The 57,671-nt window shown below is 41.0% G+C and carries 43 protein-coding genes (1 of these 43 running past the window's edge); 22 read left to right on the forward strand and 21 right to left on the reverse strand.

Features of this window, described 5'->3' with window-relative positions; translation table 11 throughout:
- A partial coding sequence (locus BLR53_RS15100; RefSeq protein ID WP_143007891.1) for a hypothetical protein occupies positions 1-309 on the reverse strand: 309 nt, incomplete at its 3' end.
- Positions 310-1,315: 1,006 nt separating this feature from the next.
- Between BLR53_RS15100 and BLR53_RS19985 the strand changes: the two genes are divergently transcribed.
- Entirely contained in the window at positions 1,316-1,477 is a 162-nt protein-coding gene (locus tag BLR53_RS19985; protein ID WP_157282901.1) for a hypothetical protein, read from the forward strand.
- Positions 1,478-1,531: 54 nt separating this feature from the next.
- Positions 1,532-3,781 (forward strand): ATP-binding protein, encoded by a 2,250-nt coding sequence (locus BLR53_RS15110; RefSeq protein ID WP_074590888.1) that lies wholly within the window; start codon positions 1,532-1,534, stop codon positions 3,779-3,781.
- Between the two features lie 193 nt (positions 3,782-3,974).
- Here the strand turns inward: BLR53_RS15110 and hxsC are convergent, their stop codons facing one another.
- Genes hxsC through BLR53_RS15130 form a run of 4 tightly spaced genes read right to left on the reverse strand, consistent with a single transcriptional unit; the run spans position 3,975 to position 7,655 of the window.
- Positions 3,975-5,102, reverse strand: coding sequence for a His-Xaa-Ser system radical SAM maturase HxsC (hxsC, locus tag BLR53_RS15115; RefSeq protein WP_074590890.1), 1,128 nt, complete (start codon positions 5,100-5,102; stop codon positions 3,975-3,977).
- Complete coding sequence (hxsB, locus tag BLR53_RS15120; RefSeq protein ID WP_083332093.1) at positions 5,102-6,598, reverse strand: His-Xaa-Ser system radical SAM maturase HxsB; 1,497 nt, start codon at positions 6,596-6,598, stop codon at positions 5,102-5,104. Before hxsB ends, hxsC begins: the two co-directional genes overlap by 1 nt.
- A 6-nt stretch (positions 6,599-6,604) precedes the next feature.
- Positions 6,605-6,967, reverse strand: a complete 363-nt coding sequence (gene hxsD, locus BLR53_RS15125) for a His-Xaa-Ser system protein HxsD (protein ID WP_074590893.1) — start codon at positions 6,965-6,967, stop codon at positions 6,605-6,607.
- Positions 6,948-7,655 carry a peptidoglycan-binding domain-containing protein gene (locus BLR53_RS15130; RefSeq protein WP_074590895.1) on the reverse strand — a complete coding sequence of 236 codons (708 nt, stop codon included), beginning with the start codon at positions 7,653-7,655 and terminating at the stop codon, positions 6,948-6,950. The genes hxsD and BLR53_RS15130 overlap by 20 nt, the downstream gene beginning before the upstream one ends.
- An 848-nt stretch (positions 7,656-8,503) precedes the next feature.
- Here BLR53_RS15130 and BLR53_RS15135 point away from each other — a divergent pair.
- A complete protein-coding gene (locus tag BLR53_RS15135) occupies positions 8,504-9,073 on the forward strand; it encodes a hypothetical protein (protein WP_074590897.1) in 570 nt (189 codons plus the stop codon).
- Between the two features lie 204 nt (positions 9,074-9,277).
- Here BLR53_RS15135 and BLR53_RS15140 read toward each other — a convergent pair whose 3' ends face one another.
- From BLR53_RS15140 to BLR53_RS19820, 5 genes are all read right to left on the reverse strand, one after another.
- Positions 9,278-10,642 carry a DUF3526 domain-containing protein gene (locus BLR53_RS15140; protein ID WP_074590900.1) on the reverse strand — a complete coding sequence of 455 codons (1,365 nt, stop codon included), beginning with the start codon at positions 10,640-10,642 and terminating at the stop codon, positions 9,278-9,280.
- Positions 10,643-10,645: 3 nt separating this feature from the next.
- A complete protein-coding gene (locus tag BLR53_RS15145; protein ID WP_074590902.1) occupies positions 10,646-12,091 on the reverse strand; it encodes an ABC transporter permease in 1,446 nt (481 codons plus the stop codon).
- Positions 12,091-14,613, reverse strand: coding sequence for a TonB-dependent receptor (locus tag BLR53_RS15150; protein WP_083332094.1), 2,523 nt, complete (start codon positions 14,611-14,613; stop codon positions 12,091-12,093). Before BLR53_RS15150 ends, BLR53_RS15145 begins: the two co-directional genes overlap by 1 nt.
- Before the next feature lie 5 nt (positions 14,614-14,618).
- Positions 14,619-15,314: an ABC transporter ATP-binding protein gene (locus BLR53_RS15155; protein WP_074590904.1), complete on the reverse strand. Its 696-nt coding sequence runs from the start codon at positions 15,312-15,314 to the stop codon at positions 14,619-14,621.
- A 118-nt stretch (positions 15,315-15,432) separates the two neighbouring features.
- A complete protein-coding gene (locus BLR53_RS19820) occupies positions 15,433-15,801 on the reverse strand; it encodes a hypothetical protein (protein WP_037441509.1) in 369 nt (122 codons plus the stop codon).
- A gap of 534 nt (positions 15,802-16,335) precedes the next feature.
- On the opposite strand from BLR53_RS19820, the gene BLR53_RS15165 reads away from it, so the two are divergent.
- Both BLR53_RS15165 and BLR53_RS15170 read left to right on the forward strand, forming a co-directional pair.
- A complete protein-coding gene (locus BLR53_RS15165) occupies positions 16,336-16,557 on the forward strand; it encodes a hypothetical protein (RefSeq protein ID WP_074590909.1) in 222 nt (73 codons plus the stop codon).
- A 169-nt stretch (positions 16,558-16,726) separates the two neighbouring features.
- The gene (locus BLR53_RS15170) at positions 16,727-18,943 is read left to right on the forward strand and encodes an ATP-binding protein (RefSeq protein ID WP_074590911.1); all 2,217 of its coding nucleotides are present in this window, start codon (positions 16,727-16,729) and stop codon (positions 18,941-18,943) included.
- 785 nt (positions 18,944-19,728) lie between these two features.
- On the opposite strand, the gene BLR53_RS15175 is transcribed toward BLR53_RS15170, so the two are convergent.
- Together BLR53_RS15175 and BLR53_RS15180 are read right to left on the reverse strand one after the other, a co-directional pair.
- Positions 19,729-20,241: a hypothetical protein gene (locus BLR53_RS15175; protein WP_074590913.1), complete on the reverse strand. Its 513-nt coding sequence runs from the start codon at positions 20,239-20,241 to the stop codon at positions 19,729-19,731.
- Between the two features lie 884 nt (positions 20,242-21,125).
- Positions 21,126-21,605 (reverse strand): hypothetical protein, encoded by a 480-nt coding sequence (locus BLR53_RS15180; RefSeq protein ID WP_037442847.1) that lies wholly within the window; start codon positions 21,603-21,605, stop codon positions 21,126-21,128.
- A gap of 271 nt (positions 21,606-21,876) precedes the next feature.
- Between BLR53_RS15180 and BLR53_RS15185 the strand changes: the two genes are divergently transcribed.
- The 9 genes from BLR53_RS15185 to BLR53_RS15230 all read left to right on the forward strand — a co-directional run bounded on the left by BLR53_RS15185 (position 21,877) and on the right by BLR53_RS15230 (position 34,126).
- The gene (locus tag BLR53_RS15185; RefSeq protein WP_074590914.1) at positions 21,877-23,664 is read left to right on the forward strand and encodes an AMP-dependent synthetase/ligase; all 1,788 of its coding nucleotides are present in this window, start codon (positions 21,877-21,879) and stop codon (positions 23,662-23,664) included.
- 121 nt (positions 23,665-23,785) lie between these two features.
- Positions 23,786-25,102, forward strand: a complete 1,317-nt coding sequence (locus tag BLR53_RS15190; RefSeq protein WP_037442850.1) for a DUF6089 family protein — start codon at positions 23,786-23,788, stop codon at positions 25,100-25,102.
- 161 nt (positions 25,103-25,263) lie between these two features.
- Complete coding sequence (locus BLR53_RS15195; protein WP_037442845.1) at positions 25,264-25,722, forward strand: MarR family winged helix-turn-helix transcriptional regulator; 459 nt, start codon at positions 25,264-25,266, stop codon at positions 25,720-25,722.
- On the forward strand, positions 25,703-28,108 hold the full coding sequence (locus BLR53_RS15200) for a 3-hydroxyacyl-CoA dehydrogenase/enoyl-CoA hydratase family protein (protein WP_218122990.1): 2,406 nt from the start codon (positions 25,703-25,705) through the stop codon (positions 28,106-28,108). The genes BLR53_RS15195 and BLR53_RS15200 overlap by 20 nt, the downstream gene beginning before the upstream one ends.
- Positions 28,109-28,185: 77 nt before the next feature.
- Positions 28,186-29,364 (forward strand): acetyl-CoA C-acyltransferase, encoded by a 1,179-nt coding sequence (locus BLR53_RS15205; RefSeq protein WP_037442844.1) that lies wholly within the window; start codon positions 28,186-28,188, stop codon positions 29,362-29,364.
- Between the two features lie 4 nt (positions 29,365-29,368).
- On the forward strand, positions 29,369-31,159 hold the full coding sequence (locus tag BLR53_RS15210; protein WP_074590916.1) for an acyl-CoA dehydrogenase family protein: 1,791 nt from the start codon (positions 29,369-29,371) through the stop codon (positions 31,157-31,159).
- A gap of 138 nt (positions 31,160-31,297) precedes the next feature.
- The gene (locus BLR53_RS15215) at positions 31,298-31,828 is read left to right on the forward strand and encodes an FKBP-type peptidyl-prolyl cis-trans isomerase (protein ID WP_176763549.1); all 531 of its coding nucleotides are present in this window, start codon (positions 31,298-31,300) and stop codon (positions 31,826-31,828) included.
- Between the two features lie 7 nt (positions 31,829-31,835).
- On the forward strand, positions 31,836-32,738 hold the full coding sequence (locus tag BLR53_RS19710; protein ID WP_176763550.1) for an FKBP-type peptidyl-prolyl cis-trans isomerase: 903 nt from the start codon (positions 31,836-31,838) through the stop codon (positions 32,736-32,738).
- 356 nt (positions 32,739-33,094) lie between these two features.
- Positions 33,095-34,126 carry a hypothetical protein gene (locus tag BLR53_RS15230; protein ID WP_074590917.1) on the forward strand — a complete coding sequence of 344 codons (1,032 nt, stop codon included), beginning with the start codon at positions 33,095-33,097 and terminating at the stop codon, positions 34,124-34,126.
- Positions 34,127-34,129: 3 nt separating this feature from the next.
- On the opposite strand, the gene BLR53_RS15235 is transcribed toward BLR53_RS15230, so the two are convergent.
- The gene (locus BLR53_RS15235) at positions 34,130-35,437 is read right to left on the reverse strand and encodes a cryptochrome/photolyase family protein (protein WP_074590919.1); all 1,308 of its coding nucleotides are present in this window, start codon (positions 35,435-35,437) and stop codon (positions 34,130-34,132) included.
- Positions 35,438-35,492: 55 nt separating this feature from the next.
- Positions 35,493-36,407, reverse strand: a complete 915-nt coding sequence (locus BLR53_RS15240) for a TIGR01777 family oxidoreductase (protein ID WP_074590921.1) — start codon at positions 36,405-36,407, stop codon at positions 35,493-35,495.
- A gap of 163 nt (positions 36,408-36,570) precedes the next feature.
- Here BLR53_RS15240 and BLR53_RS15245 point away from each other — a divergent pair, with 163 nt between their 5' ends.
- The 5 genes from BLR53_RS15245 (at position 36,571) to BLR53_RS15265 (ending at position 43,977) form a co-directional block, all read left to right on the forward strand.
- Complete coding sequence (locus BLR53_RS15245; RefSeq protein ID WP_074590924.1) at positions 36,571-37,818, forward strand: deoxyribodipyrimidine photo-lyase; 1,248 nt, start codon at positions 36,571-36,573, stop codon at positions 37,816-37,818.
- Between the two features lie 82 nt (positions 37,819-37,900).
- The gene (locus BLR53_RS15250; protein WP_244889536.1) at positions 37,901-38,779 is read left to right on the forward strand and encodes a MerR family transcriptional regulator; all 879 of its coding nucleotides are present in this window, start codon (positions 37,901-37,903) and stop codon (positions 38,777-38,779) included.
- Positions 38,780-38,833: 54 nt separating this feature from the next.
- Positions 38,834-41,629 carry a 2-oxoglutarate dehydrogenase E1 component gene (locus BLR53_RS15255; protein ID WP_074590928.1) on the forward strand — a complete coding sequence of 932 codons (2,796 nt, stop codon included), beginning with the start codon at positions 38,834-38,836 and terminating at the stop codon, positions 41,627-41,629.
- A gap of 19 nt (positions 41,630-41,648) precedes the next feature.
- Positions 41,649-42,875 carry a 2-oxoglutarate dehydrogenase complex dihydrolipoyllysine-residue succinyltransferase gene (gene odhB, locus BLR53_RS15260; RefSeq protein ID WP_037442833.1) on the forward strand — a complete coding sequence of 409 codons (1,227 nt, stop codon included), beginning with the start codon at positions 41,649-41,651 and terminating at the stop codon, positions 42,873-42,875.
- A gap of 211 nt (positions 42,876-43,086) precedes the next feature.
- A complete protein-coding gene (locus tag BLR53_RS15265) occupies positions 43,087-43,977 on the forward strand; it encodes a major capsid protein (protein WP_037442831.1) in 891 nt (296 codons plus the stop codon).
- Between the two features lie 87 nt (positions 43,978-44,064).
- Here the strand turns inward: BLR53_RS15265 and BLR53_RS15270 are convergent, their stop codons facing one another.
- The 3 genes from BLR53_RS15270 to BLR53_RS15280 form a co-directional block, all read right to left on the reverse strand.
- A complete protein-coding gene (locus tag BLR53_RS15270; protein ID WP_074590930.1) occupies positions 44,065-44,796 on the reverse strand; it encodes a head GIN domain-containing protein in 732 nt (243 codons plus the stop codon).
- 72 nt (positions 44,797-44,868) lie between these two features.
- Entirely contained in the window at positions 44,869-46,524 is a 1,656-nt protein-coding gene (locus BLR53_RS15275; RefSeq protein WP_074590932.1) for a M1 family metallopeptidase, read from the reverse strand.
- A 187-nt stretch (positions 46,525-46,711) separates the two neighbouring features.
- Entirely contained in the window at positions 46,712-48,592 is a 1,881-nt protein-coding gene (locus tag BLR53_RS15280) for a CocE/NonD family hydrolase (RefSeq protein WP_083332097.1), read from the reverse strand.
- A gap of 141 nt (positions 48,593-48,733) precedes the next feature.
- On the opposite strand from BLR53_RS15280, the gene BLR53_RS15285 reads away from it, so the two are divergent.
- The 3 genes from BLR53_RS15285 (at position 48,734) to lpdA (ending at position 52,333) form a co-directional block, all read left to right on the forward strand.
- Positions 48,734-49,177, forward strand: a complete 444-nt coding sequence (locus BLR53_RS15285) for a GtrA family protein (RefSeq protein ID WP_244889538.1) — start codon at positions 48,734-48,736, stop codon at positions 49,175-49,177.
- A 3-nt stretch (positions 49,178-49,180) separates the two neighbouring features.
- Positions 49,181-50,863, forward strand: a complete 1,683-nt coding sequence (locus BLR53_RS15290; RefSeq protein ID WP_074590934.1) for an ArnT family glycosyltransferase — start codon at positions 49,181-49,183, stop codon at positions 50,861-50,863.
- Positions 50,864-50,926: 63 nt separating this feature from the next.
- Positions 50,927-52,333 carry a dihydrolipoyl dehydrogenase gene (lpdA, locus tag BLR53_RS15295; RefSeq protein WP_037438897.1) on the forward strand — a complete coding sequence of 469 codons (1,407 nt, stop codon included), beginning with the start codon at positions 50,927-50,929 and terminating at the stop codon, positions 52,331-52,333.
- A 38-nt stretch (positions 52,334-52,371) separates the two neighbouring features.
- On the opposite strand, the gene BLR53_RS15300 is transcribed toward lpdA, so the two are convergent.
- The 4 genes from BLR53_RS15300 to BLR53_RS15315 form a co-directional block, all read right to left on the reverse strand.
- On the reverse strand, positions 52,372-53,214 hold the full coding sequence (locus BLR53_RS15300; protein ID WP_244889540.1) for a hypothetical protein: 843 nt from the start codon (positions 53,212-53,214) through the stop codon (positions 52,372-52,374).
- A gap of 98 nt (positions 53,215-53,312) precedes the next feature.
- A complete protein-coding gene (locus BLR53_RS15305) occupies positions 53,313-56,504 on the reverse strand; it encodes an efflux RND transporter permease subunit (protein ID WP_074590936.1) in 3,192 nt (1,063 codons plus the stop codon).
- 35 nt (positions 56,505-56,539) lie between these two features.
- Positions 56,540-57,604, reverse strand: a complete 1,065-nt coding sequence (locus BLR53_RS15310) for an efflux RND transporter periplasmic adaptor subunit (protein ID WP_074590938.1) — start codon at positions 57,602-57,604, stop codon at positions 56,540-56,542.
- Positions 57,601-57,671 carry the 3' portion of a TolC family protein gene (locus BLR53_RS15315; protein WP_074590941.1) on the reverse strand. It continues 1,252 nt past the right edge of the window, so only the last 71 of its 1,323 coding nucleotides appear in the window; the start codon falls outside the window, past its right edge — the gene reads right to left on this strand; the stop codon is at positions 57,601-57,603. Before BLR53_RS15315 ends, BLR53_RS15310 begins: the two co-directional genes overlap by 4 nt.

The raw sequence follows: 57,671 nt of genomic DNA on the forward strand, positions 1-57,671 counted from the left end.
GTTTCGTATGGTACTCCTTGAGCTGATATTGTATACGATAACGGCTTCCTTTATACTCATCCCCCCATGGATAGCTCGAACAATCGATCGTTTTTCTGCAGTACTGTGAAGCTTGCGTTTATGCAAAATTGAACTGTACTTGTCCAACCACATCCCAAGGGTTTCTCCGGTCATTTTATAAGTCTTTATCAGATCCCTCCGGGGCGTCCCTTCTTCGGCCAGCTTAACAACATGAGCGATCAGTCGCTTGTCAAACTTCTGATTTTTACTCGTTCTTTCTGAGTAGAACAACTCTTCTTCTCTTTCCATACACTGTTTTATAGTGTATAGCTTTTTCAGGAATGGACATTTTTCTCAATACTACACAATAAATTTCGGGCTAACAATGGGCTAAGGATAGGTTAACTATAGTGAAAAATTGGGGTAACTAAGAACAAGACCCGAACAAGACCCGAGCAAGACTCACACTTCAGTAAACAACCATCACCCGACCCTTAACTAATCCTTGTTTTACTAAACTCAGCACTCCAAATCCCTAAATGTGTGCCCTTATGAGTAAACTTACCTACCTTCGGGTCGACCTCGGGTGAACCTCAGGTCGACTTCAGCAGATCTCCCGGTTTCCGTCAAACAACACCAGAAACAAACTAAATCAAGACCAAAACATAACACAATCTCCTCGGGTTCTAATGCAGTCACACCTGATATTCTTAGTCAAAATCCCATAGTGAGCCCAATGTAATCCACCATCTTGTGTGTTCACTGTGGGTACGTGTGGGCTTCTTGTAGGTGTGTTGTGGGGTTCAGTCGAACAAGATTAAAAGAAAAGTCAAACGAGACCCGCACAAGATATGACCAGAACCTTGAGCTTATCACGTCGGCCCCCCAAAAACAAAAACTCTTTACACCGTTCTTCCTATCAGTCTTCCCGGACTGCCTCATCCTGAAATAACCCCCAAAAAAACAAAAACTCTTTACACCGTTCTTCCTATCAGTCTTCCCGGACTGCCTCATCCTGAAATAACCCCCAAAAAAACAAAAACTCTTTACACCGTTCTTCCTATCAGTCTTCCCGGACTGCCTCATCCTGAAATAACCCCCAAAAAAACAAAAACTCTTTACACCGTTCTTCCTATCAGTCTTCCCGGACTGCCTCATCCTGAAATAACCCCCAAAAAAACAAAAACTCTTTACACCGTTCTTCCTATCAGTCTTCCCATCAATCTCCCGTATAGAAACATGTCGCCATTATTTTACTTCTAAGTCTGAACTCGTAAAATTGCCACCCAACCATGGTGTACACGCCTAAAAAATCATGAAAACCTTACAGGCGAAGGCATCAGCTGCGGCGAAGCAAGCAGGTGCCGGCCGAGCTGTTAAGGTTCATGATTTTTTAAAAGAAAAACCGTTGCGCAATCTAAAATTGTTGAGACTTATCGAAAATAATTTAAACATTCTGCGTTTTATTGGGTTTTAAACTTCTACCCTAATTCCGCGAACCCCGGAATTTCATAAGAGCCTAAGAAAATAAATGTCAGAATTCCAGATCGACCTCAGCAATTGCGATAAAGAACCTATACACATTCCGGGAGCGATACAGAGCCATGGCTTTTTGCTTGTGATTGATCAGCAGATGAAGGTCAGGTTTCAGAGTGAGGGGCTTAATAACTTCATTCCAGACGTAAATCCTAATTTATTGGACCAGTTTATTGAGGTTTTAGAACCGAAACTAGGGTTGGAACCGGGGTTTATTGCTCAGCTCATAAAAATCGGGAAGCAGAACAACTTCGAAAATATAAACCCTTATACCGTCAATTTAGGTGATGGGCATTACTATCTGATTATTTCTATTTCCGCAGACTATTATATGCTGGAGTTTGAACCAGTTGCTGCTGACAGTGAGCCAAATCTGCAAAATATGGTTGGTAGTTCGGTGTCAGAGATGCTTGCAGATAAAAATTTGAAGGTTTTGCTCGATAATAGCGCAAAACAAGTTAAAAAGATCATCAACTATGACCGGGTGATGATTTACCGGTTTGCAAGTGACGGGCATGGTGAAGTTGTGGCGGAAGCAAAAAATGATGATCTGGACCCTTGGGTCGGTTTGCATTATCCGGCAGCTGATATTCCAAAACAGGCACGTGAGTTATATAAATTGAATTTAACCCGGCTTATTGCCGATGTGGATGCCGTCCCATTTAAAATTACGGCAGATTCTGCTAAGAGGCCTCCGCTAGACCTAACGTATTCTCAATTGAGGGCAGTGTCACCAATCCATATTCAGTATCTCAAAAATATGGGTGTAGCTTCTAGTTTTAGTATTTCACTGATCTATAAAGGAGAATTATGGGGATTGATTGCCTGCCATAATTATACAACTAAATTTATTAGTTATAAATCCAGGACTTATGCACAGCTAATCGGCCAGATTCTTTCCTCAGCCCTGGAATTCAGGCAGGATGAAGAAAACGAGTTTATCAATAAAAGTTTTAGTACAAGCCTTGAAAAAATAACCAAGCTTTTACAGGAAAACGAATTCGTGGAAGATGCACTTACGCAGGGGCGCACAATGATTCTTAGTCTTACACATGCCGAAGGTGTTGTCGTTAATTATAATCAGAAACAAACTAAAATAGGGCGGTTACCGACAGATGATCAGCTTCGAAGACTATTAGAATGGGCGAAAGACACAATTATCGATTCTATATACTATACGGATAACTTAAGTGCGGTTTATCCTCCCGCAGCTGATTTTATTGACGTCGGCAGTGGTATATTGATATGTACTCTTTCCAGAGAGCTCAGGGAATTTATGATTTGGTTTAAACCCGAGAAATTGCAGATGGTCAAATGGGCTGGCGATCCGCAGAAGCCTGTTGAGTTTGATCCTAAAGGTCTGAGTGTAATTTCACCCAGAAATTCATTTGCAGTCTGGACGCAGGAAGTAACCGGCAAATCGGAAAGCTGGATGCAGGAAGAAATCAATTCGGTGATCAAACTGCGGGATGAGATTATCTACGTGGTAAATCAGAAGGCTGGTGCATTGAGATTACTGAATGAAAGGCTCAAAGATGCTTATGCAGAACTGGATACTTTCTCCTATACAATTTCGCACGATCTTAAAAATCCGCTGGCCGTTATTAAGAGTTATACGCAATTGGCCAAAAAAGATAAAAATATTAGTCCTCTGACTCAAAATTTTTTGTCGCGGGTGGAAGATAAAGCTAACCGGATGACTGACATGATCAGTGAAATTCTTGAATATTCGCGTATAGGAAGAATAGAACTTGAGTTTCAACCGGTGTATACCGGGCAATTGATAGATGATCTTATCAAAGACCTGACATTTGTTTATAAAGATCTTGATCTTGAATTTATTGTTGGCGATACTCCGGAGATATCAGGCGATCCGACGATGCTCTCCCAGGTATTTGCAAATCTAATCAGTAATGCGGTAAAGTATAGTCAGCATGCCAAACCGGCCCAGGTTCGCATCTCAGGGACATCTAATGCTAAAGAAACTACTTATGCTATTTCCGATAACGGAATGGGGATTGCTGCGCATGATATTCCGAAAATATTTGAGCTGTTTAACCGGCTCGATAGCGCTAAAGATATTGAAGGTTCTGGGGTAGGCCTGGCGATTGTAAGCCGGATTATTGCTAAACATAACGGACGTATTACCGTGGAAAGTGAGCTCGGCAAGGGATCAACTTTTACTATAGTATTTGCAAATGCTGAAACTGCAGCTGACCCGGAAATTATTATTGGCGATGTGTAAGGGGGTGGTTGCTGAAAGGGCAAAAAAAAGATAAAAACTATAGCAGTCTCGGCTCGCACCTGCTTGCTTCGCGCGCAGCTGATGCCTTCGTCTGTAAGTTTTCATCTTTTTTTTGCGCCAGGTATTCATCATTTGTCCGGTTAGAGGTAGGGGGTGAGGAAATAGGGTAAAAAAAAGATAAAGTTCTGGTCAATTAAAGTGACTGAATAAAAGAGCTGTGTTTTTTTTCAGCCGATTTAAACAGACCGCCACATTTATCCAGAACGCGACACGCGGTACATTCTGGCAAATAGATGTTTTTCCAATCGGATATTGAATTGCGGCTATACGACCATAATTGTTCAGGCATCAGACATAGTTGGCTGTTGTAAATGGAAACATTCATGTCCTTTGAGGATAGAAACGTTACGGCGTCCTCCAGTTCTGCCATGTAATTTACGGGGTCAATCCATAGTTTTTCGATATTATGTGGTGTATATCCCTGATACTCCAGTCCCATAAACGCAATATGTTCAACAAAAGGAAGATTTTTATAGATAAACCGGGCAAGTTTGCCGAGCCTTGGGATTGTGAGGTTATGGAGAACAATCCGAATCTCAATTCTTACATCTTCTGCTGCGAGGTGATATAATCCAAGCATTGTCTGTTCAAAAGCCCCCTCGGCTTGTACAATATAGTCGTGCTGGGGAGCATAATCACTATACAATGGAATGCCAAGTACCAACCTGTCCATTTTCATCAAACCAAGTTTTTTTGCAAAAGTTTTCCAGGCAAATGTACGGCCATTCGTTAGACAATGGACTTCGGTATCTGGAAGTTCGGTTTTAATTCGGTGCAGAAGGTCGAAGAATAGATTGCCCATTAAGGTTGGTTCGCCCCCGGTAATTCCAAGGTCCGCGCAGTCTTTGGGAATTAAAGGCAAAAGCTGCTGATGGATATTGTGAAGGTAAGGTATATCCTCTCTGTCTTTAGGTGGCTGTGAGCACATCAGACAGTTACTATTGCAACGTTCTGTAACTAGAATTGCATTCTGAAGAGAATTTACCCTGTATAGTGTATTGATAACTCCGTCGGTATTGATAACTACGATATCTCCATCCGATAAGTGATGCAAAAAAGCTGCCTTTTCAATATAGGGAAATCCTTCAATCCCACTAAAAAAATCAGCAGTGCTTATAATGCATTTAAAACCTTTAAGATCGGAAGTCAAGTCTTCAGAAATCAAAATGTGATCCTTGCCGGTACATAGCTTGTCTCTTGTGATTTTACCAATAATAGGTATATCGATATTTAAAGCTTTGCCTCTGGTTTTAAGTTCCATTAGTTTCTGATCCAGCTATGAAAGACATTCAATATTCTCTTGTCTGAGTCGATTAACTCAAATAAATGTCGGATAATGTTCATGTTTTTATGGCAGAACACACTGCTTGGCCGATGCCCGATAAGATTTCCCTGAGTAGTGTAACTCTGTACTGGATCGGCACCACAATACGGCTGAAAAGCACAGTCACTGCAGCCTGGAAGGGCTTCGTTGATTCCGGCATTTAGAAACTCCATGGCTTTATCGCCATAAAAAATATCATTATAATTCGCAGTATTAAGATGTCCAAGCTGAAAGGTATAGTCCTTCATTTCGGCGAGCATTCTCGCCTCATCGCTAGCGTAGATATGTCCATCATAATTGAATACGATAACATTATTGATCAGACCTGCTGGTGATTGCAGATCTACGTATCCGACCGGAAAAGGACTTAGGATCTTTTTCAATATGATTGAAGCATAATCCTCTCTAAAAAAATTACCCTCAAGATTATAATCAATAATCTTAGCTAATCCTTTTTTATAGAAATCCAGAAAAAGTTGGGTATCGTACTTATTCTTTTTCGCATTCTTGGTGGCGAATCCATACGGACTTATTGGGCGGAGAAAAATACTGTTGAATCCTCTGTCGATATATTCCTGAACAATCTCATTCGGGTATGCCAGGGATAGTGCAGATGTAGTGGTGAGAGCAGACACACCGTCATTGCCAAGTATTTCCCTGCATAATGCAATCCCGTTTAAAGCAAGGCTATAGCTGTCATTACCTTTTTTATGTCTGTTACTGTTGTGTATGAATTCCGGGCCATCAAGCGAGGTTGAAATTATAATATTATGCTCCTTACAAAAAAGCAGCATCTCCCTGGTGACTGGTGCGAGGTTAGTACAGATAACAAAAGTAATCTGTTTACCGATTTGGAATGCGTCGTCAGATGCTTTTTTTACAGCATAAACAATTTGGTCAAATGCTAACAATGCCTCTCCACCTTGAAACTCCATCGTCACGTGCGGGTTAGGTGACTGCATCATCAGTGCTATGCCGCTATCAATGTGAGCGCGATGCATATCAAAGGAATTTTTGTCTTCACTTACCCTAGACACCTGGCAATAGTGGCACGTATGCTCGCAACGAAGTGTTATTACGAAAATATGGAGCGCCGTAAAGTGATCAAGAAAAGATTTTTTTGTCCGGTATCGTGTTGCCATAACTTCAATCAAATAAGGAATTGAAGAATCCGAGATGAAAAAATCAGCACTTAAATCTGCATACAACTCAAGATCATTAACGGAGTCAATCTCATGTTTCACAATCCTTTCTGCGGTTCCTTTATCAACAAGCAGAAAGTCGCCTAACTCATTTACCAACACTTCTCTGGTATTGTTTAGTGAAATAAAACGAAATGGTAGCAGATGATACCTTGCCTGTTTTTTGTAGTGGCTTATATCGTTGAACTTTCTTGAATGTTTTTTAGGATTTGTAACGGGGAGTGTTATCATTTCTGTTTAGAGCTTAAAACCCAGTGGATCGGATACATCATCAAGAGAGAATCCTTCCTGGTTCTCCTCGAAATTTGCGAAAGCTTTTGCAACAATAAGTTCTCTAATGATTTTCGTCTGATGATTTACAGTTTCTCTTATAGAGAAATCATTGAGATCCTGAGCGATTTTTGCTACGAGAGCAGTTTCATCATACTTTTGATCCGTGTTATAGACTAGTGATACCTCTATAAAGCGATCATCCAAAAAATTAAAATCAACAAAAAACTCTGCAGTATACCAATAAAAACATTTTTGGATAACCTCTTTTGAAAATATCCAGGTGTCAATAGTGAAGTAAACTTTATCGTTATCGAATCTTGTTTTCATATCTGGTTTTTATTTCGTCAAAAATCAACTTTGTAACCCGGCCATCTGGTTTGAACTCATTCACAGTTTGGAATTTTTTTATTGCCACTTCAGTCTGTGGCCCAAAGTAACTTGTCTGTGGAACGTCCAATCCCAGGGTCTTCAAATATTGTTGAAGCTTTAGAACATCATCGCCTTCACATCCCAGATACATGACTCTATACCAAATGCTTTTGGGTGAAATTAATGTGTTCATTGAGCTGCCTGGAGTTGAACTATTTCCGGAATAGGCTCGTGTCGTGCTCCCGGTTGAACTTCTTGCGGAGCCGGCGCTGGAAGAACTATTACTTGAACCGGATGATGGGGAAGTTGGCGTATATGTCGGTCTTGGGGCGGCGTAGCTGGAGCTTGAAGAAGATGAATAGTGAGATGAATGGGAGCTATGTGATCTGTGTGAGCTGTGCGAACGGTGAGATGTATGCATAAAAAGAATACTCTTCATTGGATCATTAGCCAATAATTTTAAAGTAAGTTTTGGTTTCAACTCATTTTTGGAAATATCAATGTGATCCATTTCGAATTGTTTACTTAGATCTGCTGAAGGAAGAATACTTGCTTCAGCTTGATTGCCAGATAAAGAAGCCATTGAGGCTGTAATAACTGCAAATGTTTTTTTTGCAAGATCGAATAACCCTTTTTTATGTTTCATATCATTAAAGAATATATTCCCAATTAGTTATAACACCCCAGGGATTTACCCCCCGATAAGCCTATCGGCAAATTAGTAGCTGATGGCAGTATGTTTGAGCTATGAGAGTTGGTTAATTATTATGACAAAATAAGCATTAATCACGCATTAACAAATTTTCAATAAAAACTGCTGGTGCTAATTGTAACCTTAGCTTTTTAAGAGTTTCGTCATATGAAGGCTTTATTATTTCTTTTGAAAAGTAAATCTCATCTTGGGTGTACTCCCGGAAAAAGAGGGGAATACTTGGTACAAAAAAAGATGAAAACTTACAGACGAAGGCATCAGCTGCGCGCGAAGCAAGCAGGTGCCAGCCAAGACTGCTATAGTTTTTATCTTTTTTTTGCTCTGGGGTTTAATTTATGTCCGGTTGTGAGTTGAGGGCAAGTTTATCGATTGATGTTCAGTTGATTGTTTTCTGCAGAATTAACCTTGTGAAAAAATATCATTCCTGAATATTACGCTGTGATTGATAGTTTTTCGATACGTGATATAATTTTTTTTTCTGGTGGTGTTCGTGGTGTTAGGATAGGGGATCTTTAATCATCTGATCTTGATCTTCCTGCTAAAGTGGTTCTTTCACACTTTTGGTAGTCAGCATGATATTTCTAATTTCATTTAGCCTGGTTAAGTTATCCGTTAAAAGAGCTTCAAATTAGATGGTAAGTAAATTAAATTCCGGGGCTGCAAACGCAACGTTAAATTTTAATTAACATCCACCGTAGGATAATTCTTAAATTTTCTTCTAAATTAGAAAACGGGTCGTTTGTATTCTGTGGATTAAATGACGATAAACAGGCCTCTATACAATGAAAAAAATAGCTAAAGCGCAATTAAGGGATTATTTTATTTTGACAGCGAGGATATGGTTGGCCTTAATATTATTACAATATGGCTACTCTAAACTCATCGACGGACAATTTGGAGTAACTAAGGCGACGCTGGATTTGCCATTAAAAGAAGTTGGATTATTCAATCTGTCCTGGTATTTGGCAGATCATGAGCCGTTCAAATCGTTTATAGGAATTTCTCAAATAATAGCGGCACTTTTACTTATTTATAATCGTACTGTGATTTTGGGTGCATTGATGGCGATTCCAATTTGGATAAATATTCTTATGTGGGATATGACATTTATGGGGCTTTATACTCCGTTTACGATAAGGATTCCGTTTTATATACTATTAACTTTTTTGATTCTATGGCATTATAAAGACAAAGTTTTACCCGCGATTCAAAATTTTATTAGTGGCACAACAACGAGATTTAAGTACCCCATTTGGGCATATTTACTTTTGCCTGTTTTTGGCTTATTTCTGGAATTAGCAGGTGGAATTCCTATTGCCTTGGTTAACCTAATCAAGCAGCTAATTAAATAACATTTATCTGCACTGCATTCCGGCTTTTAGTTATCACAGTTTGAGTTTATAGGTCTGATCATATTTGTCTATCTGATCCCTGGGCGAAAAAAAAGATGAAAACTTACAGACGAAGGCATCAGCTGCGCGCGCAGCAAGCAGGTGCCAGCCGAGACTGCTATAGTTTTTATCTTTTTTTTCGGAAGGTTAAAGAGTAAGATCTCCTTATTTCAATTGGTTTATCTTTTTTAAGTTAGTCATGGCAATCAGGGTCAGCATACTGGTAATTACCAGAAGCGATAGCAACCTATGCCAGCCATAGACTTTCACCGCTTCAAAATTTTTAAGTCCGATGGAATTAATATTCGTCGAACTGATATCCTGATTTTGAAAGATTGCAGGGTAAAAATGTAGCCTGATCTGTTCATGATATTGTCTTACGGCCTGTTGAAATCCCAGATGCGTAGTTAAGTCTGAACCAGCCAGTTCGTTGATACCCAGCTGCACCTGAATAGCGGGGAAGAATAAAGCCGCAATATTCGTGAAATACTGCCTTTCGGCTAATTTCTTTTGAACTGCAGCGCGGCTTTCCAGCGCCTGGTCATCACCCATTTGCTGCATTCCATAGTACCAGTACCAGCTGAAGGTGAGGTCCTTTGGAAAGGGATATTTTTTTAGCTGGGGATAATGTTCGAAAAAAGGCTTCATGGTTACGTCTTTTGGCATATCCCATTTTTCATGGTAGCCCTCACGTTGATTTATGACATTTTGCAGTGCCTCCGGAACTGCATAACGCTGGGTAAGTATAAGGTTTAAGGATGCAGGAATAACAATACACATCAATACCCAAACCGCAACAAGTGCCGAAGCATTGAAGTTGGAATTTTTACCCAATGAGATGAAGAAGAACGATATGGCGAACCAAAAAAACAGGTAAATTGCAATGAAAGATAACACAGCAAAGAATGTTTGATCTACGGGTAACTGGAGATAAAATATAGCTACAGCAAGCAGCAGGAATGCAACACCAAATATGGCTGCCATCCGTACCAGCAACTTCTGCCAGAGAACCTTGGTTACCTGGTTGGTCTGTGACTTTAACAGCGACCAGATACCACTTTCCCTTTGTTCAGAGAGCAGATTATAAGTGAATGCTATAATAACTAGTGGAAATAAATAAATAAATACAAAGCTCAGGTCCATATTACCGAAAAGCATACTTACCGGATTGCTAATATCCGTATCGTAAAGCTGCCCTTCCAGGGTGAGCATAGTCACAGATATCAGGTAGGGATTAATGTCCCGCTGCCCGTTAGCAAATGCTGCCCAAGGTTCGGGAACATTGGCCACCGAAAATTTATTATGGAAGAAAACCAGACCGATGTCTTTCCCAAAATGGTCTATATTGTTAAGTGTATTTTTTGTTTGTAATTCTGCAGCCTTCTCTATAACCACTTTTTGATTGGCTATGAAACTTTTACCGAAATATAAACCAGAGAGACCTGTAATTATTAAAACCGCAATTCCTATCCAGGCAGAACTGCCTCTAAAGAAAAGTTTAAACTCTAAATGATAAGTGCTATTTTTCATAAATTATATCGTTTTAATCCATTTAGAAATGTACTGAAGCAATCCCACGGTAATTAAAAGCCAGAGGGATAGTGACGCCAATGGAAAAAACTGTTCAGTTGTCATATTGCCGACAGTATGGAAGTGGTAATTGAAATCAGGCTGTTCAGCCCAGTTAGATCTGCTGATAGACAATGGTTTGCCGTTTTCTCCGGGAGAAATGTTACTTATATTGTCAATCTGAAGTTTGTTCATCTTTTGCGCAAGCTCGTATCTGTACGCTTCTGCCTGATTCTGAAAATCTATGAACGTATTAAAATCAGATGCCGTTAGCGCCATTGAAAGCTGCTTCAATGATAAATACGGGTTAAGCAATCCCATAAAACCGGTAATACTATTTTGTTTTTCGAAGATCTTGTTTAAATCTTTTTGATGCTTACTATAAATATCTGAGGTGATTTTTTCTCCTTCAGCCATTATATATCCGCCATAATTGAAGGGAAGTTTCTTAACATCATCTACGCCATGAACTTTGAGTAAGGAATCTTTAATAGCCGCATAATGTGCGTCATTTGGGTCATGACTGTCACCTTGCCTGCTGATATCTTCCGCAATGGAGTCGGCAAACTCAATCTTCGATGGAGCCGGATAAATCCTGCTGCCAATAGCCTGGGTAATCCTAGGCATAATAACCATGAAAAATATCCAGCAGGCCAGTAATGTGGTTAAAGCACTTTTTGAGCTGAGTTGGAAGGCAGACACCAGCACAGTAATGGCTGATATAACAAAGAAGTAGACTGAATAACCAGCGATGAGAATCGCTAGCCGCAGGGAAGAATCTGTGCTGATATTCCAGTCGCTCAATGATGCCCAGAGGAAAATGGTTAACAAAATAAGCGGAATGAAAATGGATAAACAAACACCGATAATCCCCAGTGTTTTTCCCCAGAGAAGTTTTCTCCAACTTACATTCTGACAAAGCAAAATTTTGAGCGTCCCGGATTCCCGCTCTGCAGATATACTATTGTAGCCGAGAAAGAAAATTAATAAGGGGACTAAGAGTTGTAGAACCATAGCCACGCTAATTTCGCCAAATCGCAGCATGCCATTTGAAAATCCGGCTTCACTAAAGTTCACTGTATTTTGTTTATGTGCCTCCAGAAATACTGAAACACCTGCAAAGCTTTCAATTCCGAAATCGAAGAAACTCAGCTCATGTTTTTCCCGGAAGGCGAGATAACCGTAATGAGCCATCCTATGCGGATGCTTGTCTGGTTTCGCTAACCATTGGTCCCGTACCATTTGCTTGTAGTGTATGCGCTGATCGTTCTGCGACTTGAAATTCTGCCAGCCCACATAAGTTGCCAGGACTAGTGACAAACCCAATAAAAAAGTAAGCGCAAGCGCCGCTTTATTGCTGTAGGTGGCTTTATATGTTTGTTTGGCGATAGTAAGGATTATACTCGTCATTATATGCTGTAGGTTACGTTAAACATTACATTTCTTGGTGTGCCTGGAAAAAGACGCAGATAGTTTTGTGCACCGACCCAATAAGTTTTATTCAGCACGTTATTCATATTCATGGACAGCTGTACCTTCGAGGCGGCAGGAGAATAGTATATCGCTGCATCAACCACTGTATACGCCGGAAGTATGAAATCCCTGATATACAGCGGCAATTTGTCTCCGCTATATTGTATGCCGGCTCCGAAACCAATTCCTTTGAATTTTGCAGAATTCAGGTTATAACGTGTCCAGACACTAGCGCTATGTTGGGGTGTGTTTTGCACGCGGTCGCCGACAATCTCGGGGTTGAGGTCTTGTGTTACCCTGGCATCAACATAACTATAGCCGGCATTGAATTGCCAGTTGCGGTGGATAAATCCAGATGCTTCCAGTTCGACACCCCTGCTTCGTTGTGCCCCGCGTTCTATTAGCCGGTTTACATCTAAAGGATCATTTGCATTCATTAACAGATTTTTCTGGTTGATTTCAAAAACTGAGACGTTGACCATCAGTTTTCCGCTTAACCATTCAGATTTAGCACCAACTTCTTTCAGGTCGCTTTCCAGGGGTTTGAAATTTGACCCCGACGGGGGAGGAACGATAACCAGGCTAGATGTATTACCCTGCGGCTGGTAACCCTGGAGGTAGGTTCCATAGACATTGATTCTACTGTTTAATGCATAAGTAATTCCAAATCTGGGTAAGAGCTTCTGCTGGCTAATCCTTCTCTCTGTATTAAGTTTATAATTACTATAGTCTTCATACCATTCCTGTCTGAGGCCCACTGTTAAAGTAATTTTGCGGTATTTGATCTGATCCTGAAGATAAATGCCATTTACCAGGTAGAAAGCAGGTGCGATCTCTAACTTTGAGAAAGTATAATCACTCAGATTTTTGACCGTATAGGATGGATTTTCCAAATTGAAATGGGAGACATTAGGAACGGGAGCAGTAATGCCGTTGAACGTGCTGAACTGATACAGATCTTTTTTGTTCACATCATAACGTGCAGCTATGCTTCCATCTTTAAGGCGATATCCCTGAGCTGTATTTATTCCCCCGCCTCTTAGTTTCTGGGTTGTGATGCGGTCATAGCCGGTAACAACCTGGTGAGACAAACCAAAAGTGCTGGATTGTAGGGTAAAATAGGTGCTCAGATTATCGGTAGTAAATTTTTGCTGGCGTTGGACAGCAATCATACCTGCCAGCGAATTAATTGGGTTATTGTTTTCATCCACAGCAAAGGCATTATTCGTTCGGTGCTCCAGCAGATCTTCATTCCAGTTCTGCTTCATATAAGCGATATTAAAGGAGATGTTCTGATTAAAGCGATGTGCAAAATTTGCCATTAGCATCAGGTCCTGCGTATTGAATTTATCATTGACAGCTCCCATATTGAAACCGATCGGCGTACTATTTAAATTCTGGTGGCCCGGGGTTGCGCCAAAGATTGCCTGGCCACGATCGAGCCTTGAGTCACTGTTGTTCAAAACCATCTCCACATTCAAACTGGTACGGTCATCGGGAATATATGAAAAGGAGGGAGCAATGATATAACCTTTCCTGAACTGCAGATCCCTGAAGCTTTTACTGTTCTCATACCCGACATTCAGGCGGTAAAGCAATGTTTTCTCTTCATTCATTGGGCCTGTAAAATCGAGTGCTGCTCGCATGGTACTGAAACTTCCTCCTGAGATGCTAATCTCTTTACGGTCGTGATTCAAAGGTTTTTTGGTGACAAGATTAATACTCCCCCCAGGATCGACACTGGAAAAGGTGGCACTTGCCGGTCCCTTTATCACTTCAATCCGCTCAAGATTACTGGTTAAAGGTTGGTTAAAATAGTTCTGGCGCGTACGCATCCCATTTATAATGGTGCCTTCTTCATTCTGGTTAATTCCCCGGATGGCAAATTGATTATAAAAACTGCTTTGAGATACTCCCGTTACATTTTTTACTGCATCTGCCAACACAGCTGCCTGCCTGTCGGCAATCAGCTCTTTTGAAATAGAGGAAATGGCCTGAGGTATGTCCTTATTTAAGGTGGCTGTTTTAGTAGCTGAAAAGGAATAATTTCCATAGTATTTTTTACCACTGGTACCGACAATTTCAACGGTTTGTAACTCGTCGTTTGCCATAGCAAGTATAATCGGGTCTAAGGTTAAATGATCTGAATCCTGAATAGGATAAACAATGGAATAGGGTTTATAACCTATTGCGCTAACATTGATATTATAACTGGCTGATTTAGGAAGTACGATCGCAAATAGGCCTGCTGTATCAGTTAAGGCGGTGAGCTGATTACTGCCGCTTCGGAATCTGATCGTAGCTTTTTCAACTGAATGACCTGTTGCACTGGTAACTTTTCCATCTACCTTTATTTGAGTGGATGCTGATATTTGAGCAGATGCTGAAAAACTATTCCCGATTAATATTAATAAACAAAATGCCCGGCCAAAATCACGGATTTTATAGGTCTGATCCATCTTGCTTAAATAGTTTGTAAGTAGAGTTCCTGGAGGTCAGCTGCGGTAATGTCTGCGGCTTTGAGCGTATGGATTAACTCACCTTGTTTCATAATTCCTATATGGGTAGCTAGTGCTACCGCATTGAAAATATCATGTGTAGCCATTAATATCGAACGGCCGTCAGCTGCTAGTTTTTTGACCAGAATGGTGAATTCTGCAGTAGCTTTTGGATCAAGGCCACTGGTGGGCTCATCCATTAAAATGATTTGTGCATTTTTCGCCACAGCAATGGCTATTCCAACTTTCTGTCGCATCCCTTTACTAAAGCCACTGAGCTGCTGTTCATGTGCAGTCGATTGAAGCCCGCATTCTGACAAAAAGCTTATTAGTTGCAAATGGCTATACTCAAATCCGGCGAGCTTAGAGAAATAATTGAGGTTTTCAATGGCGGAGAGGTTTCCATAAAGCATCACTACTTCGGGGATATAAGCAATATATTGTCTGCGCCGCTCATCTGAAGCTGTAACTTCCCGATTGTTAATTAAAATTTTGCCATCCGTAGGCTCAATAAAGCCAAGAAAAAGATTTATGGTAGTCGTTTTTCCTGCTCCATTCTGGCCGAGCAGGCAATAAACCTCTCCAGGATTAACAGTTAAATTGAGTTGGTTAAGCGCTAAATAAGTGCCGTAGTTTTTGGATAACGATATCGCTTGAAGCATAAAAAAAAAGATAATATAAAAGCATCGCTTACCGCTGGCAGCAATACTTAAATACAGTGAAAAGAAGTATGGGGATAATAAGGTACGACCTTATCAGAAATTCACCTTGAATAGTGATTTAAGCCAGATTACTTGGCGGACCTTTATTCGCCGCGGCAAGTATATAGGCCGTGGGATGTGGTGGTAGGTAACTAAAAACAGGCTTTGCCGTTTCCACGGGCGCTAGAACCGGGCTAACAACCGATGGCAAATTATAGAATTGTGATTGGTGTTTTATCACTTCGCAAAGCTTACAATTTACTTTGGCAGAATGAAGCTGTGTATCGCCCTGAGTTTTATCCAGTGCTGATTTGCAAGAACTGAATTGATCCTGACTGTTATGATGATGCAAGCCTTCTATAACCATAGCATTCACAAAAAGTCCCAGCAGCAGAAATGCCAGAAACTGAGACAGTTGTTTTCTATATGGATTAACTTGATTCTTCAATTGCAACAAAGATACTTTTAAAAATGGTTTTTTTAAAGGTTCCTGATCAATTGAACAAAAGTAGGGGGGCTTTAGGGCGAATAAAAAAGATAAAAACTGTAGCAGTCTCGGCTGGCACCTGCTTGCTTCGCGCGCAGCTGATGCCTTCGTCTGTAAGTTTTCATCTTTTTTATTCGCTCCCAGGTCTGTCTGTTGGTTAGGAGGGGGGAGACTTTTAGGGCGAAAAAAAAGATAAAAACTGTAGCAGTCTTGGCTGGCACCTGCTTGCTTAGCGCGCAGCTGATGCCTTCGTCTGTAAGTTTTCATCTTTTTTATTCGCTCCCAGGTCTGTCTGTTGGTTAGGAGGGGGGAGATTATTTTCATTCCTGAATCATTTTTTTTGCAGATTCCAGGCTGGAATCTAATTGGGTTGAGTGTGTTCTCATCGTCAAAGCTAAATTTAAGGTCTATGAAATTATCGGTCTCAGGCTGTAAGATAATTGACTTTATCGCGTTAATGTTTGTAGAAGCCGGTAACGGATTACAATAATAATAATGAATTACAAAATCAGGTTAAAGGATGGCACTACACAAGTTATTCAGATCATCGCCACTACTTTTAAAAAATTGAAAGTATGGAAGCTTTCTTTTTCAGGCGGCAAAGAGATCATGTTATACAAAGTTGGTAACCAATGGCTGCAGCGTACGGAAGATTATTTGGAACAACAATATGTTATCTTGATAGGAGCCTATATAGACGGGCTGGATGCAAAATAATTACATCTTAAATTGACTCCATGAAACTTACATTTTCCTAATGACCGGAAAGAGGTCTTTATTCAGATAACCTATAAATGTTTTCTTGCAAATAACTGATTATTAAATATTTAAATAAAAGTCTAAAGCTGGATTAATAACAGCATATTTGGTAAACCCCAAACCAGACATGACCGACTTTAAGGTTGACCTCAGCAACTGCGCCAGTGAACCAATCCATATTCCCGGGCAAATACAGTCACATGGTTTTTTAATCGCACTTGATCGGCAATATAAGGTTAGCCATTGCAGTGATAACATCTACGAACTATTAAGGGAAACGTGTGCAAAGTTGATCGGATCCCAGCTCCGGTATATAGAACAGCTGATCAGAGGAGATGACCAGCCAGGATTTATCAGAGACCTACTAAATATCGGAAAAATCAACAAAAGCTTTGAACAGATCAATCCTTTCAAGCTAGCTATTAACGGTGAAATCTATTACCTCATCATTTCGGCATCTGCCGACCAATATCTCCTGGAATTTGAAAGCTCAACTTCCGACGCATTGCCTGACGTACAGAAAATGATGGGGCATTCCATTTCTAAAATGTTAGCCGACAAAAATCTTCAGAGTTTATTGGAGAATACCGTTTTACAGGTGAAAAAAACTATCCTTTACGACCGGGTAATGATCTACCGTTTTGCTGAAGACGGACATGGAGAAGTTGTAGCAGAAGCGAAAAATGAAGAATTATCTCCCTGGTTAGGATTGCATTATCCTGCATCCGATATTCCCCAACAGGCAAGAGACTTATACAAATTAAATCTGACCCGGATCATAGCTGATGTGCAGACCACACCAATAAAAATTTCTGCAGCCGCAGATCAGGACCAGCCGCTGGAGTTGACCTATTCACAGCTTAGAGCAGTATCTCCGGTGCATATTCAATATTTGAAAAATATGGGGGTTGCTTCTAGTTTTAGTATCTCTTTATTGTGCAAAGGAGAATTGTGGGGACTAATAGCCTGCCATAATTACACCCCTAAATTTATTGATTTCTTATCCAGAGAATTGTCAAAACTGCTGGGGCAGATATTGTCGTCAGCTTTGGAATTCCGGCAAGAAGAAATACATCAGCAAACCCTGGAAGTTTTTAGCGGCACACTGGATAAACTTACTAAGCAACTCCAGGAAACCGCCAGTATTGAAGAGGCACTAACCAAAGGCCCTGTGACCGTTCTGGATATTGTACATGCCAGTGGAGCGGTTTTAGTCTATGAAAAAAACATCACCAAAATTGGTATTACGCCCGACGACGGGCAGCTTACAGAACTGATCAGCTGGCTAAATCAAAACAACAACCAGCCTTTATATCACCTGACCAAACTTGCGGCTCACTATCCGGCCGCCGATAACTATCGCACCGTTGCAAGCGGAATCATGGTAGTTGTTATTTCTAAAGAATTGGAAGAATACGTAATCTACTTTAAGCCGGAACAACCACAGTTTATTACCTGGGCAGGAAATCCTGAAAAACAGGCGGTAATGGGTGGTAACGGATTGATGCACATTTCACCTAGAAATTCATTTCAGCAGTGGTCACAAACTATACTCTCTACATCACTGGCTTGGAGCCCCGAAGAGATCAACTCTGCACTTCGTTTACAAGAAGAAATCACCTACGCTATTAACCAAAAGGCAGGAGCAATCCGGCTGCTGAATGAGCAGCTGCAACGTGCATACGATGAGCTGGATACTTTCAGTTATACGGTATCTCATGACCTTAAAAACCCTATTGCAGCCATTAAAGCATACGCTCAGCTGGTAGCAAGAAGTCAGGGATTCACAGATCGTGACCGCATGCTCCTTGGACGTATCAATCAGCGTGCAGATCAAATGCACTTGATGATTGTCTCCATACTCGATTATTCAAGAATCGGCCGCTCAGCGTTTAAATATCACAACATTGACGCCCGGGCTTTAATTGAAGACATTGTCAGAGATCAAAGCCTGATCTATGAATCTCAAAATGTCAAAATCACCCTGGGTAGTATGCCTGAGTTGAAGGGTGATCCCATGATGATGCTTCAAATATTTTCAAACTTGATTAGTAATGCAGTCAAATACTCTAAACATGGTCATGCCCCACATGTTCATATCGAAGGAACTGTCAATGATGCTGACATCTGCTACGCCATAAAAGACAACGGACTGGGTATCGCTCCTCATAATTTAAAAAATGTCTTCGGGCTTTTCAGCCGGATGGACAACGTGAAAGATATCGAGGGATCGGGGGTAGGTCTCGCCATCGTTAAACGCGTAGTTGAAAAACACAACGGGCGTATTTGGGTGGAGAGCGAATTAAATAAGGGGTCTGTGTTTTTTGTTAGCTTTAATAAATAGGATTGTATTCTTCAACGCTTTTGCTCACTTATATTCCTGCGATAAACAAATAACCTAGAAGCTAGATTTCCCTGGTTAAAAATCCCTGCAAAAAAAGATAAAAACTATAGCAGTCTCGGCTGGCACCTGCTTGCTTCGCGCGCAGCTGATGCCTTCGTCTGTAAGTTTTCATCTTTTTTATGCATCATGATGCTCACCATTTTCCAGTTGGAATCAAGGGATTAGGACAGAGGTTATTTCAGTTCCTGAATTGAGTGTGTTGCAGATCAGATTGGGGTCTAATTTGAAACTGATGAGACCAGCCGATATGATAAAAGAACCTTTCCTGCGAATGAGGAACATGCTTTTTCAGATAGGTAAAGCTCCAATGGGTATGTCATCCGCCTTGCATTTCTGCGATAAACAAAAAACTTACTACTCCTGAACCGGGAAGCCGGATTTCCGAATTAAAAATTCCTGCAAAAAAAGATAAAAACTATAGCAGTCTCGGCTGGCACCTGCTTGCTTCGCGCGCAGCTGATGCCTTCATCTGTAAGTTTTCATCTTTTTTATGCACCATGATGCTCACTATTTTCCCCGTTGGAATCAAGGGGAGAGGACAGAGGTTATTTCAGTTCCTGAATTGAGTGTGTTGTAGGTCAGGCTCGGGTCTAATTTGAAAAATGGAGCAAAGTCTATCATATTACTATTTGCCGTTGGATTACAACTACGATGAAGAATAATAGAACACTAAATGCAAAAACGCTCCACTATTGGAGCCTTTTTGCGTTATATTAGGTACTTAGTTATATTTTAAATCTCAATAAATCTTCATAATCTTCTTCAAATCTTGAAGTTACTTTCAACTTATCCAGCTGTTCAGAGATTGTACCTAACTGATCACCAACTTCATCAAAATTACTTGAAGTTTCAGTGGTCAAAATATTTAATTGGCTCTCAATTGTACCTAATCTATTTTCTATTGTATCAAACCTATGATCAACTATAGCAAATCTATGATCCACTAAGTCGGCCAGCTTTTTGATTAACTCGTAGTTGCTTTTACAGATTTCAGCAAGTATAGAAATGTTCTTTTCTACGTTTGTGAATCTTTCCTCTAGATTTATGAATCGCTCTTCTAAACTTGTGAATCTTTCTTCTAGATTTATGAATCGCTCTTCTAAACTTGTGAATCTTTCATCTAGATTTGTGAATCGCCCTTCTAAGCTTGTGAATCTTTCATCCAGATTTGTGAATCGCCCATCTAAACTTGTGAATCTTTCATCTAGATTTGTGAATTTCTGATTTAAATCTTCCATATAATTTTTTGGTTGGGTAAAGCTAGACGATTAGATATAATAATAGGTAGGGCAGGTGATATATAGATGTTTATTTTATTATTGATCAATTTGTCTGGTACATTCAAATATATATTGCGAAAAATAAACCCCCTGTTTCTGCGCTAACAAAACAACTCACCCCTCACCGACCAGGAAGCCAGATTCCTGATAAAAAATACAAGTAAATCTAATCGTCCTAACAAAAAAAACTGTTTCTGCGCTAAACAAAAAAACTCACCCCTCCCGGACCAGGAAGCCACGTTTCCCTAAAAACACACGTCTATCTAATCGTCCCTACAAAAATCCCTTGTTTCTGCGCTCAACAAAAAAATCACCCTTCCCGGATCAGGAAGCCACGTTCTCCTAATCAAAAACACACATCTATCTAATCGTCCCTACAAAAATCCCTTGTTTCTGCGCTAAACAAAAAACCTTGCCCACTCCCGGACCAGGAAGCCAGATTTTCCTGATAAAAAATACAAGTAAATCTAATCGTCCCCACAAAAAAACCTGTTCCTGCGCTCAACAAAAAAATCACCCTTCCCGGATCAGGAAGCCACGTTCTCCTAATCAAAAACACACATCTATCTAATCGTCCCTACAAAAATCCCTTGTTTCTGCGCTAAACAAAAAACCTACCCACTCCCGGACCAGGAAGCCAGATTTTCCTGATAAAAAATACAAGTAAATCTAATCAAGCCACAACACGCGGGGGATTCCTTGAAAAAAATGATGAAAACTTACAGGCGAAGGCATCAGCTGTGCGCGAAGCAAGCAGGTGCCGGCCGAGACTGTTATAGTTTTCATCATTTTTTTTCATAAAAAAACACCCCGAAAGGTGTCTTAATTTCATTGACTTCTTTTTAGAAGGTAAATCTAAATGACAAACCGACCCCCGACGCATCAAAGTTTGTATCCGGAGCCAGCTGAATAGCCGGTTTCCAGTCCAGAGATAAATTCAAGGGAGCATTTGCAAATTTGTAATCCAAACCAAGCACACCGTCAGCAGCAAGATAAAGATCACTGGAATGCGTCGGTTTGTATTTTGCAGTACCGATGGAACCACCACCACCATAATACCAGTTCAGTCCTGGAGCGTTGGCGATAGGCATATAAACCTCATATAAAGCCGTTACACGGAAATAATTATAATTGTCGTGAGAACGGAAGTTTGCTATCAGGTCAAGCATTTTGTTATCACCCAGTGATGTTTTGAAAGTTATACCATTAGCAGCTCCGAAGCGTCCACCGATCGCATTTTTATAGCTCTGAGCCTGTGCGGATGCGTGTATGGCAATAGTTGCAATAACTGTAAAACAAAGAATGGTAAAGAGTTTTTTCATGTTTGATAATATAATTTGAATGTAAAAACCCTATTAGCAATTTTTATGCCGGAGAGCTGTTTTGGTGGTTAATTGTATTTTTTTAAAAAGATTTAGGGGCTTAAACAAGTCAAAGTTACCGTTGCGGGAGAATGCTGGAAATGAAATTATTTCGGAATTAAATTTGGTTTTATTAGAGGGATTATTTTGTTAGATTTGAGAATAAGCCCTCTCATCCGGGGATCTTCATTTTCCCGGCAGGGGTTCATGGTAACCAAATAAAGCGAAATATATGCCTGTAACTGTCACCAGAGTATTTGACCTGATCCAATACAATTTAGAGAACTTTCCAAAAGACGAATTTATAAGCGGTAAGATAAAAGGAAGCTGGAGTAAATATAGCACCGCTTTATTTGCAGAAACTGTCGATCATCTGAGCAGGGGGTTAATTAGCCTGGGGATGAAAAAGGAGTCGAGAATCGCTGTGATGTCTCATAACAGGCCTGAGTGGAATATCACCGATTTTGGGATTACACAATTCGGTGCGTATCAGGTACCATTATATCCAACATTGGCGGAACAAGATGTTAAATTTATTCTCGAAAATGCGCAGGTGAACATATTATTTGTCGCTGATGAAGCACTTTATCAGAAAGTGAAGCCGGTTTGTGAGGCTGTGAATCCGGATATAGCGATTTACACATTTGATGAAGTTCCCGGGGCAGTAAACTGGAAAGAGCTTCTTAATGCCGGTAAAGCACATGCAGAGATTGATTTGCAGGCCTACCGGGATGCGGTGCTCCCTTCAGATGTACTTACGTTGATCTATACTTCCGGTACCACAGGAACCCCTAAAGGTGTGATGCTGACGCATGATAATCTGGTTCAGAATTTTAAGAACTCAGCGGTAATCTTTCCGAAAGAAGTAGGTAAAGTGTTGAGCTTTTTGCCCCTGTCACATATTTTCGAGCGGATGATTACCTATTTATATCTCTATGTAGATGCTTCCCTGTATTATGCGGAGAGTATGGATACTATTGTTGCAGATATTCAGTTCGTTAAACCTAATGGATTTTCTACGGTACCAAGACTGCTGGAGAAGGTTTACGATAAGATCATGGAGAAAGGAAAGGCATTAACCGGAGTGAAGAAAGCTCTTTTTTACTGGTCGGTTAAGCTGGGTGAGGAGTTTGAGGTTAATAAAAGCTGGTTATATCACCTGAAGCTGGGTGTTGCGCGTAAGCTCGTTTTTTCAAAATGGAAGGAGGCACTCGGTGGAGAGATTGTTGTGATTGTTTCCGGGGGCGCTGCTCTTAATCCAAGGTTGGCAAGGATTTTCTGGGCTGCAGGTATGCCTGTGTTTGAAGGCTATGGACTGACGGAGACTTCCCCTGTGATTACGGTGAACCATTTTGGTCATACTAAATTTGGCACTGTTGGCCCGGCAATTAATGGGGTAGAAGTGAAGATAGCGGAAGATGGGGAGGTGTTGACACGCGGACATCATATTATGAAAGGGTATTATGGAAGGCCGGATCTCACGGCGGAGACTATCGATAAGGAAGGATGGTTCCATACCGGTGATATCGGGGAGCTGGTTGACGGGGAGTTCCTGAAAATTACGGACCGTAAAAAAGAGATCTTTAAAACTGCCGGCGGAAAGTATGTGGCACCACAGCTGCTGGAGAATAAATATAAAGAATCTGTGCTGATTGAGCAGATCATGGTGTTGGGTGAAAACAGGAAGTTTCCATCCGCGCTTATTGTTCCTAATTTTGAAGCGCTGGAAGCGTGGTGCAGAAAAAAAGGTATTGCCACAGGTTCAAAAGAAGAAATAGTGAAAGACCCGCAGGTGCTTGAGAAATACAACAGCGAAATTGAAGCCCGTTCTGCAGATTTTGGGAAATGGGAACAGGTTAAACGGTTTGCGCTGTTAACTAAAGACTGGAGTATAGAGACTGGTGAATTTACCCCCAAACTGAGTCTGAAAAGAAAGATTATTCTGGAGAAATATAAGGATGTTATTGAGCAGATTTATATTGATGCTGAAGATTATAAACCCAAAAGTACTGATCATTAATCTGATAGCCTGAAAGTATCGGCTGGCAGTCAGGTGAATTAATGTTTAAAATAGTTTTTTGATTGTTGGTATAGATATTGCTAACGTATCGAAAAAGATACCTTACCTTATACTAAACATTATGAAACAAAAATTATTTAAGTCTTTGCCGGTAGCTTTGGCTGCCCTGCTGATTGGCGGCTCTGCAATGGCACAGGATTCGACTCCTGTTTCAAGACCTGAATTCAGTACCTGGTCGATCGGTGTGAATGCCGGAATTCTTTCACCTATTTCACCTCTGGGTGGTTCTAACGATTTCACGAACTGGAAATCAAGTTTAGGTTACGGGTTATATATTAAAAAGCAGATTACACCTTATTTCTCATTGCGTTTAGATGGGATCAGAGGTAAATTAAAAGGAGATAATTCTGAAGCTTATAAAAGTGGTGTTACTATTAATGATGGTAACAGTGCATTTAAAACAGACCTTTCTTATGCTGCAAGTTTAAATGCACAGGTAAACCTGTTTAATATTGACATGTTCAGAAAACAAGATGCTGTGCAATTGTACGTGTCCGGTGGTGCTGGTCTGGCTGGTTACAAACCAACTGTTACCTCTGCTGCAGGAACTTCAGATTATGCAGGTGATAAAACTATTTCCGAGTTAATTATTCCTGTAGGACTGGGTGCTAAGTTTAAATTGAATGATAAAGTTAATTTAGATCTGGGCTGGTCAGTTTATTTTGTTGATGGCGATAACCTTGATGGTACTTACCGTAACAACAACAAGGATAAGTTTAACTACGCACATGCAGGTCTGGAATTTGCATTGGGTAAAGGTAAACAGTTAGCTTTCCATAATCCGGTTGCTGCCACTTATGATGAGGCATTAGCTGCAAAACAAACTGCAGATGCATTGAAAGGTGATCTTGATCAGCAAAAAGCTGACAACGCAAAATTAAGATCCGAAATGAATGATCTGTTGAAAGATAGCGATGGTGATGGTGTTGCAGACAGATTAGATAAATGTCCTAATACACCGGCAGGTACGGTAGTAGACGGATCTGGTTGTCCTTTTGCAGTTGTTAAAGAGAAAGTGATTATTACTGAAGCAGACCGTAAGGTAGTTGCAGAGGCCATAAAAGATCTTGAGTTTGACCTGAACAAAGCTACGATCAGAGCTAAATCTTACACTACACTAAACCGTGTTGCTGCACTGTTGGTTGAGAAAAACTTCAGTCTGAAATTAGCAGGACATACAGATAGTACTGGTCCAGCTGCATTGAACATGCGCTTGTCTAAAGACAGAGCAGAATCAGTAAAAGCTTACCTGGTTTCTCAAGGTGCAAATGCGTCAAGAATTGAGGCTACAGGTTATGGTAAAGACCAGCCTATTGCAACTAATAAAACTGCCGCAGGCCGTCAGAAAAATAGAAGAGTAGAATTTACGCTTTACTAGTTTAATGACGTTGAACTCTGAGAAGGGTTAACAATATAAAAAGATCCTTACCTGTTTATTCGGGTAGGGATTTTTTCGTTTGAACAGCCTGTTTTACTGGTTTTTTTTCTTTGGAAAACAATGATTAATTAATTAGCTTTGTTATGCAAGCATAGTAATTCATGAAACAACAGGAAACCATAGACTATTTATTGAAGGTGGTCTGGCAGAATATGTCAAACACTTATAATCAGATTGCATCTGAATTTGGGATTACCCAGGCAATCGGTTATATGTTAATTAATATTGATAAAGAGGGGACCGCTGTTTCGCAGCTGGCCGCATTACTCGGCGTAAAAGCGACCAGTCTTTCCAGGATGCTCAACAATATGGAAGAATCCGGGTTAATATATAGAGAGGCAGCCGTAGGTGATAAAAGATCAGTTAAAGTTTTTTTGACTGAATTCGGACGGGAGAAAAGACAATTGGCCAAAGGTGTTGTGCGTTCTTTTAATGATTACCTCAATAAAAATCTGGCCATACAGGAGAAGAATCAGCTGGTTCAGACTTTGCAGAAATTGAATAAATTGACTTTGGGATATACAGTAACTACAGAAAATGATGAACAAAAAAGTAAATAAAGTAGCGGTTTTGGGCTCCGGTATTATGGGTTCCCGCATTGCTTGTCACTTTGCGAATATAGGCGTAGAAGTATTGTTGTTAGATATCGCGCCGAAAACACTTCTTCCGGAGGAAGAGGCCAAAGGGATAGCACTTGATCATCCGTCAGTAAAAAACCGGATTGTGAATACGGCATTACAGCAGGCGATTAAAAGTAATCCTTCCCCGCTTTATACTAAAAAGGATGCTGCGTTGATTTCTACTGGTAATTTCGACGACGATATGGCTAAAATATCTGCTGTAGACTGGATCATTGAAGTTGTGGTTGAAAACCTGGACATTAAGAAACAGGTTTTTGAACAGGTAGAAACACATCGTAAACCAGGTACGCTTGTTACATCAAATACTTCTGGTATTCCAATTCATCTAATGGCTGAAGGACGATCTGAAGATTTTCAGGCCAATTTCTGTGGTACTCACTTTTTTAATCCACCAAGGTATCTGCGACTGCTGGAAATTATTCCAACCAGACATACAAAACCGGAACTTATAGATTTTCTCTTGCATTATGGTGATAAATTTTTGGGTAAAACCACAGTGCTCTGTAAAGATACTCCAGCCTTCATCGCAAACAGGGTAGGTGTATATTCTATCATGGCTTTACTTCATCTGGTAGAAAAGATGGACCTTACTGTAGAGGAGGTCGATAAATATACAGGCCCGGCAATGGGGCGTCCTAAATCGGCAACCTTCAGGACTTCTGATGTTGTTGGTCTGGACACCATGATTAAAGTTGCTAAAGGTTTATATGACAACTGCCCTGATGATAAAGCACATGACCTTTTCAAGCTGCCGGAATATGTAGTGAAAATGGAAGAGAATAAATGGCTGGGAGATAAAACCAAGCAAGGATTCTATAAAAAAACCAAGAATGCAGAAGGACAGACAGAGATCCTTGCGTTAGACTTAAAAACACTGGAGTATCGTGCGCAGCAGAAAGTAAAATCTGCCACACTGGAACAAACCAAGACTATTGAAAAGGTGAGTGACAGAATGAAGGTGTTTGCAAATGGTAAAGACAAAGCGGCTGAAGTTTTCCGTACGTCGTCATTTGGCCTGTTTGAATATGTCTCTGATCGTATTCCTGAAATTTCAGATGAACTTTACCGTATCGATGATGCGATGCGTGCTGGATTTGGCTGGGAACTGGGACCTTTTGAGGTTTGGGATGCCGTCGGAATTCAGGAATCACTGGAGGGAATGAAACAATATGGTCATGAGCCTGCTCAATGGGTGCAGGAGATGCTGGCAGCTGGAAATAACTCCTTTTATAAAGTTGAACAGGGGCAAAAGAAATACTATGATATCCCAACAAAATCTTATCTCCCTATTCCAGGTACGGAAGGATTAATTATACTGGATAATATCCGCGAATCTAAAACGATCTGGAAGAATGCCGGTGCCTCCATTATAGATTTGGGCGACGGGATTCTGAATGTCGAGTTCCACTCCAAAATGAATACAATTGGGGGAGATACTTTGCAAGCGATCAATAAAGCTATTGATCTCGCAGAAAAAGACTACCGCGGACTGGTAATTGGTAACGATGGTGCAAATTTCTCTGCCGGCGCAAATGTAGGGATGATCTTTATGATGGCTGTGGAGCAGGAATGGGAAGAACTGGATATGGCGATCCGCTTATTCCAGAATACGTCAATGCGCATCAGATACTCTGCTATTCCGGTTGTAGTGGCACCGCATAATCTGACCCTGGGCGGCGGCTGTGAATTCAGTCTGCATGCCGATTTTGTTCAGCTTAATGCAGAAACCTATATGGGGCTGGTTGAGTTTGGAGTGGGCGTTATTCCTGGTGGTGGCGGTACCAAAGAATTTGCATTGCGGGCTTCCGATGAATTTAAAGAAGATCAGATTGTTCAGAATGTATTAAAAGACCGCTTCCTGACTATTGGGATGGCTAAAGTTTCTACTTCTGCCGCTGAAGCTGAGGAATTGGGTTATCTGCAGAAAGGTAAATATGCAATTACGATGAATAGAAGCAGGCTGATTGCAGATGCGAAAGCAAAAGCGATAGAACTTGCAGAAGCAGGTTATACCAAGCCTGTACCACGTAAGGATATTCGTGTTCTGGGTAAACAAGGATTAGGTATTGTCTATGCGGGTGCAAATACAATGTTTTCGGGACACTATATATCTGCTCATGATCAGAAGATTTCTGAGAAACTGGGTTATGTACTTTGTGGAGGCGATTTATCTGTACCAACTGAAGTAACCGAGCAGTATTTGCTTGACCTGGAGCGGGAAGTATTTCTGTCGCTTTGTACAGAACGTAAAACACTGGAAAGAATACAGAGTATTATTACCAAAGGAAAGCCATTACGTAATTAACGAAATTCAAAAGATTGTTTCAATCCTGAACAGGCCTGTGCTTAGCAGGTGGAAAAAGGAATTAAATACATAAAGACATGCAAGAAGCATATATCATAGCAGGTTTACGTACAGCAGTAGGAAAAGCACCTCGTGGCGTATTCCGTTTTACAAGAGCAGACGATCTGGCTGCGGAAGTAATCAGGCAACTGGTCGCTTCTGTTCCAAACCTGAATAAGGAAGAAATAGACGATGTAATTGTAGGAAATGCCACACCTGAAGCAGAACAGGGCCTGAATATCGGTCGTATGGTGTCGCTGATGGGATTGGATACCGATAAGGTTCCTGGGGTAACGGTCAACAGGTATTGTGCGTCCGGGCTGGAAACCATTGCTACCGCTGTAGCGAAAATAAGGTCGGGAATGGCCGACTGTATTATTGCAGGCGGCGTCGAAGTAATGTCCGGAATGCCATTTGGCGGATGGAAAGTTGTGCCGAATGCCACAGTTGCTAAAAATAATCCGGACTGGTATTGGGGAATGGGGTTAACTGCAGAGGCAGTGGCCAATGAATATAAGGTTAGCAGGGAAGATCAGGATGAATTCTCTTACCATTCTCACCGTAAGGCTGTGGAAGCAATTGCGAATGGACATCTTAAAGCGGGTGTCGCGCCTATAGAAGTGTCAGAAACATATCTGGATGGTCAGATGAAAAAAAAGACCAGAACCTATACGGTTGACACAGACGAAGGACCCCGGGCAGATACAAGTCTGGAGAAGCTGGCTAAACTAAAACCTGTTTTTGCAGCTGACGGAAGCGTTACAGCAGGAAATTCTTCACAGACTTCTGACGGTGCTGCCTTTGTGTTAGTTGTATCTGAAAGTAAGCTTAAAGAACTTGGTGTCGACCCGATTGCCAGACTGGTAAGTTATGGCGTGGTAGGTGTGCCGCCAAGAATTATGGGTATAGGTCCTATAGAGGCTATTCCATTAGCATTAAAGCGCGCAAATATGAAGCTGGAGCAGATGGACCTGATTGAACTGAACGAAGCCTTTGCTTCTCAGTCTCTGGCCATTGTCAGAACCTTAGGGCTGGATACTGCAAAGCTGAATGTAAACGGGGGTGCAATAGCCTTAGGACATCCACTCGGTTGTACAGGTGCTAAATTATCGGTTCAGTTATTTAATGAATTGAAACGACGCGACGGTAAATATGGTATGGTAACGATGTGTGTGGGCAGTGGACAAGGTGCTGCCGGTATATTTGAAATGCTTTAAAATTATGGAAACTACAGACAAAACAAAAGTAAAAGGTGGAGAATTCCTGATCAAGGATACTACTTTCCAGGATGTATTTATTCCTGAAGAATTTGATGAAGAACAGCAGATGATTGCTCAAACATGCCGCGATTTTCTGAATACGGAAGTTTATCCTAATCTGGACAGGATAGACAAACTGGAAGAGGGATTAATGCCGTCTTTGTTAACGAAGGCAGGTGAACTTGGTATTCTTGGTGTTTCCATCCCTGAAAACTACGGTGGATTCGGAAAGAATTTCAATACGTCTATGCTGGTAGCCGATGTAATCGGTGCAGGACATTCATTTGCTGTAGCACTTTCTGCGCACACTGGTATTGGTACGTTACCTATCCTTTATTATGGAAATGAGGAACAAAAGGCTAAATATATTCCTAAACTGGGTTCTGGTGAATGGAAAGCTGCTTATTGTCTTACTGAGCCTAACTCCGGCTCTGATGCTAATTCCGGTAAGACGAAAGCGGTATTGACAGAAGATGGAAAACACTATGTGATCAATGGTCAGAAAATGTGGATTACCAATGGTGGATTTGCAGATATTTTTATTGTATTCGCGAAAATTGAAGATGATAAAAACCTGACAGCCTTTATTGTAGAACGTGAGTTTGGCGGTATCACAATGAATCCTGAAGAGCATAAAATGGGTATTAAGGGTTCATCTACCCGTCAGGTTTTCTTTAATGATTGTAAAGTTCCGGCGGAGAATATGCTTTCGGAGCGCCAGAATGGATTTAAAATAGCGGTTAACATCTTAAATATTGGCCGTATTAAATTGGCTGCTGCGGCTATAGGAGCCTCTAAAAGTGTAATTAGTATAGCGATAAATTATGCTAACGAAAGAGTGCAGTTTGAGCGTCAGATCTCTAAATATGGCGCAATCCGCTATAAGCTGGCAGAAATGGCTTCCAAAGTTTATGCGGTTGAATCGGCGAACTATCGTGCCGGGCAAAATATCGACGACGCTTTTGCTGAACTGGTTGCCGGTGGTATGGAGGAGAGTAAAGCAAAATTGAAATCTACCGAGCAATTCGCCGTGGAATGCGCCATCTTAAAAGTATGGGGTTCTGAAGCCTTGGATTACGTAGTAGATGAGGGTGTGCAAATCTATGGCGGGATGGGATTCTCTGCAGATGCGCCAATGGACCGGGCTTATCGTGACGCCAGGATCAATCGTATTTTTGAAGGTACTAATGAGATTAATCGTTTGCTGACTGTGGATATGATGCTGAAAAGAGCAATGAAAGGTGAGTTAGATCTGATGACACCTGCGACAGCCGTAGCTGCAGAACTGATGTCGATTCCAGATTTTGCTGAGCCGGATGAATCTCTTTTTGCAGCGGAGAAAAAAATTATTAAAAACCTGAAAAAAGCGACGTTGATGGTAGCTGGTTCTGCTGTGCAAAAGCTGATGATAAGCTTATCCAAAGAACAGGAGATCTTAATGAATATTGCAGATATGGCAGGTTATGTTTATATCGCAGAATCTGCTTTACTGAGAACGGAAAAGCTAGTAAGCTTGAAAGGCGAAGAGGCTTGTGAAGGTCAGTTGAACCTCATGCGTATTTATTTTGTAGAAGCAGTAGATGCAGTGCAAAAAGCTGGTAAAGAAGCCTTATGGGCTTTTGCGGAAGGTGATGAACAACGAATGATGCTGGTAGGCCTGAGACGTTTTACTAAAATGGAACCTTTTAATGTGAAAGCCGCCCGTCAACAGGTTGCACAGCAATTAATCGCAGCAAACAAATACTTTTATTAATCTTACAGGTAGTTTTTAATTTGCTTGTTAGCTATTTTTATAAGGCTGATATGGCCGGTAAGCATTGTCTGCCGGCCATATTTGTTAAAAATGGTTAAATATTGCGCTATACCTAATAAAAGACTATTTTTGTGCGATATGTTGAAAAGCAGGATTATAGGTTTGTTTGTGGTTGTACTGTGTTTAGTCGCAGCCTGTAAAACCGATCCTCTATATGAAGATATTGAAGGTGCACAGCTGGAAACGGATATCAAGCTGATTGAGGCATATGTAGAAAAAAACAAGATTGAGGCAAAAAGAACTGATGAAGGACTTTTTTACGTAATTGAAGAAGCTGGTGCAGGTGATGCTTTCCGGCTGGTAGACACGTTGAGAATACAGTATAAAGCAAATTTTCTTAAAGATGGCATCCAGCCTTTGTTTTTTGATTCTACTGCATCAACTGATCCGGCTCTGGCTACAAGGTTTGTATTGAATACAGGGATCGAAGGCTGGCAGAAAGGAATACCTATGATCCGCAAAGGTGGAAAGATCAGGTTGATCGTTCCTTCTAAAATGGCTTATCAGAACCGGGTGGTTAGTAAGTTGCCCATAAACTCAATTCTTGATTTTGATATCAAGTTAATTGATGTTATACCGAAAGTGGAGAAAGAAGAAGAAAATAAATAAATATATAATGTTTAAAAAGTTATCTGGATTTACCCTGGCCCTGATTGGTCTGACTGTTTTTTTTACTGCCTGTAAGAAAGATTATGAAACTGTAGCAACCCTAGACGAGCGTAATATCGAGGCCTATATTGCTAAAAATAATATCAAAGCAGAAAAAGATCCTTCGGGATACTATTACCAGATCCTGAACGAAGGTGATGGTGAAGCAGTTGTTAATTCAGATTCGGTTTATTACTCTTTTAACTTCCAGACGGTTGATGGGCGTAGTTTTGCGAAGAACTCCGATTATATGATTGGTTTAAGTTTACTGGGTTACACTGACCGCTTTACTTTAGGGGGCAGAGAGATAGGTTTAACTGCTGTCCGTGAGACAATGTCGAAACTGCGCAGGGGTGGAAATGCAAGGGTCATTCTTCCTTCAAGCATGGCTTTCGGTAAAAATGGTAATACGACTTTGAATATCGGATCAAACGAAATTATCATTGTTGATCTGAAAATGTATAAGGAAAAGCATCAGCACGATATTGATGACCTGGAGATTAACTTATTTGTAGCTGATAATAAGCTGACTGTAGTTAAAGATCCATCAAGAGTACAATATATCATCACTCAACCTGGAACAGGTACGGTGCCAATTACAAAAAGCACTGAACTGGTTATGAATTATACGGGTAGATTCTTAAATGGAACTGTATTTCAAACAAATATAGACGGTAGTTATACATCGAGCTTAGAAGATCAATTTGTTAAAGGTTGGGGAGATGTTATTCCTGGTAAACTCACTAAAGGTGGTAAGATTCGTGTGCTTATTCCTTCTGACCGTGCATATGGTGTTCCGGGTAGTTCAGATGGTACAATTCCTCCTAATGCTGTACTTGATTTTGATATTGAAATCGTAGACGTTAAATAATACACGGCGCTACTGATTAAGCGCCGCTTTAAATACACGGAGAATTCTTTCTCTTGCAAAAGCATGTTCGACTATAGGTTGGACATGCTTTTTTTGTTGGTATTCAGGCACCCAATGATTAATATAAATGATTGGCTTTCGAATGGTTCATTATATTATTATTTGATACTATTTGCCTTTTAAATCTTATTATTTCATAATACAATGATATTTGTTATTTTATAAGTTAATTATATCATTTTTATATCTGATTTTTGATTTTTAATATTTGTTTTTTATTTAATAGTTATTATTATTGTTAATTGTTTTTTATTTACCTCTGTTTTGTGTATAATTGGCTTAAATATAAACCAATTATGAATAAAAATGTTATTTTAGTGTTTTTAAGTGCTTTATTGTGTTTTTTTATTTCCTCTTGTAAAAAGGACCAATTGTTGTTACCTAGTAGATCTCAGGTTGAGCTGGTGCCTGATGTAACCATTGAGGACGGGTATTTAAAATTTAAAAATGATCGTGTTTTCGATTCGTTATCTACGCTTTTGATGAAACGACCGGGGTCAGAAATTACTGACTTTGTTGATGGTGTTGAAGAGTTTAAATCATACGGAGCTGTATTTCTAAACTTAGATCGTGAGTATGAAAGTGTAAATAGCGATAAGTCTTTTGCCGAATTTCAAAATAAATATAAAAACTTAGTCAATATTAGTGGGGATAGTTCATTAACCTATAGATTTGGTACACCGTTATCATCTAAGTTTATCAATCTTCGCGGCGAGGTCAGGGTAGGAGAATATATGATTGTCTATACCAAAGATAATAGGATTATTAGTTATAAAGGGGTACGGAAAACAGAAGAGGAGTTGTTGAAAATACAAAAAAGTGATTCATTGAGTAACGTGTATGTTCAACGTATATCTAACAAATCGCAGGCAAAAAATATTTCAATGGCTTCTGGTGACGAGATTATTACTAGTTTAATTAAGTCAGAGCTATATTATAATGGAGATAAGAAGCGAAGGTTGTTTGTCGAGTGTTGGGTAGAAGACTACAGGGTTGGTGGTTTTAATACAAGTACAAAAATATATATTACCTCTAAGCAAGAATTAAAAAAGACCTTTGGCGGATGGAGAACGAACGAAACTAATTATTCTTTTAGAGATGTAAATTTTAACCTCGGGATTTTCCGCATTCCAGAGGAACGCCCCAAATCATTTAAATATACACTGGCCAACTATTCAGTTAATAATGTATATGGACCAATTTTAATTGATATGGGTACATATTTAGGCTCCGGGGTTGGAGTCCAAGGGTTTGGTAATTTCACATCTGGCGGGGTGCCTAATACTCCGAGGTTTGAAGTGAATTGGAGTACTTGGAGTCCGGGATAGGCGCTACTGATTAAGCGCCGCCTTAAATACACGGAGAATTCTTTCTCTTGCAAAAGCATGTTCGACTATAGGTTGGACATGCTTTTTTTGTTGGTATTCGGGCACCCAATGATTAATATAGGCATGATCGGGATCGAACTTTTTGGTTTGGAGTTCAGGGCTGAAGACGCGGAAATAAGGGGCTGCATCGTTGCCGCAGCCACAAGCCCATTGCCAGCCGCCCACGTTACTTGCAAGCTCATAATCTAATAGTTTTTCGGCAAACCAGGCCTCGCCCCAGCGCCAGTCGATTAAAAGATGTTTGGTGAGGAAGCTTGCCGTAATCATCCGGACGCGGTTGTGCATATAACCGGTTTGTGCTAATTGTCGCATACCGGCATCTACGATGGGATACCCTGTACGGCCTTCTTTCCAGGCCTGAAAATCGTTCGGATCATTAATCCATTTAATGCGGTCGTAGGCAGGTTTAAAGGATTGGGTTACAGTCTGAGGGAAATGCCACATGATCATCATGTAGAAATCCCGCCATGCCAATTCTGACAGCCATTTTTCGGCTTTCTGATCAATAGCCTCTTTGGCTGCGGTCCTGATACTAACTGTTCCAAATCTTAGATGCAGACCTAAATGTGAGGTTGCATCGGCAGCAGGGTAGTCTCTTTTTTCTTCGTATGCTGCCAGCTTGCCACTGAAGTCCGTGCCGGGGAATTCCATTGTGCTGGTTTGAAATCCTATCTCCTCCAATTGGATAATTGGCCACTGTTTTTTATAGGTATTATCCAGGTATTTTATCGAGGGATAAGCTTTCAGGAAGAAGTCGTTCAGCTTATTCTTCCATTGCCGGAAATAGGGGGTGAATACTGTGTAGGGCAGTCCATCAGCCTTGGTAATCTCCTTTTTTTCGAAAATGACCTGATCTTTAAATGTATAAAAAGGGATACTCTCTGAACTTAGATATTCTGCCAGTGCACTATCTCTTTCTGCAGCATAGGGTTCATAATCATGATTGGTGTACACAGCCTGAACATCAAACTCCTGCAGTAGTTCCGGCCAGCACGTCTCGGGTGTTCCAAAGGCAAGCCGGACAGATGAGTCGAAGGGAAGCAGTTGTGTGTTCAGCTGCTGCAGTTGCTGGTAGATAAACGTGACTCTTGGATCTGCACGGTCGCTGAGTTCATTGAGAATATTGGTGTCGAAGATGAAGTATAAGACAACAGGGTACTTCGCTTTGCAAGCTTTATATAATGCGGCCTGATCATCCAGTCTGAGGTCTCTGCGCAGCCAGCAAATGCTGACTTTATCTTTGTGCTTCATATCTTAATGTATTCTGCCCCTAAATTACGGATTGTTAGCTTTCTGCTTCGAATATTTAGAGTTTCTGACTGTAAATCGCAGCGAGGGCATCTTCCAGATGTGTATATTTAAATTTAAAGCCGGTGTCAAGCAGATGCTGCACACTGGTATTGTTGCTGTTAAGAATTACAGCTGTCATCTCCCCTAATAGCAATTCTAAAATCCGCTCGGGTACGTTAATCGGCCAGACAGGTCTGTGCAATTCATTTGCAATCGCTTTGGTCAGATAGGCGTTTGTTACCGGGTAGGGGGCGCACGCATTTAATGTGCCGCTGTATCCGGGATGTTCGAGCAGGTGCAAATAGATATTGATGATGTCCTCTTCATGGATCCATGGAACCCATTGTTTTCCTGTGCCCAAGGGCGCTCCGGCGAAAAATCGGACCGCTTTAGCCATTGGTTCCAGTGCGCCTCCTTCTTTGCCCAGCACGACCCCGGTTCTTACTTTGGATACACGCATCCCTAATGCCAGTCCTTTGTCCACTGAGGCCTCCCATCTTTTGCAGCATTCTGCCATAAAGCCTGTTCCGGGTATGCTTTCTTCAGTTAGAATTTCATCATCCCTGTCTCCATAAATACCGACAGCAGAAGCGGAAATAAAGTGGCTGATGCGGTTGGTCCGGGTTGCAATAGTGCGATACAGGAGATGAGTGGAATCTACCCGGCTGCTAATTAACTTATGCTTTCTCTCTGGTGTCCATTTTCCACCGGCAATATTTTCTCCGGCCAGATGAATAATGCAATCCGCAGCATCAATGCATTCTTCGTCAATGGTTTGTTTGTCCACGTCCCATAGATAGACCTTGACCCCAGGAATAACTTTTTGTTTTCTGCTGAGAATGGAGACGGAATGGCCTTGTTCCAGTAAGGCTGAAACGAGCTTTTTGCCTAACATCCCTGTGGCGCCTGTGATTAATATGTGCTGCTTCATAATAGAATAACCAAAACCTTGAATTTAAGTTTGTTTAATGCGCTTAATAATGGCTTAAGATTGTTTTGCTTATGTAAATATTCGCTTTTATATTAGTCCTTCGGATAAAAATGCTATATTTTTGTGAATTAATCTGAATTTAATCTAAATTAAACGAGACAAAATGGACACGAGGAAAATACTGGTCTGGTTCAGGAATGACCTGCGCTTGCATGATAACGAAATGCTCGTGGAAGCTATTGCCAAATCAGATCGTATCCTGCCCGTTTACATTTTCGATCCTGATTTTTCTGGAACTGAGGTGTACGATGGTAATCATGCGGGTCCGTGCAGGCAGCGTTTTCTACTTGAAAGTGTTCAGGCATTGAGAGAATCATTTCAGCGTTTCCAAGGTGATTTGCTAATCGTTTCCGGACAACCGGAAATTTGTATTCCAGAATTAGTGGAGCAATACGATATTGCCGAGGTATACCATCATCGCGAGGTATCTAATAAGGAGACAGCCGATTCCTCATCGGTAGAGGACCATCTGTGGAAGCTAAAGGTTAATCTCAGACACTTTATTGGTCATACATTATACAATAAGGAAGATCTGCCATTTCCAATTAAAGATATTCCAGATGTTTTCGGCCAGTTTAAAAAGAAAACTGAGCGTGATGCTATGGTCAAAGAATGTCTTGCAGTCCCTGAGAAAATCTCTTTTGTGGAAGTTGAAAGCTGGGGTGAAATGCCAGCTATTCCTGAATGCCCGGAAGAAATAATTCATGGTGGAGAGGCGGCAGGGATCATGAAACTGGAAGAGATGCTTCGCGCGGATTCTCCGGTACATGCAAAAATCAACAGGAGTCAGGCAGGGAAATCTGTCTTTTCCACGCATCTGTCACCTTATCTGGCAACCGGCTGCCTTTCGCCAAGGAAAGTTTACTGGGCTATAAAAAACACACTAGAGGGTAAAGCAGCCACTCCGGTGCTTAGTGCGATATTACAAGGTCTGCTGCTCCGTGATTTCTTCCGTTTCATGCTGAAAAAACATGGGGTGAATTTCTATACTGAAAAATTGGAACATCTTCAGGCAGAGTCAGATCCACAGGTGTACGTACAGCTGCTCGAAAACTGGAAAACGGGAAAGACCGGGCATGTAATTGTTGATGGTTTTATGCGTAACCTGAACAAAAGCGGTCAGATTAGTAACGCAGGTCGCATCCTGGTGGCTACCTATCTGGTCCATGTGTTGAAGATCAGCTGGATTGAAGGCGTGCTTTATTTTGAACAGAAACTGCTGGATTATTCTCCTGCCAGTAACTGGGGTAACTGGGCAAATATTGCTTCAGGGGCGGTAGAGCCCAAGGCTAAAAATCTTTATGACCTGGATAAGCAATTGAAAATGCTGAATCTGGAGGCTCAGGTCTAATCCCGACAGCGTATCAGTAGATTATCTGTTTCAACAAAATTCATTTTAAAACATTTTCTGTTTATGCTTTGTTGTCCAAGGAGTGAAGAGATACTCTATCAGCGACATCGAAGGACTTATCGGGATTAAGGCTCATACCATCAGAGCATGGGAGTCCAGGTATAACCTTGTCCCTCCCAAACGAACGCCGACAAATATTCGTTATTATGATGAAAATGATCTGAAGCAATTGCTTAATATCGTGACATTGAACGAAAAAGGCTACAAAATCAGCAGAATTGCAAAGATGAGCAAGAAGCAGATTGGAGACCTTGTTGAGCAACTGCAGGCTGATTATAGAAATGATAGCGCGCAGGTGCTGCATTTGTCGGAAGCCACACTGCATTATGACGAAGAGGCTTTCGCCGAGATTCTTTCGGGATGTATTGCCGAAATGGGTTTGGTAGATACAATGGACGTAGTGCTCTTCCCATTTATGAAAAAGGTTGGAATGTTGTGGCAGACCGGAGCGATCGATCCTTCTCATGAACATTTTGCTTCCAATCTGATCCGAGACCGGATCATCGTAGAAATAGACCAGCTGACGAAGCCGCATAAAGCTAATCCTAAACGATTTCTGCTCTTTCTAACGGAAGCGGAAATGCATGAAACCGGGCTTCTTTTTGCGCGTTACCTGTTAAAAAAATGTGGTATGGACACGCTCTATCTCGGACAGGAAATCCCTTACGCTGATTTAAAAAAAGTCATATCCGGTTATAAGCCGGATTATGGATTTATCGTTCTTACCTCCTTAAATCTGGGTAAAGATGTCAACAAAATAATCAAGAAGGTTCTAGACAGTTTAAATATTCCTCTTTTAGTTGCAGGCAGTTTAATTTCTGAATTCGATATTCTTGTTCATGATCAGATCAGGCCCTTGAAAAACGTTTGTGACATTGTTGAATTTTTGGAAGAATTATAGCTGTTTTACAAGGTAAAATCCTAATTTTGCCATACTTATACCAACTCACAAACAATGGATAATTTATCTTATCTCAACGGCGCAAACGCCGAATACATCGATTCTATTTATCAGGCTTACAAGGAAAATCCTGCTGCTGTCGAATTCGGCTGGCAGAAATTTTTTGAGGGTTTTGATTTTGGAAGAAGCTCAGAGGCTGGCGTGACCAGCGAAGCAGCTCCGGAACATTTTTTAAAGGAAGTTAATGTCCTGAATCTGATCAACGGATACAGACAACGTGGACATTTGTTTACTAAAACCAATCCTGTAAGGGAAAGACGTCACCACCTGCCTACGCTGGATATCGAAAATTTCGGTCTGAGTAAGACTGATCTGGATACCGTTTTTAATTCGGGTGTTGAACTGGGTATTGGTGCAGCAAAGCTGAGCGCTATTGTAGCTTTTCTTGAAAAAACATACTGTGGTTCTGTAGGTGCTGAATATAAGTTTGTTCGTACTCCTGAAGTACTGAACTGGATTGAACAGAAAATGGAGCGTGTACAAAATACGCCTAATTTCTCCATTGAAGAAAAAAGAAGAATTCTTAAAAAGCTGAATGAAGCGGTAAGTTTTGAGAATTTTCTAGGTACCAAATTCCTGGGTCAGAAAAGATTCTCTCTGGAAGGTGCTGAGTCACTGATTCCTGCTTTGGATTCTGTAATTGAAAAAGGTGCTGAGCTGGGTATCGAGGAATTTGTAATTGGTATGGCCCACCGCGGAAGACTGAATGTGCTTGCCAATATCATGCAAAAAACTTATCAGGATATTTTTGCTGAGTTTGAAGGTAAAGGATACAGTGCTGAATCTCCATTTGGCGGCGATGTTAAATATCACCTGGGTTACTCAACTGACGTAACCACAAATGACGGTAAGAGTGTCCACCTGAGTCTGTGCCCGAACCCATCGCATCTGGAAACAGTAAATGGTGTGGTTGAAGGAATGACCCGTTCTAAAATTGATTTTAAATATGATGGTGACAACGCTAGAATTGCACCTATTCTGATTCATGGTGATGCTTCTGTTGCCGGTCAGGGGATTGTATATGAAGTGATTCAGATGGCCGGACTTGATGGTTACAAAACCGGTGGTACGATTCACCTGGTGATTAACAATCAGATCGGATTTACCACGAACTATAAGGATGCACGGACCAGTACTTATTGTACTGATATCGCTAAAGTAACCCTTTCTCCGGTTTTCCATGTGAATGGTGATGATCCGGAAGCTCTGGTTTATGCGATTAATCTGGCAATGGAATATCGTCAGAAATATAAAAATGATGTATTCATCGATATCCTGTGTTACCGCAGATTTGGACATAATGAGTCTGATGAGCCTAAGTTCACGCAGCCGTTATTATACAAAACTATTGAAAAGCATGCTAACCCAAGAGATATCTATGTTCAGCAGCTGATTAGCGAGGGTAAACTCGAGGCAGGAATGGCGAAAGAAATGGAAGTTGAATTCCGTGGAATTTTGCAGCAACGGTTAAATGAAGCTAAAGAAATTGTATCAACCTATAAGGCAGTTAAATTTGCCGGCGCCTGGTCTGATATGAGAATCGCAAGTGCGGACGACTTCCTGGTTTCTCCGGATACCGCTGTTGACAAAAGTGTCCTGCTTGATATCGCTAAAAAAATAAGTACACTTCCTGCTGGTAAGAAGTTCTTTAAGAAAATTGAAAAGCTCTTCGGTGAAAGAAATAAAATGGCTACCTCTACACACATTTTCGACTGGGCGATGGGCGAACAAATGGCTTACGCTACTTTACTGGAAGAAGGTAAACGTGTTCGTTTAAGCGGACAGGATGTAGAGCGTGGAACATTCTCTCACCGTCATGCGGTGTTAACACTCGAAGATTCTGAAGAGGAGTATATCCCACTGGCAAACCTGGACGAGAAACAGGCAAGCTTTGATATTTATAACTCACATTTATCTGAGTACGGCGTACTTGGTTTTGAATATGGTTATGCAATGGCCAACCCAAATGCACTGACTATCTGGGAAGCTCAATTCGGAGATTTCTTTAACGGAGCACAAATTGTAGTTGACCAGTATATTGCAAGTGCTGAGACTAAGTGGCAGCGTGAGAATGGCTTAGTGATGTTATTGCCACACGGTTATGAAGGACAAGGTCCTGAGCACTCTTCTGCAAGGATAGAGCGTTTTATGGAACTTTGTGCTGATTACAATATGCAGGTAACTAACTGTACTACTCCTGCCAATTTCTTCCATGCAATCCGTCGCCAGTTTAGCCGTGATTTCAGAAAGCCTTTAATTGTGTTTACACCGAAAAGCCTGCTGCGTCATCCTTTATGTGTTTCCCCGCTGGAAGATTTTACCAATGGAAAATTCAAAGAGGTTATTAACGATGCAAATGTGAAAGCAGATGACGTTAAAAGAGTATTGTACTGCAGTGGCAAGATCTACTATGAATTGCTTGAAAAACAGCAAAAAGAAGGGATCAAAGATGTCGCAATCGTACGTGTAGAACAATTATACCCTACGCCTCTGGCGCAGATGGAAGAAATCTTCAAGGGTTATAAAAATGCAAATGATGCTGTATGGGTACAGGAAGAACCTGAAAATATGGGAGCGTGGCCATACCTGTTGCGTAAAACCAGGAAAACAGCTTTCAATGATATTGAGGTGATTTCAAGAAAAGAAAGCAGCAGTACAGCTACTGGTTATGCTAAACAACACGCAGATCAGCAGGCTTATATTTTAGCTAAAGCTTTTGAGCTGCCTGTAAGTTCAGAAGACAAAAAAATCGCTAAAAAATCAGTGAGTAAAGTTTATAACGTAGATTAGAAAATATAATACAACAATTATGAGTCTAGAAATAAAAGTTCCGCCAGTAGGCGAATCAATTACCGAAGTTGTTTTATCCCGTTGGGTGAAAAATGATGGTGATGCTGTAGAAATGGATGAGGTTATTGCTGAACTGGAGTCAGATAAAGCAACTTTTGAACTTACTGCTGAACAAGCCGGAACTTTAAAAACAGTGGCTAGCGAAGGCGATACATTGGCTATAGGAGCAGTAGTTTGTAGTATTGAAGATGGTGGAGCTGCCCCTAAAGCTAAAGAAGCTGCACCAGCTGAAGAGAAAGCAGTATCAAATGATGCACAGCAGCCTGCTGCTGTGGCAGAACGTTCCGGAGAGAATTATGCTACGGGAACGCCTTCACCTGCAGCAGGGAAAATCCTGGCTGAAAAGGGTGTTGATGCGGGTGCTGTGAAAGGTACTGGTGTTGACGGCCGTATTACTAAAGAAGATGCATTAAAAGCAGAAAAACCAGCTGCTGCCGCTAAAGCTCCTGCTGCTGCTGCACCAGTTGCTGCTGCTGCGCCTGGCTCAAGAAATGAGCGTAGAGAGAAAATGTCTCCATTACGTAAAACAGTGGCAAAACGCCTTGTTGCAGTGAAAAATGAAACAGCGATGTTAACGACTTTTAACGAAGTTAACATGAAGCCGATCATGGACCTGCGCGGAAAATATAAAGATAAATTCAAAGAGAAACATGGTGTAGGTTTAGGCTTCATGAGTTTCTTTACGAAAGCAGTGTGTGAAGCAATGAAAGATTTCCCTGCGGTTAATGCGCGTATTGACGGAGATGGTATCATTTACAATGATTTTGTAGATATTTCAATTGCAGTTTCCGCACCGAAAGGTCTGGTGGTTCCGATTATCAGAAATGCAGAAAGCCTTAGCCTGGCTGAGATTGAAAAATCTGTGATTGAGCTGGCTACTAAAGCCCGCGATAGCAAATTATCTATCGAGGAAATGACTGGTGGTACTTTTACAATCACCAATGGTGGTGTATTTGGCTCAATGATGTCAACGCCAATTATTAATGCTCCGCAATCTGCGATCTTAGGGATGCACAATATTATTGAAAGACCAATTGCAGAGAAAGGTGAAGTAGTTGTACGTCCAATGATGTACCTGGCTTTATCGTATGATCACCGGATTATTGACGGCAGAGAATCTGTAGGATTCTTAGTTCGTGTAAAACAATTATTGGAAGATCCTGCTCGTTTGCTTTTAGGGGTTTAATATTAATCACTCATAAAAAGGTCTGTTCATATTCATGAGCAGACCTTTTTTATTGTGCTCTTTTTCGGGGATTATTCAAAATTTTCAGATTGAAATGTATGATTTGCGCCACATTTTAATGTGTTTTTAATCTGAGAGTCTATTTTAACATCTGTGGGTCATATGTTCAACAAACAATACGGCAGGCTGCATTTTGTTTAATTTTGTACCCGTGAATAAATTCTACTTAATTGTTTTTTTACTGGTTTTTTCGCTAAAAACCAAAGCACAACAAAGTTCTGGTATCTCAGATAATAAGGTTATAATCGGTAAAAGTCTTTTTGGCAATGAGACCAAGAGAGATTTTTCCCGAAAAGGTGATTTCTATATACACTGGGGATATAATCACTCCTGGTATGGTAAAAGTGATATTCATTTTAATGGTCCTGGGTATGACTTTACATTACATGATGTTCAGGCAAATGACAGGCAATCGAAATTGAGCTGGAAATATTTGGATATCGGCCAGATCTCAATACCTCAGTATAATTTTAGGGTGGGGTACTTTATTAAGGATAACTACAGTATTTCAATCGGCTGGGATCATATGAAATATGTAATGGACATTCCTCAGAGAGTTGCCATAACAGGTTATATAGATAAGGAGATCTCTAATCCCGGGATTCCTACAGGTGAGTATGCAGGTACTTATAATGGTGAAATGCTGGATGTCAAAGCTGATATGTTAACCTTTGAACATACAGATGGTTTCAATTATGCAAATGTAGAGATTGAGCGCTATGATGATATCTGGGTTGCACCTTCCCGTAAAACATCACTGACACTGGAAACAGGTCTGGGGGCCGGTTTGATTGTTCCCAGGACCGACGTTAGGTTATTTGGTACAGGGCAAAATAATTATTTCAATGTCGCGGGATACGGCGTGTCTGTAAAAGCTGGGTTAAAGTTTTACGTGACCAGAGGGCTTTATTTCCAGAATACAACCAAACTTGGAACTACAAATCTGACGAATATTCATACTACAGGCCGTAACAGTATCGATAAGGCTAATCAGAAAATAAATTACGTAGAGAACTTCTTTGCCGTTGGATATCAGTTTTAAAACTGATTATATGTTTAACAAAAAAAGCTTTTACCGATCGTTCTATCTTCGGTAAAAGCTTTTTTTTATACTGGATATGGAGCTGGATTAACCTTTTCTAACACTTCCGGATCCTATCATAGTTTTGTTAACTTGCGCATTTCCATAATAGGTAACATGTCCGGAGCCACTGATGACAATATCAATTGTCTTATTAGCTGTAACGGACGCGCTTGCCGAACCACTAATTTGTAATTTAACATTTTCTGCAGCAAAATCTTTACCACCGAATGAACCGGAGCCGCTTAGCGTAACAACTGCATTGGTCGCTTTACCAGTCTGCACTACCCGGCCGGATCCGCTGATTACGGATTTATAATTACTGACGTTAACTCCTGCCTTAATACTTCCGGAGCCACTTAAAGTCGTAACCAGGTCTTTACCGTTAATGGTGCCACTGACGAGCATATTTCCAGAACCGCTTAAAGTTAAGGAGCTTAATTTACGGGCTGTAATATGAACAGTGATTCTTGCACGGTTATATTTTCTGCTCCAGTCATTCCATTTAGTTTTTGGTCTGATTTCCAGCACACCTCCATTTACTTCTGCAACCAGTTCTGCGATGGCATCTGCATCTCCTTCAAACCGGAGCGATTCGGTCGAACCCATAGTTACATTATAATTCAGCGATCCACCAGCTGCAATGCCGCTAAAACTTCCAACATTCCTGTTTTCCTGTACGTAAGCTGCACCATGTTTAGTTATCGCAGGTGATCCGGCAAATAAGTTAGCGCTGCAGGTCAGGCATACCGCCACCAATAAAATATTTAGTTTTTTCATCTTTAGGTTTTTTGATAGGACAAGATTTTTATTGGAATGTTGCAGATGCAGCCCATGTTTTTCTGATTTTTTTTATTCTGATTTCTTAAGCTGAATATAAAAATTAGGGTCTGCGGTTAAATCCGTATTGTCATCCTGTCGAATTGCTACGGTTTTCCAGTTAGCAGATGGATAGATATAGCTGTAAACTCCGGCCTTAAGGCTTACTTTAACCGGCATTTCAAATTCATCAACGACATTGGTCCAACGATATGACAACTTATTTTTAAGGATTTTATATTCCAGGACCGGAATTTTTACTGTGCGCAGGTACTGATCGAATATTTTATCAAGCTTCAAACCGGTATAGTTCGAAATATAATCTTCAACCTGCTTGGTAGTAACAGTCTGATGGTAGAAAGTTTTATTCATCCCTCTGAGTAGTTGTCTGAATTTTGCATCATTACCGATTAGCTGTCTGATGCTATGTATCATATTTGCCCCTTTATAATACATATCCCCGGAGCCTTCTTTATTTACATTGTAGATGCCGATTATAGGGATATCATTTTCGATTTTACTTCTTATACCGGCGACATAGGCTGTTGAAGCTTCTTTGCCGTAGCTGCTTTCCAGATATAATGCTTCTGAATAATTGGTGAAGCTTTCATGTATCCACATATCTGCGACGTCTTTTGAAGTGATGTTATTTCCAAACCATTCGTGCCCACTTTCATGAACAACGATAAAATCGAATTTCAAACCCCATCCGGTTCCTGAAAGATCGCTGCCCATATAACCCTGTTTGAAGTGATTGCCGTAAGCTACTGCGCTTTGGTGCTCCATACCCAAATGAGGAGCCTGAACGAGCTTGTAACCATCTTCATAAAAAGGATAAGGCCCGAACCAGTGCTCGAAACTTTTAAGCATCGGCTTTACATCCTTATTCCAATGCTCCCTTGCCTTTGCGCTGTCTGCTTTTAACGCCCAGTAATCGATATCAAGTTTGCCTTTTTCGCCATTGTAGCTGTCCGACCAGTGTGCATATTTCCCGATATAAAAAGTAACGTTGTAATTATTGATCGGGTTTTTAATGATCCAGTTGTAGGTGTGATAACCGGAGCGTTCGGCACCAATATTCCGGAGTCTTCCGTTTGAAACAACGTTCAGGTCTTTTGGCACTGCGATACTAACCAGCATACTGTCTACTTCGTCGCTTTGGTGATCTTTGTTTGGCCACCATGAACTTGCTCCTAAACCTTGACAGGCGACGCTGATCCATGGATCACCGGACTGATCTTTACTGAAAACAAAACCGCCGTCCCAAGGAGCTTTTTTTGCCACAATGGGTTGACCGGAATAAAAAACCTGAAATTCTTCCTTTGCACCTTGCCTGATAGGTTCAGGAAAGGATACGAAAACAGCATTGAACTCCCGGGTATATTTTAGTGCGATTCCCTTGTACAGGATTCTATCTATTTTCAAATTACTGAAAAGGTCAAACTGAAGCTTGTTGAAATCTTGTGTGGCGGTAAATACGAAAGTATTACTGCCGCTAATTTCTCTCTTTTCAGGATCTATTTTCACATCCAGGTGGTAGTAATTGATGTCGTAACAGGTTCTTAGTGGGGTTAGCATGCCTCGAAGGGTATCCGCTTTGGTGATTGGTGTATTTCCGCTGAGGGGCTGTGCTTTAACCTGTGTGCAGAGCAAAAAAAGCAGGTACAGGCTGCAATAGATATACTTCATGTGTGTGGTATTAATACTTTTAATTTTTAAAGGTAATGAAGGTTTAATGGCTAATCAAGTTTGTAAACGCAAAAAGCCCGGTTTCGAAGTGCCCAATAAGTATCTAACTTTTTTGGTGGCACTTCAAAACCGGGCTTTTTGATGCTGTCTCTTTTTTCTGCAAGGCAGAATGCGGAGGGATTTCCTCTTATGGCTGCAGTATATTTAACACCAGCAAAGATGTATTTTGCTGATCGTGATAAATCCGGTGCGTGGCTTTCTGAAAGTCCTGATCAGTTGCCTGATAGATATCCATAAATTTTTGTGGATTCCTGTCTACAAGTGGAAACCAGGAGTTTTGAACCTGGATCATAATGCGGTGACCTTTTTTGAAAGTATGGGCGACGTCGGGAAGGGTATAATTAACAGCAGTTACCTGACCCGGGACAAAAGCCTCAGGTTTTTCAAAACTATTCCTGAATTTACCGCGCATGATTTCTCCACGGACCATCATCTGATAGCCATTCATCAGGGCTGTTTTTCCTTCCGGTGCTTTTTCCTCTGTATCTTCAGGATACACGTCAATTAATTTAATGACATAATCTGCGTCAGTGCCAGTAGTTGACACCGATAATTTAGCCAGCAAAGGGCCTGTTAAAGTAATATCTTCAGTTAAGATATCGGTCTGGTATACTTTTACGTCTGGTCTTCTTGCCGCAAAACGCTGATCGTCAACCATGTATTCTCTTGTTCTTCTCTCCTGAACACCGGCCTGATACGGAACCGGGGCGGCAGGATCACTTATATATTCATCGTAACTAACGGATTCAGAAGGCTTGTCAAAACTTAGTTTTCCACCGGAATGGAAGTACAGATTCTTTTCAGCTGTGCCTTGTGGTGGCCAGCTGTTGAATTTTTTCCATTCATTACTTCCGGTAACAAAAATGGTTGCTTCTGCCAAACCTGCATTACCATCGTCTTTCAGGTATTGCTTAAAGAAAGGAAGTTCTACATTTTGCTGATACCAGGTACTGGTTTCCTGTTTAAACCGGATATCTCCAAAGCTGTCGCCTTTACCTCTTACCCAGCCTCCATGGAACCAAGGGCCCATGACAAGTGTATTTGTTGCACCGGGGTTTTGTTTTTCTATCGCCTTATAGGTATGTAAAGCTCCATATGTGTCTTCTGCATCAAAGAACCCACCTACCACCATGACAGCAGGTTTGATGTTTTTCAGATGCGGTCTGATATTACGGTCCTGCCAGAACTTATCATAGTTTCCGTGTGCCATCAGGTCATTCCAGAATTTGATGGTGTCTCCAAAATATTTGGTTTTAACATTGGGTAATGCACCCAGGTCCAGAAAGAAACGGTAATTGTCTTTGATAGGATGCTTAAAGGGTTTAGGGCCTTTGTCTGGTGTTATCGGTTTTGGTCTGGGTACGCCAAAGGAAGAATAAAAGTTGAAGGCATCTGCCAGCATAAAAGCGCCGTTATGGTGAAAGTCATCTCCCATAAACCAATCGGTAACCGGCGCCTGTGGTGAAGCTGCTTTCAGCGCAGGATGTGCACCCGGAAGTGCAGCAGTAGAATAGAAGCCAGGGTAGGATATACCATAGATACCGGCTTTGCCATTATTACCCTTGATGTTTTTAAGCAGCCAGTCTATAGTATCATAGGTGTCGGTACTTTCATCAATATCTTTTTTAGAAGATCTTTTATCCAAATGCGGTCTCACATCTACAAATTCGCCTTCACTCATCCATTTACCACGTACATCCTGGTAAACGAAGATAAATCCTTCGCGAATGAATTGCGGGGACGGACCAAGGCTTGTTTTGTATTTGTCTTCACCGTAAGGGGAGACTGTATAAGGTGTTCTGCTAATCATTAGCGGATATTTCTGGCTGGTGTTTTTAGGAATATAAATTGCTGTGAAAAGTTTAACCCCATCACGCATAGGAATTAGTCTTTCTATTTTAGTGTAATTATCCCGTACATAGGCGGAGTCAGTCTGCGCAAATGCCGTGGTTCCGGCCAACAAAAGGATGCAGGCAAACCAAAATTTTTTGAGTGGGGCGTTTATCATGATCATTAAAAATAAGCTTAAGCGAATATAGTGGATCGGCAGACCGTTCGGTTAAGTTTAGTGTTTTTCACATAATTTTTACGCAATCGTTTATTCAGGTAGCCAAATGGTCGTACCTTTGGCGGTTATAATCCAGAATGCATGTCTTCAGAGAAATTCAGTCTTAAGTCTTTATTTAACCTTATTCCACCGCGATTGATGGCCTTGATCCGCTTTGGAATAACGGGGGTGAGTGGTCTGTTTATAGATTTTGCACTAACCTGGTTTTTTAAAGATGAGCTGGGAATCAATAAGTTTGCTGCAAATGGAATCGGCTTCAGTGCAGCGGTAATTAGTAATTTTCTGATCAACCGGAACTGGACATTTAAGGCGACAAAAGCAAAGGCTGCGCCGCAATTCACTGCGTTTTTAATGGTTTCTGTAATTGGATTACTCCTTAATTCTGGGATTATCTATCTGCTGGATAACGTGTTGCACGTTAATTTTTATTTAAGTAAGGCCATTGCAATTTTCCTTGTTTTTTTCTGGAACTTCAGTGCTAATTATTTCTTTGTGTTCAAAACTGTTAAAAGCAGCAAAAGCTAAATTATGGAGCTAATCGATTCGAGGCAGCAGAAGTCCTGGTTATATTTGTTTATCGGACTGGCGGTCCTTTTGAATTTTAGTGGAATGTTTGTGCCTGTAATGGGGCCTGACGGTGCATTGTATGCTTCTATTGCAAAGAACATGGTGCTGAACGATAATTTTAGCGACTTAATGGTTCAGGGCAAGGACTGGCTGGATAAACCGCATTTTCCTTTCTGGATGACTGCATTGAGTTTTAAGGTATTTGGAATTCATACCTGGAGTTATAAGCTGCCAGGGATCTTATTTATACTGGTAGCCGCGATTTATACTTACAAGCTGGCTAAAGTCTTATATAATGAATCTACAGCATTGTGGGCAGTGCTGATCTTATTAACGGCACAGCATATCCTGATATGCACCATAGATATCCGTGCAGAGCCTTTTCTCACCGGTCTAATCATCGCATCTGTTTACCATTTCTACCGCTGTCTGGGGCGGCAATGGATACTCCACCTCTTGCTAGCCTCTCTTTTTGCAGGTTATGCGGTCATGACAAAAGGTATTTTTGCGCTGATCCCGGTTGCCGGGGCAATAGGAGGCCACCTGATTATTACAAAGAACTGGAAAATGGTACTCAATTTCAGGTGGTTACTTGCAGTGGTTTTGATTCTGCTGGTGATTCTTCCAGAATTATTAAGCCTGTATGCTCAGTTTGACCTACATCCGGAAAAAACGGTCTTTGGAAAACAGGATGTTTCAGGGCTGAAGTTCTTCTTCTGGGACAGTCAGTTTGGCCGTTTCTTTAACAACGGGCCGATTAAAAAAACCAGTGGCGATCCAAGTTTCTTCCTGCACACAATCTTATGGGCATTTTTGCCCTGGAGTTTTTTATGGTATGCCGCAGTATTTCGCTTTTTTAAGCAGAATTTCTCTAAACCTTCCAGTGCGGAGTGGCTGTGTATTTCGGGTTCACTATTAACACTGCTGATTTTCTCGGTCTCGAAATTTCAGCTTCCTTTTTATATTACTATCGTATTTCCCTTTTTTGCTATACAGGTGGCAGACTATATAAATAGTTTAAATTCTGAGCATAAATTCAAATACTGGCGTATTGTTCAATTGGTTGTCGGCTTGTTGATGCTGGTGACAGTTGCTTTGCTGCAATTCTTCTTTAGACCAGATACTCTTGGTGTATGGAATGGTCTTTTTATACTGGGTGCGCTTGTACTGCTGGTTATCGTAAGTGTGACCGGTCTGGACTCCAGGAACAAAATGGTCTTGCAGTTATGCAGTGTTGCAATTGCCGTAAATCTATATTTTAATCTGGTTTACTATCCAAAATTATTAACCTATCAGGCAGATAGTGAAGCGGCTTTCTGGATGAACAAGCATAACCCGGATGGAATTCCTGTTGTGCAGAGTCGTATTGGGTTTGGCTTCGCATTGGAGTTTTATACCCGGGCACCCGTTTATTTTTTCCGGCCGGATGAACCTGAAGCACTTCCTAAACTTCCGTATTTATTTTATGGAGATAAAAGTACCGTGGATGATCTTTTTGAAGCGGGCGTTCCGATGCAAAGACTGAAAACTTTTGAAAGCTACAGGATCAGCAGACTGAAAGCTAAGTTTTTAAATGAAAAGACAAGAAAACAGACCTTGGATACTACTGAAGTGGTTTTAATCTACGGAAACATTAAGAATTAAGTACCTTTAGATGACGGTTTTCCAGGAGTGTTTATTAACTTTGCTCAACAAAAAACAAACATTATGCAATACGACGTCATTATTATTGGTTCTGGTCCCGGTGGGTATGTAAGCGCAATCAGATGTGCGCAGTTAGGCTTAAAAACAGCTATAATCGAGAAGTATAAAACTTTTGGTGGTACTTGTCTGAACGTAGGCTGTATTCCTTCAAAAGCCTTACTGGATTCTTCTGAGCATTTTCATAATGCTGCGCATACTTTCGAAACACACGGAATTAAATTAAAAGATCTTAAAGTGGATATGCCACAAATGATCGCTCGTAAAGATGACGTTGTAGCTCAAAATACTGCAGGTATAACGTATCTGTTCAAGAAAAATAAAATCGACAGCTTTGAAGGTGTGGGTTCTTTCGTAGATAAAAATACGATCAAGATCGCCAAGGCTGATGGTTCATCTGAAAATATTACCGGAAAGAATGTCGTTATTGCTTCCGGTTCAAAACCTACTGCTTTACCATTTCTGCCAGTAGATAAAAAAAGAATTATTACTTCTACTGAAGCTTTAAATATTAAAGAAGTACCTAAATCAATGATTGTTATTGGTGGTGGCGTAATCGGACTGGAATTAGGTTCTGTTTATGCCCGTCTGGGAACTAAGGTTTCTGTAATTGAGTTCCTGCCTTCAATTATTGCTACTATGGATGCTGGCCTTGGCAAAGAGCTGCAGCGTGTACTTAAGAAATCTTTAGGAATGGAGTTCCTGATGGGTCATAAGGTTACTGGTGCATCTGTAAAAGGTAAAACTGTAACGGTTACTGCACAGAATTCTAAAGGCGAAGACGTAACAGTTGAAGCGGATTACTGTATTGTTGCAGTTGGACGTACCGCTTATACAGAAGGTCTGGGTCTGGAAAACATCGGTATTAAAACGGAAGAACGTGGAAATAAAATTCCTGTAAATGCTCATCTGGAAACAGCTGTACCTGGTGTATACGCTATTGGTGATGTAATTACCGGCGCCATGCTGGCACATAAGGCAGAGGATGAAGGTACTTTTGTAGCGGAAACTATTGCTGGTCAAAAACCACATATTAACTATAATCTGATTCCTGGAGTTGTTTATACCTGGCCAGAGGTTGCTTCAGTGGGATATACTGAAGAGCAGTTGAAAACAAACGGAGTAAAATATAAATCTGGTTCTTTCCCTTTTAAAGCGAGTGGAAGAGCGAAAGCAAGTATGGATACTGATGGTTTTGTAAAAGTACTGGCTGATGAAGCAACGGATGAGATTTTAGGTGTTCACATGATCGGTCCACGTGCTGCAGACATGATTGCTGAAGCTGTTGTTGCGATGGAATATCGTGCGTCTGCCGAAGATATCGCGAGAATCTGTCATGCACACCCAACTTATACAGAAGCTATTAAAGAGGCGGCTATGGCTGCAACAGCTAATCGCGCAATTCATATGTAAAAAATTACCGGAGTGCATTTGTACTCCGGTAAATCTTTTTAAAAACCCCAGGCTTCAGCCTGGGGTTTTTTTATAGGTAATTGAGGGTAGGCTTCTTTGAGTGCTTTTACCCCAAGTTCAATTAAGCGAAGGTTTTCTTCCAGATGACCGTGCTGGACTTCTATATTGATGTAAGGAATTTTATGCTGCATCGCATAAACCGACAGTGATCCATCGTCCGGCGCTGTCTTTGCCTGCAGAATAACATTTACATTCTCTTTTTTTAGCAGATTGAATACTTTAAGATCCGTCACCAGAATCATGTCGTCTTCATCGGTCTGGAAATTGATGTGCACGGAATCTGCTGCACTCTCGAGCGCATATCCTGGCAGATAACTGCGAATGCCGAACCCGCCGTCTGCATTATTATGAAGTGTGATAATGTAATCTTTATGTTTTGGCAGATAGGTTTTAAGTATAGTTTTGGAAGCGTGTTCGAGTTCCTCCAATGCATCGTCGGTTATAGCGCCATATTTTTCCAGGCCCGCCAGCCGGCCTTCTTTGGTGTATATACCATTCGGATCGGTCTGAAACTCTTCCTCTTTCAACAGAAATTTAAAATTTCGCACTGATCCGTACTGTGTGTCAATAATGCTTCCGCCATTGATTTTAATGTATTGGAAGGCAGCTTTAACTCCGGTATCCTCATCATCATGGATCGCGAGAAAATTCACATTCGGTTCATTATAACTGTAACGTACCAGACTTACTTCCAGGTCTCCTATATTAAGATAGGTAGTGTCTGATATCATGCCTTCAAATACCGGCGGATGTTGTTGTGCACTGAGCCGCAGTGTAGGGAAGAACAGGCTCAGAATTAGGATTGTACGGAGTATATTCATAATGCTTTCAACAGTTGGCTTTCAGTTTTACATTTTCTGTTCAGCTAACAAAAAAGGAACCACGATGGATTCCTTTTTTGTTTATTCTTATTGATTTTTTAATGTTGGTGGTCTAAATCGTATTCTTTAACGTCTTTATGATCGTATGGTTCTACCATCAGCTCTTCTATGGTTACCCCTTTTTTATTAAACCCGAAGCGGTCCAGAATTCCGTCAAAGATCTGGTACATTACCGGTACAACGATCAATGTCAGGAAGAGTGAGCTCAACAGACCCCCAATAATTACCCAGGCAAGTCCATTTTTCCATTCTGCACCTGCACCACCTGCCATCGCAATAGGAACCATACCGATAACCATCGCAATAGTGGTCATTAGAATAGGTCTTAAACGGGCGTGATTAGCCAGCACGAGTGCCTCATGTGTAGATTTGCCTTCTGCTTTCATCTGATTGGTAAAATCGACCAGGATAATTGCATTTTTCGCCACCAGACCGATTAACATAATTAAACCTAGAATAGTGAAGATATTTAGTGCATTATTTGTTAATGCCAGCGCCAGTAACGCTCCGATCACCGACAATGGGATGGAGAACATCACGACAAATGGATACACAAAGCTGTCATACAGGGCAACCATAATGAGGTAAACTAAGATAATAGAGGCCATCAGGGCAATCCCGAGAGTTCCAAAACCTTCTCCTTGATTCTCTGCATCACCTGCCCAGAGATAACTTACACCTACTGGTTTTCTGAGTTTGCCGGATTTCTCCAGTTCCAGCAATTTTTCCTGGAACTCGGCAACAATGGTACCTGTTGGTCTACCAATGGATTGTGCACGTACGGAAACAGATGTACTCTTATCACGTCTTTCCAGCTGACTTGGTCCGGAACCTTCCTTGATATCTGCAAACTGTGAAAGTTTAACTTCTTTGCCTGCGGTATTAATAAAGATCAGGTTGCTAACGTCATCAATATCTTTACGGTTGAAGGTTTGGTAACGAATATTAATATCATACTCGTATTCTCCTTTACGGAACTTACCATCGGTGTTTCCGCTGAATGCGGTCTGCATGGTTGCCCCTACAGTTTGAAGGGTTAAACCTAAAGCAGCCATTTTATCACGGTCTACCTGTACGTTGATCTCGGGACTTCCACCTTCTACGGAAAGTTTAAGCTCTGCAGAGCCTTTAATCTGTGCCAGCACTGCCATTGCACCTTCGGCATATTTCATTGCGCTGTCCAGATCGGATCCCATTACTACCATATCAATAGGTGCATTTTCTGCGATACCTAAAATACTGATTGGTACGGTTTTTACTTTTGCCCCGACCAGATGTTTGGCGAGTTCACGGCTAACCTTAGTTGCGTAAATACTGGAGTTATCTGCCCTTTCGCTTCTCTCAACAAGTTTGACGTTAATCTCTGATTTGTATGCGGTCGCCTGCGTACCACCAAAGTCACCGCTGGACTGACCAACAGTAGTAATCAATTGTATGATTTCTGGTTTCTTAACTAAAAACGCTTCTGCTTTCTGAGTGATCAGGTTAGTCTGTTCAATAGAAGCATCTTTCGGCAACTCAATTTGAACAAGGAATTCCCCTTTATCACTTTTCGGGAAGAATTCTGTACCTACATATCCGGCCGGAATTAATCCGCATGATCCGAAGAAAAGGACCAATACAATCATAATGGTTTTACCCTTATTGGCTAATGACCAGTTCAGGATACTCGTAATCCAGATTGTGAATTTACGCAGTTGTGCTTCGAACCACAGGATGAATTTTCCAAAGATATTTTTGCCTTCGATCTTCTCTAACTTACCGTAACGGGAAGAGAGCAGTGGTACGATCGTAAAGGAAGTAATCAAAGAAAGGAGCGTAGCAATAATAACAACGACACAGAATTGTCTCAGGATATTGGATACCAGGCCGGTACTGATGGCGATTGGGAAGAATACAACCACAATTACCAGGGTAATGGAAACTACGGTAAAGCCGATTTCACTTGTTGCGTCATAAGCTGCACGTACTTTGTTTTTACCCATCTCCATGTGGCGGTAGATGTTCTCCAGTACTACAATCGCATCATCGACCAGAATACCTACAACCAGTGAAAGGCCCAAAAGGGACATCAGGTTTAAGGTATATCCCAAAACTTCAATTCCTATAAATGTAGCAATCAGTGAAGCTGGGATCGAAACCATGACGATTAAGGCATTCCGCAAACTGTGCAGGAAGAAAAGCATTACAAAGGCAACAAGGATAATTGCCAGGATTAAATCATGGATAACTGCATCTGCCGATTCTAAAGTGAAAATGGAACTGTCATTCGCAATGACAATATGCAGTTCGTTAGCTTTATAGTCTTGCTGTAAGGTCTCAATGACTTTATGAACACCTTTACTTACTTCCACGGCATTCGCATCGGATTGTTTGATAATCTGAATTGCAATTGCCCCTTTACGGTCGATACGTGCTATTTTCTCTACTTCTTTTTGTGTATCACGCACGTCTGCTACATCGGAAAGTCTGATTTGCGCACCGTCTTTACCAGTAGTAAGAACAAGATTCCTTAATTCATCTACATTCTTGTATTTACCTGACAAACGGATCAATACATCCTGGTTATGTGTTTTTACACTACCGGTAGGGAAGTCCAGGTTTGAGGTTAAAATAGACTGTTGTACTTGAAGTACTGACAGGCCGTAACCCTGTAATTTATCAGCATCTAATGCAACTTCAATTTCTCTTTCCTGACCACCAACCAAGTTTACCTGGGCTACACCTGTTACCCGGGATATAATGGGTGCAATCCTTTTATCGATCAGATCGTAAAAAGAGGCATCATCCATCTTCGCAGATGCCGACATGGTAATTACAGGTAAATCGTCCAGGGAGAATTTATTCAGTGAGGGCGTCTTTACATCGGTAGGTAAATCTGCGAGAATTGAATTTACCTTGCGCTGTGCTTCGTTCAGGGAGAGATCGACATTAGCTTTATCATTTAGCGTAATCGTCACTACCGACAGACTTTCGTAAGATACAGCATTCAGTTTTTTGATGTTTTCCATGGAGGAGACAGCGTCCTCAATTTTCTTGGTCACCGTATTCTCTACCTCAGCAGGAGATGCACCCGGATAAATAGTGGAAATGGAAACCACATTATTCGAGAACTTAGGCAGCAATTCGTAACTTAAAGAGAAGTAGCTTAAAAGCCCCATCAATGTTAGCACGGTAAATACCACAATAACCAGTGACGGTCTTTTAATTGATATTTCTGTTATTTTCATTAGCTATATATTTTTTAGCAGGTTGCTTAGCGTAATTATTTAATTGCAGTAACCGGACTTCCATCAACCAGGTTGATCTGTCCGCTGATGATCGCAGTTTCACCTTCTTTCAGACCGTCAATGATCTCAACCCTGTCTCCAAGGATACGACCGGCAACGACCTTGCGGATTCTGGCAGTCTTGCCATTCTCCATCACGAAGATCTCATTGCTGCTTACACTGCCAACGAATGATCCCCTTGGAATAACAATTGCCGGAGCCTGAGCAGGAAACTGGAAGATTGCAGTTCCATACATACCAGCTTTGAGCGTATTAGCATGGTTGTTCTCCACTTCTATTTCAACCGGAAAATTAAGTGTAGCATCTGCTTTTGGTGCAATGAAAGTTATTTTACCAGTGAAATCGTCTGCTGGAAATACATTTGATTTGATTTTTACAGAGCCTCCTGTTTTTAAGCTGGCAACCTGGCTTTCATTTACGTTGACCTTAAGTTTCAGTCTGGACACATCTACCAGTTCAAACAACTGCGTACCCATTGCGGTCACGAAAGCGCCGACTTCAATATATTTTTTGTTAACGATGCCATTGATCGGCGATTTAATATTAGCATCACTCACACGACGCGCGGCACCTTGTAATCTCAGGCGCGCATTTCTTGTTGCCAGTTTCGCCTGGTCAAGCTGTTGTTGTGTAACACCACCTGTTGCAAAAGAGCTTGTATATCTTGCTTCATCACGAATTGCATTATCTAAAGCTGCCTGAGCGGTTTCTTTATCTGTATTAATGATTTCTGCATCGATACGCGCTAAAACCTGCCCTCTAGATACTTTATCACCTTCTTTAACGAATATTTGTGTGACGCGCCCTGCATTTTCAGAAAGGAAATCAAGCTCTTGTTTCGGCGCAAATGTTCCATTCGAACTGAAATCTAAATCAACGGGTTCTTTTTTCACTTCAGCCACACGAACACTCACTGCACCACTACCTTCCGACACCAGTGCGGTTTGTGCATCATTCTTCTTCTTGTTGCTGTTTAACACCCAGGCAATTCCACCCAGCACAACAATGATGAGTATGACAGTTATAATTCCTCTTTTCATTTTAATAGTGATTTTATATTTCCGTTTGATTTGATTAGTTGGATTTCGGCAATTTTATAGTTAAGTA

It is taken from the genome of Pedobacter antarcticus (assembly GCF_900103515.1).
Classification (GTDB): Bacteria; Bacteroidota; Bacteroidia; order Sphingobacteriales; family Sphingobacteriaceae; genus Pedobacter; species Pedobacter antarcticus.

Coding starts and splice junctions, on each gene's coding strand:
- BLR53_RS19985 (WP_157282901.1), top strand. CDS start 1,316: ATGAAAACCTTACAGGCGAAGGCATCAGCTGCGGCGAAGCAAGCAGGT.
- BLR53_RS15110 (WP_074590888.1), top strand. CDS start 1,532: ATGTCAGAATTCCAGATCGACCTCAGCAATTGCGATAAAGAACCTATA.
- hxsC (WP_074590890.1), bottom strand. CDS start 5,102: ATGGAACTTAAAACCAGAGGCAAAGCTTTAAATATCGATATACCTATT.
- hxsB (WP_083332093.1), bottom strand. CDS start 6,598: ATGATAACACTCCCCGTTACAAATCCTAAAAAACATTCAAGAAAGTTC.
- hxsD (WP_074590893.1), bottom strand. CDS start 6,967: ATGAAAACAAGATTCGATAACGATAAAGTTTACTTCACTATTGACACC.
- BLR53_RS15130 (WP_074590895.1), bottom strand. CDS start 7,655: ATGAAACATAAAAAAGGGTTATTCGATCTTGCAAAAAAAACATTTGCA.
- BLR53_RS15135 (WP_074590897.1), top strand. CDS start 8,504: ATGAAAAAAATAGCTAAAGCGCAATTAAGGGATTATTTTATTTTGACA.
- BLR53_RS15140 (WP_074590900.1), bottom strand. CDS start 10,642: ATGAAAAATAGCACTTATCATTTAGAGTTTAAACTTTTCTTTAGAGGC.
- BLR53_RS15145 (WP_074590902.1), bottom strand. CDS start 12,091: ATGACGAGTATAATCCTTACTATCGCCAAACAAACATATAAAGCCACC.
- BLR53_RS15150 (WP_083332094.1), bottom strand. CDS start 14,613: ATGGATCAGACCTATAAAATCCGTGATTTTGGCCGGGCATTTTGTTTA.
- BLR53_RS15155 (WP_074590904.1), bottom strand. CDS start 15,314: ATGCTTCAAGCGATATCGTTATCCAAAAACTACGGCACTTATTTAGCG.
- BLR53_RS15165 (WP_074590909.1), top strand. CDS start 16,336: ATGAATTACAAAATCAGGTTAAAGGATGGCACTACACAAGTTATTCAG.
- BLR53_RS15170 (WP_074590911.1), top strand. CDS start 16,727: ATGACCGACTTTAAGGTTGACCTCAGCAACTGCGCCAGTGAACCAATC.
- BLR53_RS15175 (WP_074590913.1), bottom strand. CDS start 20,241: ATGGAAGATTTAAATCAGAAATTCACAAATCTAGATGAAAGATTCACA.
- BLR53_RS15180 (WP_037442847.1), bottom strand. CDS start 21,605: ATGAAAAAACTCTTTACCATTCTTTGTTTTACAGTTATTGCAACTATT.
- BLR53_RS15185 (WP_074590914.1), top strand. CDS start 21,877: ATGCCTGTAACTGTCACCAGAGTATTTGACCTGATCCAATACAATTTA.
- BLR53_RS15190 (WP_037442850.1), top strand. CDS start 23,786: ATGAAACAAAAATTATTTAAGTCTTTGCCGGTAGCTTTGGCTGCCCTG.
- BLR53_RS15195 (WP_037442845.1), top strand. CDS start 25,264: ATGAAACAACAGGAAACCATAGACTATTTATTGAAGGTGGTCTGGCAG.
- BLR53_RS15200 (WP_218122990.1), top strand. CDS start 25,703: ATGAACAAAAAAGTAAATAAAGTAGCGGTTTTGGGCTCCGGTATTATG.
- BLR53_RS15205 (WP_037442844.1), top strand. CDS start 28,186: ATGCAAGAAGCATATATCATAGCAGGTTTACGTACAGCAGTAGGAAAA.
- BLR53_RS15210 (WP_074590916.1), top strand. CDS start 29,369: ATGGAAACTACAGACAAAACAAAAGTAAAAGGTGGAGAATTCCTGATC.
- BLR53_RS15215 (WP_176763549.1), top strand. CDS start 31,298: ATGTTGAAAAGCAGGATTATAGGTTTGTTTGTGGTTGTACTGTGTTTA.
- BLR53_RS19710 (WP_176763550.1), top strand. CDS start 31,836: ATGTTTAAAAAGTTATCTGGATTTACCCTGGCCCTGATTGGTCTGACT.
- BLR53_RS15230 (WP_074590917.1), top strand. CDS start 33,095: ATGAATAAAAATGTTATTTTAGTGTTTTTAAGTGCTTTATTGTGTTTT.
- BLR53_RS15235 (WP_074590919.1), bottom strand. CDS start 35,437: ATGAAGCACAAAGATAAAGTCAGCATTTGCTGGCTGCGCAGAGACCTC.
- BLR53_RS15240 (WP_074590921.1), bottom strand. CDS start 36,407: ATGAAGCAGCACATATTAATCACAGGCGCCACAGGGATGTTAGGCAAA.
- BLR53_RS15245 (WP_074590924.1), top strand. CDS start 36,571: ATGGACACGAGGAAAATACTGGTCTGGTTCAGGAATGACCTGCGCTTG.
- BLR53_RS15255 (WP_074590928.1), top strand. CDS start 38,834: ATGGATAATTTATCTTATCTCAACGGCGCAAACGCCGAATACATCGAT.
- odhB (WP_037442833.1), top strand. CDS start 41,649: ATGAGTCTAGAAATAAAAGTTCCGCCAGTAGGCGAATCAATTACCGAA.
- BLR53_RS15270 (WP_074590930.1), bottom strand. CDS start 44,796: ATGAAAAAACTAAATATTTTATTGGTGGCGGTATGCCTGACCTGCAGC.
- BLR53_RS15275 (WP_074590932.1), bottom strand. CDS start 46,524: ATGAAGTATATCTATTGCAGCCTGTACCTGCTTTTTTTGCTCTGCACA.
- BLR53_RS15280 (WP_083332097.1), bottom strand. CDS start 48,592: ATGATAAACGCCCCACTCAAAAAATTTTGGTTTGCCTGCATCCTTTTG.
- BLR53_RS15285 (WP_244889538.1), top strand. CDS start 48,734: ATGTCTTCAGAGAAATTCAGTCTTAAGTCTTTATTTAACCTTATTCCA.
- BLR53_RS15290 (WP_074590934.1), top strand. CDS start 49,181: ATGGAGCTAATCGATTCGAGGCAGCAGAAGTCCTGGTTATATTTGTTT.
- lpdA (WP_037438897.1), top strand. CDS start 50,927: ATGCAATACGACGTCATTATTATTGGTTCTGGTCCCGGTGGGTATGTA.
- BLR53_RS15300 (WP_244889540.1), bottom strand. CDS start 53,214: ATGAATATACTCCGTACAATCCTAATTCTGAGCCTGTTCTTCCCTACA.
- BLR53_RS15305 (WP_074590936.1), bottom strand. CDS start 56,504: ATGAAAATAACAGAAATATCAATTAAAAGACCGTCACTGGTTATTGTG.
- BLR53_RS15310 (WP_074590938.1), bottom strand. CDS start 57,604: ATGAAAAGAGGAATTATAACTGTCATACTCATCATTGTTGTGCTGGGT.